General features: G+C 60.6%; 47 protein-coding genes (1 of these 47 running past the window's edge). 21 read left to right on the top strand and 26 right to left on the bottom strand.

The annotated features are described in order from the left end of the window. Positions 1–538, bottom strand: partial view of an exodeoxyribonuclease III gene (xthA, locus tag BBF94_RS07005; protein ID WP_065258318.1) — the 5' portion only. 275 nt of this gene lie to the left of the window's left edge; 538 of the gene's 813 nt are visible here — the first part of the coding sequence; the start codon lies at positions 536–538; the stop codon falls past the left edge of the window. Between the two features lie 301 nt (positions 539–839). Here xthA and BBF94_RS06995 point away from each other — a divergent pair, with 301 nt between their 5' ends. The 7 genes from BBF94_RS06995 to BBF94_RS06965 all read left to right on the top strand — a co-directional run bounded on the left by BBF94_RS06995 (position 840) and on the right by BBF94_RS06965 (position 12,071). Beyond that, complete coding sequence (locus BBF94_RS06995; protein ID WP_065258316.1) at positions 840–1,490, top strand: GNAT family N-acetyltransferase; 651 nt, start codon at positions 840–842, stop codon at positions 1,488–1,490. A gap of 66 nt (positions 1,491–1,556) precedes the next feature. Then, entirely contained in the window at positions 1,557–3,284 is a 1,728-nt protein-coding gene (locus BBF94_RS06990) for an autotransporter assembly complex protein TamA (RefSeq protein ID WP_065258315.1), read from the top strand. Then, positions 3,281–6,955: a translocation/assembly module TamB domain-containing protein gene (locus BBF94_RS06985; RefSeq protein WP_065258314.1), complete on the top strand. Its 3,675-nt coding sequence runs from the start codon at positions 3,281–3,283 to the stop codon at positions 6,953–6,955. The genes BBF94_RS06990 and BBF94_RS06985 overlap by 4 nt, the downstream gene beginning before the upstream one ends. A gap of 275 nt (positions 6,956–7,230) precedes the next feature. Beyond that, complete coding sequence (locus BBF94_RS06980; RefSeq protein ID WP_065258313.1) at positions 7,231–7,713, top strand: MarR family winged helix-turn-helix transcriptional regulator; 483 nt, start codon at positions 7,231–7,233, stop codon at positions 7,711–7,713. Further along, on the top strand, positions 7,703–9,172 hold the full coding sequence (locus BBF94_RS06975) for an efflux transporter outer membrane subunit (protein ID WP_065258312.1): 1,470 nt from the start codon (positions 7,703–7,705) through the stop codon (positions 9,170–9,172). Before BBF94_RS06980 ends, BBF94_RS06975 begins: the two co-directional genes overlap by 11 nt. Positions 9,173–9,187: 15 nt before the next feature. Continuing rightward, the gene (locus BBF94_RS06970; protein ID WP_065258311.1) at positions 9,188–10,390 is read left to right on the top strand and encodes an HlyD family secretion protein; all 1,203 of its coding nucleotides are present in this window, start codon (positions 9,188–9,190) and stop codon (positions 10,388–10,390) included. A gap of 151 nt (positions 10,391–10,541) precedes the next feature. Next, positions 10,542–12,071: a DHA2 family efflux MFS transporter permease subunit gene (locus BBF94_RS06965; protein WP_065258310.1), complete on the top strand. Its 1,530-nt coding sequence runs from the start codon at positions 10,542–10,544 to the stop codon at positions 12,069–12,071. Between the two features lie 120 nt (positions 12,072–12,191). Here BBF94_RS06965 and lpxH read toward each other — a convergent pair whose 3' ends face one another. After that, positions 12,192–12,947 (bottom strand): UDP-2,3-diacylglucosamine diphosphatase, encoded by a 756-nt coding sequence (lpxH, locus tag BBF94_RS06960; protein WP_065258309.1) that lies wholly within the window; start codon positions 12,945–12,947, stop codon positions 12,192–12,194. Further along, positions 12,944–13,450 (bottom strand): peptidylprolyl isomerase, encoded by a 507-nt coding sequence (locus BBF94_RS06955; protein ID WP_065258308.1) that lies wholly within the window; start codon positions 13,448–13,450, stop codon positions 12,944–12,946. The genes lpxH and BBF94_RS06955 overlap by 4 nt, the downstream gene beginning before the upstream one ends. A 251-nt stretch (positions 13,451–13,701) precedes the next feature. On the opposite strand from BBF94_RS06955, the gene BBF94_RS06950 reads away from it, so the two are divergent. From BBF94_RS06950 to BBF94_RS06940, 3 genes are all read left to right on the top strand, one after another. After that, the gene (locus BBF94_RS06950) at positions 13,702–15,402 is read left to right on the top strand and encodes a glutamine--tRNA ligase/YqeY domain fusion protein (protein WP_065258307.1); all 1,701 of its coding nucleotides are present in this window, start codon (positions 13,702–13,704) and stop codon (positions 15,400–15,402) included. A 21-nt stretch (positions 15,403–15,423) separates the two neighbouring features. Beyond that, on the top strand, positions 15,424–16,806 hold the full coding sequence (gene cysS / locus BBF94_RS06945; RefSeq protein WP_065258306.1) for a cysteine--tRNA ligase: 1,383 nt from the start codon (positions 15,424–15,426) through the stop codon (positions 16,804–16,806). A gap of 343 nt (positions 16,807–17,149) precedes the next feature. After that, the gene (locus BBF94_RS06940; RefSeq protein ID WP_065258305.1) at positions 17,150–18,352 is read left to right on the top strand and encodes an MFS transporter; all 1,203 of its coding nucleotides are present in this window, start codon (positions 17,150–17,152) and stop codon (positions 18,350–18,352) included. Here BBF94_RS06940 and BBF94_RS06935 read toward each other — a convergent pair. After that, positions 18,330–19,202, bottom strand: coding sequence for an undecaprenyl-diphosphate phosphatase (locus BBF94_RS06935; protein WP_065258304.1), 873 nt, complete (start codon positions 19,200–19,202; stop codon positions 18,330–18,332). The genes BBF94_RS06940 and BBF94_RS06935 overlap by 23 nt on opposite strands. A gap of 152 nt (positions 19,203–19,354) precedes the next feature. Continuing rightward, a complete protein-coding gene (locus tag BBF94_RS06930) occupies positions 19,355–21,193 on the bottom strand; it encodes a sigma-54-dependent Fis family transcriptional regulator (protein WP_065258303.1) in 1,839 nt (612 codons plus the stop codon). A 365-nt stretch (positions 21,194–21,558) separates the two neighbouring features. Between BBF94_RS06930 and BBF94_RS06925 the strand changes: the two genes are divergently transcribed. From BBF94_RS06925 to BBF94_RS06900, 6 genes are read left to right on the top strand one after another with little or no spacing between them, the layout of a single operon-like run. Beyond that, positions 21,559–22,653 (top strand): ABC transporter ATP-binding protein, encoded by a 1,095-nt coding sequence (locus tag BBF94_RS06925; protein WP_065258302.1) that lies wholly within the window; start codon positions 21,559–21,561, stop codon positions 22,651–22,653. Continuing rightward, positions 22,653–23,765: an ABC transporter ATP-binding protein gene (locus BBF94_RS06920; RefSeq protein WP_065258301.1), complete on the top strand. Its 1,113-nt coding sequence runs from the start codon at positions 22,653–22,655 to the stop codon at positions 23,763–23,765. The genes BBF94_RS06925 and BBF94_RS06920 overlap by 1 nt, the downstream gene beginning before the upstream one ends. Beyond that, the gene (locus tag BBF94_RS06915) at positions 23,762–24,628 is read left to right on the top strand and encodes a carbohydrate ABC transporter permease (protein WP_065258300.1); all 867 of its coding nucleotides are present in this window, start codon (positions 23,762–23,764) and stop codon (positions 24,626–24,628) included. Before BBF94_RS06920 ends, BBF94_RS06915 begins: the two co-directional genes overlap by 4 nt. A 9-nt stretch (positions 24,629–24,637) precedes the next feature. After that, positions 24,638–25,438, top strand: coding sequence for a carbohydrate ABC transporter permease (locus tag BBF94_RS06910; RefSeq protein ID WP_065258299.1), 801 nt, complete (start codon positions 24,638–24,640; stop codon positions 25,436–25,438). Positions 25,439–25,448: 10 nt separating this feature from the next. Continuing rightward, entirely contained in the window at positions 25,449–25,721 is a 273-nt protein-coding gene (locus tag BBF94_RS06905) for a DUF2160 domain-containing protein (protein WP_065258298.1), read from the top strand. Positions 25,722–25,768: 47 nt separating this feature from the next. After that, on the top strand, positions 25,769–27,511 hold the full coding sequence (locus BBF94_RS06900; RefSeq protein ID WP_065258297.1) for an ABC transporter substrate-binding protein: 1,743 nt from the start codon (positions 25,769–25,771) through the stop codon (positions 27,509–27,511). A gap of 43 nt (positions 27,512–27,554) precedes the next feature. On the opposite strand, the gene BBF94_RS06895 is transcribed toward BBF94_RS06900, so the two are convergent. From BBF94_RS06895 to BBF94_RS06875, 6 genes are all read right to left on the bottom strand, one after another. Next, the gene (locus BBF94_RS06895; RefSeq protein WP_065258296.1) at positions 27,555–28,415 is read right to left on the bottom strand and encodes an alpha/beta fold hydrolase; all 861 of its coding nucleotides are present in this window, start codon (positions 28,413–28,415) and stop codon (positions 27,555–27,557) included. After that, positions 28,412–29,362, bottom strand: a complete 951-nt coding sequence (locus tag BBF94_RS06890; protein WP_065258295.1) for a class I SAM-dependent methyltransferase — start codon at positions 29,360–29,362, stop codon at positions 28,412–28,414. Before BBF94_RS06890 ends, BBF94_RS06895 begins: the two co-directional genes overlap by 4 nt. Beyond that, the gene (locus BBF94_RS06885) at positions 29,359–30,582 is read right to left on the bottom strand and encodes a YcaO-like family protein (protein WP_065258294.1); all 1,224 of its coding nucleotides are present in this window, start codon (positions 30,580–30,582) and stop codon (positions 29,359–29,361) included. Before BBF94_RS06885 ends, BBF94_RS06890 begins: the two co-directional genes overlap by 4 nt. Positions 30,583–30,631: 49 nt before the next feature. Further along, entirely contained in the window at positions 30,632–30,760 is a 129-nt protein-coding gene (locus BBF94_RS28225; RefSeq protein WP_260520089.1) for a hypothetical protein, read from the bottom strand. Between the two features lie 385 nt (positions 30,761–31,145). Continuing rightward, a complete protein-coding gene (locus BBF94_RS06880; RefSeq protein ID WP_065258293.1) occupies positions 31,146–32,552 on the bottom strand; it encodes a heavy metal sensor histidine kinase in 1,407 nt (468 codons plus the stop codon). Further along, a complete protein-coding gene (locus tag BBF94_RS06875) occupies positions 32,549–33,223 on the bottom strand; it encodes a heavy metal response regulator transcription factor (protein ID WP_065258292.1) in 675 nt (224 codons plus the stop codon). The genes BBF94_RS06880 and BBF94_RS06875 overlap by 4 nt, the downstream gene beginning before the upstream one ends. A 409-nt stretch (positions 33,224–33,632) precedes the next feature. Between BBF94_RS06875 and BBF94_RS06865 the strand changes: the two genes are divergently transcribed. The 5 genes from BBF94_RS06865 to BBF94_RS06845 all read left to right on the top strand — a co-directional run bounded on the left by BBF94_RS06865 (position 33,633) and on the right by BBF94_RS06845 (position 40,122). Then, the gene (locus tag BBF94_RS06865) at positions 33,633–34,880 is read left to right on the top strand and encodes a TolC family protein (protein ID WP_065258290.1); all 1,248 of its coding nucleotides are present in this window, start codon (positions 33,633–33,635) and stop codon (positions 34,878–34,880) included. A gap of 48 nt (positions 34,881–34,928) precedes the next feature. After that, positions 34,929–36,122, top strand: coding sequence for an efflux RND transporter periplasmic adaptor subunit (locus BBF94_RS06860; RefSeq protein WP_065258289.1), 1,194 nt, complete (start codon positions 34,929–34,931; stop codon positions 36,120–36,122). 15 nt (positions 36,123–36,137) lie between these two features. Further along, a complete protein-coding gene (locus tag BBF94_RS06855) occupies positions 36,138–39,287 on the top strand; it encodes a CusA/CzcA family heavy metal efflux RND transporter (RefSeq protein ID WP_065258288.1) in 3,150 nt (1,049 codons plus the stop codon). A 222-nt stretch (positions 39,288–39,509) separates the two neighbouring features. Next, positions 39,510–39,710 (top strand): co-regulatory protein PtrA N-terminal domain-containing protein, encoded by a 201-nt coding sequence (locus tag BBF94_RS06850; RefSeq protein ID WP_065258287.1) that lies wholly within the window; start codon positions 39,510–39,512, stop codon positions 39,708–39,710. Positions 39,711–39,789: 79 nt separating this feature from the next. After that, positions 39,790–40,122: a DUF2790 domain-containing protein gene (locus tag BBF94_RS06845; protein WP_065258320.1), complete on the top strand. Its 333-nt coding sequence runs from the start codon at positions 39,790–39,792 to the stop codon at positions 40,120–40,122. A 147-nt stretch (positions 40,123–40,269) separates the two neighbouring features. Here BBF94_RS06845 and BBF94_RS06840 read toward each other — a convergent pair whose 3' ends face one another. The 15 genes from BBF94_RS06840 to BBF94_RS06775 form a co-directional block, all read right to left on the bottom strand. Then, positions 40,270–41,595: an OprD family porin gene (locus BBF94_RS06840; RefSeq protein ID WP_065258286.1), complete on the bottom strand. Its 1,326-nt coding sequence runs from the start codon at positions 41,593–41,595 to the stop codon at positions 40,270–40,272. 211 nt (positions 41,596–41,806) lie between these two features. Beyond that, a complete protein-coding gene (locus tag BBF94_RS27055; RefSeq protein WP_082302375.1) occupies positions 41,807–41,992 on the bottom strand; it encodes a hypothetical protein in 186 nt (61 codons plus the stop codon). A 188-nt stretch (positions 41,993–42,180) separates the two neighbouring features. Continuing rightward, entirely contained in the window at positions 42,181–43,644 is a 1,464-nt protein-coding gene (gene nuoN, locus BBF94_RS06835; RefSeq protein WP_065258285.1) for an NADH-quinone oxidoreductase subunit NuoN, read from the bottom strand. A gap of 7 nt (positions 43,645–43,651) precedes the next feature. Beyond that, positions 43,652–45,184, bottom strand: coding sequence for an NADH-quinone oxidoreductase subunit M (gene nuoM, locus BBF94_RS06830; protein ID WP_065258284.1), 1,533 nt, complete (start codon positions 45,182–45,184; stop codon positions 43,652–43,654). 39 nt (positions 45,185–45,223) lie between these two features. Continuing rightward, a complete protein-coding gene (gene nuoL, locus BBF94_RS06825) occupies positions 45,224–47,077 on the bottom strand; it encodes an NADH-quinone oxidoreductase subunit L (protein ID WP_065258283.1) in 1,854 nt (617 codons plus the stop codon). Continuing rightward, positions 47,074–47,382, bottom strand: a complete 309-nt coding sequence (gene nuoK / locus BBF94_RS06820; protein WP_003180046.1) for an NADH-quinone oxidoreductase subunit NuoK — start codon at positions 47,380–47,382, stop codon at positions 47,074–47,076. The genes nuoL and nuoK overlap by 4 nt, the downstream gene beginning before the upstream one ends. A 3-nt stretch (positions 47,383–47,385) precedes the next feature. Then, positions 47,386–47,886 carry an NADH-quinone oxidoreductase subunit J gene (gene nuoJ / locus BBF94_RS06815; RefSeq protein ID WP_065258282.1) on the bottom strand — a complete coding sequence of 167 codons (501 nt, stop codon included), beginning with the start codon at positions 47,884–47,886 and terminating at the stop codon, positions 47,386–47,388. A 9-nt stretch (positions 47,887–47,895) separates the two neighbouring features. Continuing rightward, complete coding sequence (nuoI, locus tag BBF94_RS06810) at positions 47,896–48,444, bottom strand: NADH-quinone oxidoreductase subunit NuoI (protein ID WP_065258281.1); 549 nt, start codon at positions 48,442–48,444, stop codon at positions 47,896–47,898. Between the two features lie 11 nt (positions 48,445–48,455). Then, positions 48,456–49,463 carry an NADH-quinone oxidoreductase subunit NuoH gene (nuoH, locus tag BBF94_RS06805; protein WP_065258280.1) on the bottom strand — a complete coding sequence of 336 codons (1,008 nt, stop codon included), beginning with the start codon at positions 49,461–49,463 and terminating at the stop codon, positions 48,456–48,458. Then, positions 49,460–52,174 carry an NADH-quinone oxidoreductase subunit NuoG gene (gene nuoG / locus BBF94_RS06800; protein ID WP_065258279.1) on the bottom strand — a complete coding sequence of 905 codons (2,715 nt, stop codon included), beginning with the start codon at positions 52,172–52,174 and terminating at the stop codon, positions 49,460–49,462. Before nuoG ends, nuoH begins: the two co-directional genes overlap by 4 nt. A gap of 137 nt (positions 52,175–52,311) precedes the next feature. Beyond that, on the bottom strand, positions 52,312–53,664 hold the full coding sequence (gene nuoF, locus BBF94_RS06795) for an NADH-quinone oxidoreductase subunit NuoF (RefSeq protein ID WP_065258278.1): 1,353 nt from the start codon (positions 53,662–53,664) through the stop codon (positions 52,312–52,314). Continuing rightward, positions 53,661–54,158: an NADH-quinone oxidoreductase subunit NuoE gene (gene nuoE, locus BBF94_RS06790; protein ID WP_003223804.1), complete on the bottom strand. Its 498-nt coding sequence runs from the start codon at positions 54,156–54,158 to the stop codon at positions 53,661–53,663. Before nuoE ends, nuoF begins: the two co-directional genes overlap by 4 nt. Before the next feature lie 2 nt (positions 54,159–54,160). Next, positions 54,161–55,945, bottom strand: coding sequence for an NADH-quinone oxidoreductase subunit C/D (nuoC, locus tag BBF94_RS06785; protein ID WP_065258319.1), 1,785 nt, complete (start codon positions 55,943–55,945; stop codon positions 54,161–54,163). A 70-nt stretch (positions 55,946–56,015) separates the two neighbouring features. After that, on the bottom strand, positions 56,016–56,690 hold the full coding sequence (locus tag BBF94_RS06780; RefSeq protein ID WP_007951456.1) for a NuoB/complex I 20 kDa subunit family protein: 675 nt from the start codon (positions 56,688–56,690) through the stop codon (positions 56,016–56,018). Positions 56,691–56,700: 10 nt separating this feature from the next. Then, on the bottom strand, positions 56,701–57,114 hold the full coding sequence (locus BBF94_RS06775) for an NADH-quinone oxidoreductase subunit A (protein ID WP_003223812.1): 414 nt from the start codon (positions 57,112–57,114) through the stop codon (positions 56,701–56,703). Positions 57,115–57,671: the final 557 nt, after the last annotated feature.

Here is a 57,671-nt window from a genome sequence, read left to right as displayed (position 1 = left end):
AGCTGCATTTGCCGGTTTTCAGCCAACGCTTCATGTTGTCCGGGCCGATACCGATGTCGCAGTCTTCCGGTGAAATATTCACATCGCCCATCACCACCAGCGGCTGTTCATTGTTGAACTGGCTTTCCAGCAGCGCTTGCAGATCGCTGTAGAAACGCTGCTTGGCCGGGAATTTGGTCGGATGGTCGCGGCTTTCGCCCTGTGGGAAATAGCCGTTCATGATGGTTACCGGAACGCCGTTGGCGTCGGCGAACGTACCCCAGATGAAGCGCCGTTGCGCGTCTTCTTCATCGGTGGCAAAGCCTTTGTGTATGGCAATCGGTTCCTGACGCGAGAGCAGGGCAACGCCGTAATGACTTTTCTGACCGTGAAAATACACGTGATAACCCAGGGCCCGCACTTCTTCCAGCGGGAACTGGTCGTCGTGAACCTTGGTTTCCTGCAGGCCGATGACGTCCGGCTGATGCTTTTCGATCAGCGCCGCCAGCTGATGCGGGCGGGCCCGCAGTCCGTTGATGTTGAAGGAAACGATCTTCATGGTCGGCAGTCCTGGCAAAAGGGCGATGCTAGCTGACATGTAGGATCTGGGCCAGCGTGGGGTGGGAGAAAACATTCTGGCCTGTCAGATGTGTGGCGCCTGTTCTCGCCTCTTCGCGAGCAGGCTCGCTCCCACAGGGGAGCGCGATCGAAATGTGGGAGCGAGCCTGCTCGCGAAGGGGCCCGTCTGGTCGATGAAGATCCACGATTGGTCTATACCTGTGGGGAACTGTGCCATCACCAAAAGGTTCGTACCAACAAGAGCGCCGCCATCCGAGAACGCCCCGGGGAGAATCACCGTCATGCCTGAAACCTCGACCGCCATCGCCGACATCCACATGCTCGACCGCGGTTATTCCCGTGAAGCGCGATCCCTGCTGTATCAGGCTTATCGTCACGAGCCGACTTTTGCTTACCTGTTCGAGGCCGAACGTCCGGGCTACGAACAACGGGTGCGCGCCACAGTGCGGGAACTGGTCAAACAGCATTTCCTGCAGGATCTGCCGGCCATCGGTCTGTTGGTCAATGATCGCTTGATCGGCATTGCCCTGATCGCGCCACCGCAACGGCGTCTGGGCGTCACCGAGAGCTGGGCGTGGCGTTTGCGTATGGTGCTGAGCACCGGTTTTCGCTGCACGCGGCGCTATCTGGAATATCACGCCGCCGTTGAAGCCTGCGTGCCCACCGATTCTGTGCACATGCTGCCGCTGCTGGGCGTTCATCCGCAATTTCAGGGCAAGCACTTCGGCGAACAACTGTTGCAGGCGGTGCACAACTGGTGCGCGGTAGATGAAAGCTCCCAGGGCGTGATCCTCGACACCGGCAATCCGCGTTACCTGGAGTTTTACAAACGTCAGGGTTATGAGGAGATCGGCGAAGTCGCTGTCGGCCCGGTGTGCGAACATGTGTTTTTCCATGCCAATCCCCAGGTGTTACAAACTGCAACGGGATGACCGTCGAACTTTTTGGGAAATTTCCTGTTCTATCACGCTCCCAAGCCCGTGATAGCATCCGCGCCTATGAAGTTTCCAGGAAGATTTACCAGTGGCGTGCTCATGCTGTTAACCAGCTGCGCGGCGCTGGCGCAAAGTGAATTGGATGTGCGGGTCAAACCGTCCAACGATGAACTCAAAGCCAATATAGAAGGCTATATCGGCAGCCTCGGCGATCGTGACGAAGAAGCCTTGCAGCGCTTCAGTCGCGGTGCCGAAGAGCAGGCGCGCAAGGCCGCCCAGGCGTTGGGCTACTACCAGCCGCAGATCGACAGTGAAGTGAAGGGCGGTGAAAAGCCGCGTCTGGTGCTGAAGATCGATCCCGGCGAGCCGATTCGCCTGCGCAATGTCACCGTGCGGGTCGACGGACCCGCCGCAACGCTGAAATCCTTTCGTGTACCGAAAAGCGACGTGCTCAAGCCTGGCGCGGTGCTCAACCATGGGCGCTACGAAGACGCCAAGCGCCTGATCCAGAATCAGGCCTCGCGTTTCGGTTTCTTCAGCGGTCATTTCACCAGCCAAAAACTGCTGGTCGATCCTCGCGCCGGGGTGGCGGATGTCGAATTGATCTATGAGAGCGGTCCGCGTTATGCGCTGGGCAAGGTCAGTTTCGAAGGTGACACGCCGTTCGATGAAGACTTGCTCCAGCGAATGGTGCCGTTCAAACCGGGCGAGCCTTATGACTCCGAGCTGATTGCTGAACTCAATCGCGACCTGCAATCGAGCGGCTACTTCGAGGGCGTACGGGTTGATGCTGCGCCGACTGCGGCAAAAAACGACGTGATCCCGGTCGCAGTCAAACTCGATACCCGCAAGCCGCGCACCATGGGCCTGGGCCTCGGTTATTCCACCGACGTCGGCCCACGGATCAAGGCCAACTGGACCCGTCACTGGGTCAACCCGCAGGGCGACAGTTATGGCTGGGAGGCGGAGCTCTCGGCGCCACGGCAGAACGTTGGTCTGTTCTATGACATTCCGCTGGACCCGCCGCTGACCGACAAGCTGCGCTGGGCCGGTGGCTATCAGTACGAAGACATCGACGGTTCCGACACCCTGAGCAAGCTGCTGACCTTCGGCCCCGAGTGGCACAGCAAATTGCCCAGCGGCTGGCAGCGGGTGATTTCGCTGAAGTGGCAGCGCGAGGAATACCAGCTCGGTGACGATTCGGGCCTGAGTACCTTGTTGATGCCCGGCATCAGTTACTCCTACCTGAAAAGCGACAACCGCATCGACCCGCACAACGGCTATCGCCTGACCTTCGAAAGCAAAGTGGCGAAAGAAGGTCTCGGCTCGGACAACAACCTGCTGTACGGCACGGCGCTGATCAAAGGCCTGACCACGGTGTTCGACAATCACCGTTTCCTCGGGCGTGTCCAGGTCGGCGGCAGCGCCACCAACGGCTACAGCTCGGTGCCGCCATCGCTGCGGTTCTTCGCCGGTGGCGACCAGAGCGTGCGCGGCTACGATTACCAGAGCCTGTCGCCGGAGAACTCCAAAGGCGACCGCATCGGCGGGCGCTACATGGTGGCCGGCAGCGTCGAGTATCAATACTCGATCGCCGAGAAGTGGCGGGTCGCGACCTTCGTCGACCAGGGCAACTCCTTCAACAAACTCGAACTGCCGAACCTCAAGACCGGTGTCGGTATCGGTGTGCGCTGGGTCTCGCCGGTGGGGCCGATCCGCCTCGACCTGGCCCATGCGCTGGACGACGATGGCGGCATCCGGCTGCACTTTTCCATGGGGCCCGAGCTGTGAAGCGTGGTTTGAAAATTTCCGCTCTGGCGCTGTTGTCGCTGGTGCTGCTGATTGTATTGAGCATTGCCGCTGTACTCGGCACCCAGGCCGGCAGCCGTTGGCTGCTGGGGCTGGTTCCGGGTTTGAGTGTCGACAACTTTCAGGGTCGCCTCGGCGGACAGTGGAGCGCCGATCATTTGCTCTGGCAGCAGGACGGCAGTCGCGTCGAACTCAATAAACCGATCTTCGAATGGTCGCCGCTGTGCCTGACACGCATGACGCTGTGCATCGAGCAGCTCAAGGCCGATCAGGTCATCCTGCAATTCCCGCCCGGCGAAGAAACCACCGACAGCGGCCCGGTCAAGTTGCCGGACCTGCAATTGCCGGTGGCCATCGAGCTGGGCGACGTGCAGGTCGGCAGCCTGCTGTTCAATGGCAGCGAACAGCTCAAAGGCCTGCAACTGGCAGCGCACTGGACCGCCAAGGGCATGCAGATTGACAGCGTGAAACTGCAACGCGATGAATTGAGCCTGAACCTCTCCGGCCTGTTGCAACCGACCGGCAACTGGCCGCTGAACATCGCCGGTGATCTGACCCTGCCGTCACCGGGCACCGGCCCATGGACGCTGGCACTGAAAGTCGACGGCGATCTGCTCAAGACCCTCAATCTGCACGCCGACAGCCGTGGCTACCTCGACGGCCAATTGAGCGGCGAGTTGCAACCGCTGACGGAAAACCTGCCGGCCAAGGTGCGCATCACTTCGGAGGCGTTCAAACCGAGCGCCGACCTGCCGGACACCCTGCAACTCAATCAGCTGGTATTGACTGGCGAAGGCGATCTGAAAAACGGTTACCAATTGTTCGGCAATGCAACGCTGCCCGCCGACAAAGGCCCGGTGGCGCTGTTGCTCAAGGGCAAAGTCGACGCCAAGGGCGCGCAAATCGTCGGCCTCGACCTGACGGCCAATGACAAACAAAGCCTCAAGCTCACCGGCAACATTGATTGGAGCAAAGGCCTCAGCGCTCAGGCCAATATCAACTGGCAGGATTTCCCGTGGCATCGGCTTTATGCCGAGATCGACGAACCGCAAGTCGCCTTGCGCACATTCAACGGCGAAGTCTCCTACACCGACGGCCAATACCTCGGCAATTTTGCCGCCGCACTGGATGGCCCGGCCGGGGCGTTCAGCCTGAGCAGTCCGTTCAGTGGCAATCTCAAGCAGATCTTCCTGCCGCAATTCAAGCTCGAAGCGGGGCAGGGCAAGGCCGAAGGGCACGTGAACGTGCAGTTCGCCGACGGTATCGCCTGGGACACGGCGCTGGAACTGTCCGCGCTCAACCCGGCGTACTGGATGGCGGAGCTGCCGGGCACACTGGCCGGGCCGCTGAAAAGCACGGGCGAGATGAAGAATGAACGCCTGAGCCTCAACGCCGACCTCGATCTCAAAGGCAAACTGCGCGGGCAACCGGCGGTGTTGCAGGCCAAGGCTGACGGCGCCGGCGAACAGTGGAATCTCAACGCTCTGCAAATCCGCCTCGGCGACAACAGCATCAACGGCAAGGGCAGCCTGCAACAGAAACTCACCGGGCAGATCGATATCAAGCTGCCGCGCCTGGCCCAACTCTGGCCGCAATTGCGCGGGCAGATCAACGGGCGGGTCGACGTCGCCGGTACGTTGAAAGCACCGCAAGGCAAACTCGATCTGCAAGGCTCGCAACTGGTGTTTCAGGACAATCGCTTGCAAGCCCTCAACCTCGACGCCACCCTCGACAGTGCGCAACGGGCAAAAATCGATCTGAAGGGCAGCGGCATCCAGGCGGGCGACACGAACCTGGGTGTGCTGACCGTCAGTGCCCAGGGCGATATCAAAAGCCAGAAACTCAACCTCGACCTGCTCGGGCCGAAGCTGAAACTTGCGCTGGGCCTGGACGGCAATCTGGACAAGGGCAACTGGCGCGGGCGTCTGGCCAGCGGTGACATCCAGGCCGGCGGTCAGGACTGGAAGTTGCAAAACCCGGCGAAACTCGAGCGCCTGGCCGACGGCAAGATCAACTTCGGCGCTCATTGCTGGATGTCCGGCAGTTCCAGTCTGTGCGGTGAAGATCAGCGTTTGATGCCGGATCCGAAGCTGCGGTATCACCTCAAGCAATTCCCGATCGAAAGCCTGGCGCAATGGTTGCCCAAGGATTTCGCCTGGCAGGGCAGGCTCAACGCCGACCTGCAACTGGACCTGCCGGCCAGTGGCCCGAACGGCCAGATCAGCGTCGATGCCAGCGGCGGCACCTTGCGCATGAAGGAGAAGGATCAGTGGCTGGACTTCCCGTACCAGACTCTCAGGCTCACCAGCAAACTCACACCGAAACGCATCGACACCGACCTCAATTTTGTCGGCGGCAAGCTCGGTGAACTGATGGTCCAGGCGCAGCTCAATCCGCTGCCGAAGAACAAGCCGCTGAATGGCTCGTTCCGTCTCAGCGGGCTGGATCTGTCGGTGGCGCGGCCGTTCGTGCCGATGGTCGAGAAACTCACCGGGCGTCTGAATGGCAGCGGCACGATTTCCGGCGGGTTGCTCACACCGCTGGTCAACGGCACGGTGCAGCTCAGTGAGGGTGAAGTGTCCGGTGCCGAGTTGCCGATGGAGTTGCAGAATCTGCAACTGCAAGCGGTGATCGCCGGGGAATCGGTACGCCTGGACGGCGGCTGGAAAAGCGGCAAGACCGGGCAGGGCAGCCTCAGCGGCAACGTCGCCTGGGGCCAGGCGCTGATGGTGGATCTGGCGCTCAAGGGCACACAACTGCCGGTCACCGTCGAACCCTACGCCAAGCTCGAAGTGGCGCCGGACCTGAAGATTTCCATGGCCGGCGACGAGCTGGCGATTGCCGGCAAAGTGTTGGTGCCCCGAGGCGAAATCACCGTGCGCGAACTGCCGCCATCGACGGTGAAAGTCTCCGATGACACGATCATCGTCGGTGCGCAGACCGAGGAGGGCAAAGCACCGATGGCCATGAAAATGGACATCGACGTGGTGGTCGGCGAGGACAAACTGAGCTTCGCCGGGTTCGGCCTCACCGCCAACCTGCAAGGGCACGTGCACATCGGCGACAACATGGACACCCGTGGCGAGCTGTGGCTCAACGACGGTCGCTATCGGGCTTACGGCCAGCGCCTGACTGTACGTCGTGCGCGACTGCTGTTTGCCGGGCCGATCGATCAGCCCTATCTGGATATCGAAGCGATTCGCCAGACCGACGACGTGATCGCCGGCATTCGCCTGAGCGGCAGCGCCGAGCAGCCGACCACACAGATCTTTTCGGAACCGGCCATGAGTCAGGAGCAGGCATTGTCCTATCTGGTGCTGGGGCGTCCGCTGAGCAGCAACGGCGAAGACAACAACATGCTTGCGCAAGCGGCGCTCGGTCTGGGTCTGATGGGCAGTTCCGGGGTGACCAGCAATCTGGCCAAGGATCTGGGCATTCAGGATTTCCAGCTCGACACCCAGGGCAGTGGCAATACCACCAGCGTGGTGGCCAGCGGCAACATCTCCGAGAAGCTCAGCCTGCGTTACGGCGTTGGCGTCTTCGAACCGGCCAACACCATCGCCCTGCGTTACAAGCTCAGCAAAAAGGTCTACCTCGAAGCCGCCAGCGGTGTGGCCAGTTCGCTGGACATCTTCTACAAGCGGGATTTCTAGCCCGCGTTCCCCATCGCCGGATTGCCTGATCGTCCCCACGCCCAAACACCACGCCCAAACACCTGATCGTTCCCACGCTCCGCGTGGGAATGCCTCAATTGTTGAATGGGACGCGGAGCGTCCCGGGCTGCATTCCCACGCAGAGCGTGGGAACGATCTGGTGCGGTCAATTATCGGCTAATTACAAAGCAGCCTAACTATTGCGTTGACATTCGCTGCCTAGGCAGTAACATCTCGACATACATTCACTGCCTAGGCAGTTATTAGGTGCGTACATGAAGCATTTCACCCCGGACGAATTCAAGCATTGCCATCTCGGCCTGCTGCTTGGCCGTGCAGCCTTGCTCAAGGACCGGATCATCGACACCCACATGGAACCCCATGGCATCACCGCCGCGCAGTTCAAGGTGTTGATCATCATGGCCCAGTACGGCGTCGACACCCCGGCCGAGCTGTGCCGGCACCTGTCGCTGGACAGCGGTTCGATGACCCGCATGCTCGATCGCCTGGAGCAAAAAGACTTCCTGGTGCGCCAGCGCAGCGAGGGCGATCGTCGTCAGGTGCAGCTCAGGCTCACGGCACAAGGCCAGCAACTGGCGGACCTGCTGCCGCACATCGGTGCCGATGCCATGAATGAACTGGCGGGTGCCATCACACCGGACGAGCTGAAAACCCTGGAATACATCCTCAAGAAAATTTTGCTGGCGGCCGGTGACCCCATCACCCTCCAGCGGTTAGGTGAACACAATGAGCGGTAAAACCTTGCGCAGCAGCCTGGCATTGCTGCTGTCGGCGATGATCCTCGCCGGTTGCGCCAACTACAGTGGCCTCGATACCCAAGGCAAAAACCTTGATGCGAAAGACCTCAAGGTCGGTCAATCCCTCAATGGCGTGACACTGTCGCCGGCCGCGTGGCCGAAGAGCGATTGGTGGACCAGCCTCGGCGACCCGCAGCTCGACGGTCTGATCCGAGAAGCCCTGCACGACAGCCCGGACATGCAGATCGCCGAAGCGCGCGCTCATCAGGCCAGCGCCGCAGCCTATGCCGCCGATGCCGAGCGCTATCCGACCCTCGATGCCAGCGCCGGCATTACCCGTTCGCGCCTGGCCAAGGATCAGGACCCGCGAGGGCAGGGCGATGCCTACGCCACCACGCGCAACATCAGCGCCGGCTTCAATTACAACTTCGACCTCTGGGGCGGTCAGCGTGACGCCTGGGAAGCGGCGCTCGGCCAGGCCCGTGCCGCCGAAGTCGATCGTCAGGCAGCTCAGTTGACCCTCGCTGCCGACGTGGCCCGGGCCTACAGCGATCTGGGTCAGGCGCATATCGTTTATGACCTGGCCAACGAAGACCTCAAACGCACCCGACAGATGCTCGACCTGAGCCAACGTCGTCTGGGCGCCGGGATCGACAGCCAGTACCAGTTCCAGCAGACCCAAAGCCTGGAAGCCAGCTCCGAAGCCAGTCTGATCGACGCCGAAAAGCGCCTGAACAGCGCGAAAATCGCTCTGGCGGTATTGCTCGGCAAAGGCCCGGATCGCGGCAACGAGATCGCCCGGCCGAAAGTCCTGCAGGCCAGTGCTGTGGCGTTGCCATCGGTTTTGCCCGCCGAACTGCTGGGTCGTCGCCCGGATCTGGTCGCCGCACGCTGGCGTGTCGAGGCTGCGAGCAAGGACATCGACTCGGCCAAGACCCGCTTCTATCCCAACTTGAACCTGTCGGCCTCCGCCGGTGCCGAATCGTTATTGGGTGACGCGATGTTCGGCTCCGCCAGTCGCTTCTTCAACATCGCACCGACTGTTTCGTTGCCGATCTTCGACGGTGGCCGGTTGCGCGCCAACCTCGATGCCCGGGATGCCGATTACGACCTGGCCGTGGCGCAGTACAACAAAAGTCTGGTGAAAGCCCTGGGCGATGTCGGCGACACCATCAACCAGTTGCGTGACATCGGCCGGCAGATCGGCGCCCAGCAGCACGCGACCGAGATTGCTCAGGATTCTTACAACACCGTGGTCCAGCGTTACGGTTCCGGCATCGGCAACTACCTGGACGTGCTCAGCATCGAGCAGCAATTGCTGCAGGCCCAGCGTCAGCTGGCGACCCTGAATGCCGAGCAGATCGACCTGTCGATTCAACTGATGCAGGCACTGGGTGGCGGCTTTCAGGGGCAGACCCTGACCGCCCGCAACGCCAGCCCAGCTATCGCGCACAACTAATTCAAGGTATTTGTCATGGCCACTGCCGAAAACACTCAAGCTCAAGACAACACCCCCGATACCGGCAATCCGCGCAAGCGCAAAGTGATGCTGCTGGTGCTGGCCGTCGTGGTTGCCCTCGCCGGTGCCGGCGTCTGGGCGTATCACGAATTCATCGGGCGCTGGAACGAAAGCACCGACGACGCCTATGTCAATGGCAACGTCGTTGAAATCACCCCGCTGGTCACCGGCACCGTGGTCAGCATCGGCGCCGACGATGGCGATCTGGTCCACGAAGGTCAGGTGCTGGTCAACTTCGACCCGAACGACGCCGAAGTCGGCCTGCAGAGTGCCCAGGCCAAATTGGCGCGCACCGTGCGTCAGGTGCGGGGTCTGTACAGCAACGTCGATGGCATGAAGGCCCAGGTCAATGCGCAACAGGCCGAGGTACAGAAAGCCCAGGACAACTACAATCGCCGGAAAAATCTTGCTGCCGGCGGGGCGATTTCCCAGGAAGAACTGTCCCACGCCCGCGACGACCTGACCTCGGCCCAGAACGCTCTGGCCAATGCCAGACAACAGTTGAAAACCACCAGCGCACTGGTCGATGACACCGTGGTTTCGTCGCACCCGGACGTAATGGCAGCGGCGGCGGAACTGCGTCAGGCGTACCTGAACAATGCCCGCAGCACGCTGATCGCACCGGTCACCGGTTATGTCGCCAAACGCACCGTGCAACTTGGTCAGCGTGTGCAGCCGGGCACTGCGCTGATGGCGGTGATCCCGCTGGATCAGCTGTGGATCGACGCCAACTTCAAGGAAACCCAGCTGCGTGACATGCGCATCGGCCAGCCGGTGGACATCGAGTCCGACATCTACGGCAGCGACGTGAAATTCAGCGGTACCGTCGACAGTCTCGGTGCCGGCACCGGCAGCGCGTTCGCCCTGTTGCCGGCGCAGAACGCCACGGGTAACTGGATCAAGATCGTGCAGCGTGTACCGGTGCGTATCCATATCAACGCTGAAGAGCTGGCCAAACACCCGCTGCGCGTTGGCCTGTCGACCAATGTCGAGGTCAACCTGCACGACCAGAGCGGCCCGGTTCTGGCCCAACAGCCACCCCAAAAGGCCTCGTTCAGCACCAGCGTCTACGACCGTCAACTGAGTGAGGCCGACGCGATGATCACCCAACTGATCCACGACAACAGCGCCGCAGTCAGCAAGACCGCGCAACGCTGATCCTTTCCCTGTGGGAGCGAGCGTGCTCCGGGCGGCGCTCCGACGATGGCGATTTTCAATTCAACAGTTTTTTGTTGGCTGATCTGCCGTCTTCGCGAGCAGGCTCGCTCCCACAAGGACGCAGCGTCAATCAGGTTTCATAGGATTCGCGATGAGCAATAACGCCTCTTTTTCGCCGCCCAGCCTGTTGCTCAGCACCATCGGTCTGTCGCTGGCGACTTTCATGCAAGTGCTCGACACCACCATCGCCAACGTGGCGCTGCCGACGATCTCCGGCAACCTCGGTGTGAGTTCGGAGCAGGGCACCTGGGTCATCACCTCGTTCGCCGTGAGCAATGCCATCGCACTGCCGCTCACCGGCTGGCTGAGCCGGCGTTTCGGTGAGGTGAAGCTGTTTCTCTGGGCCACCATGCTGTTTGTGCTGGCCTCGTTTCTCTGCGGCATTTCCACCTCGATGCCCGAGCTGATCGGTTTCCGGGTCCTGCAAGGGCTGGTGGCCGGGCCGCTGTACCCGATGACTCAGACGCTGTTGATCGCGGTGTACCCGCCCGCTAGGCGCGGCATGGCCCTGGCGTTGCTGGCGATGGTCACGGTGGTGGCGCCGATTGCCGGCCCGATTCTCGGTGGCTGGATCACCGACAGTTACAGCTGGCCGTGGATCTTCTTCATCAACGTGCCGATCGGTGTATTCGCGGTGATGGTGGTGCGTTCGCAACTGGCAAAACGCCCGGTGGTCACCAGCCGTCAACCGATGGATTACGTCGGGTTGATCACGCTCATCATCGGCGTGGGGGCGTTGCAGGTGATCCTCGACAAGGGCAATGACCTGGACTGGTTCGAGTCGAACTTCATCATCATCGGCGCGGCGATTTCGGTGATCGCCCTGGCGGTGTTCGTGATCTGGGAAATGACCGACCGGCATCCGGTGGTCAATCTGCGCCTGTTCGCCCACCGCAACTTCCGCATCGGTACGCTGGTGCTGGTGTTGGGTTACGCCGGATTCTTCGGCATCAACCTGATCCTGCCGCAGTGGTTGCAGACCCAGATGGGTTACACCGCGACCTGGGCCGGTCTGGCGGTGGCGCCGATCGGGATTTTGCCGGTGCTGCTGTCACCGTTTGTCGGCAAGTACGCGCACAAGTTCGACCTGCGCCTGCTGGCCGGGCTGGCGTTCCTGGCGATCGGCCTGAGCTGCTTCATGCGTGCCGAATTCACCAACGAAGTGGACTTCCAGCACATTGCGCTGGTGCAGTTGTTCATGGGGATCGGCGTGGCGCTGTTCTTCATGCCGACCTTGAGCATCCTGATGTCCGACCTGCCGCCGAGCCAGATTGCCGACGGCGCCGGTCTGGCGACATTCCTGCGGACACTGGGCGGCAGCTTTGCGGCGTCGCTGACCACCTGGATCTGGATTCGCCGGGCGGATCAGCATCATGCCTACATGAGCGAAAGCATCAGCACCTATGAGCCGGCGACCCGTGAGGCGCTGAATCAATTGGGCGGGGCGAGCAACCCGGCGTATGCGCAGCTCGATCATGTGCTGACGAGTCAGGCGTACATGCTTTCCACCGTGGATTACTTCACGCTCTTGGGGTGGGGGTTCATGGGGTTGATCTTGATTGTCTGGCTGGCCAAACCGCCGTTTGCTGCCAAGGCAGGTCCGGCGGCCAGCGGTCATTAAGTTTGCAAGATCGTTCCCGCGCTCTGCGTGGGAATGCCTCAATGGACGCTCCGCGTCCGCTTCGGCATGGGACGCGGAGCGTCCCGGGCTGCATTCCCACGCAGAGCGTGGGAACGATCATCAAACGGTGGCAGGGGCGGGCAGTGCCGGCGGCGGGGCAAAATCAAACGGCGCCAACGCAAACCCGTTCTCATCCACCTGCAACGCCCAGCCCTGACGATCCCAGTCCCCCAGCACAATCCGCTTTGCCGCCTGATCGCCAATCTGCAACTTGTGGATGGCCGGGCGGTGGGTGTGCCCGTGCACCAGGGTTTTCACCCCGTACTCCTGCATGATCCGCGGAATTTCCTCCGGCGTGACATCGACGATGTCATTGGCCTTCATCCGTGTCTGTGCGCGGCTTTCGCTGCGCAGCTTGCGCGCCAGTTTGTGGCGGGTGCGCAAGGGCAGATGGCGCAGGATGAACAGGGTGACCGGGTTGCGCAGGTAGCGACGCAGCTTCATGTAGGCTTCGTCGCGGGTGCAGAGGCTGTCGCCATGCATCAGCAGCACCGGCTCGCCTGCGAGCTGCACGACACTCGGGTCTTTCAACAGCGTGCAGCCGGCCTCCTTGCAGAAAGCCTTGCCGAGCAAAAAGTCGCGATTGCCGTGCATCAGAAATATGGCCGTGCCGCTGTCGCTCAATTCGCGCAGGGCCTGGCAGATGGAGCGCTGGAAAGGGGTCATGGCGTCGTCGCCGATCCATGCCTCGAAAAAGTCGCCCAGAATGTACAACGCACTCGCCGAGCGGGCGCGTCCGGCGAGCAAATCCAGAAACGCCCGGGTGATGTCCGGGCGCTCCTCTTCCAGATGCAAGTCTGAAATCAGCAATATCACGCTTCGATGATCTCGGCTTTCTCGATGATCACGTCGTCGTTTGGTACGTCCTGGTGGCCAGCCTTGGAGCCGGTTGCCACTTTCTTGATGCTGTCGACCACTTCAGTACCGGCGGTCACTTTGCCGAATACCGCGTAGCCCCAGCCCTGAACGTTCTTGCCGCTGTGGTTCAGGAAAGTGTTGTCGGCCACGTTGATGAAGAACTGCGCAGAAGCCGAATGCGGCTCCATGGTGCGGGCCATGGCGATGGTGTACTTGTCGTTGGAAAGACCGTTGTCGGCTTCGTTCTGGATGCTTGGACGCTTGTCTTTCTTTTCTTTCATGCCTGGCTCGAAACCGCCGCCCTGGATCATGAAGTTACCGATGACACGGTGGAAAACGGTGTTTTCGTAGTGACCGGCTTTGACGTATTCGATGAAGTTGGCCACGGTGATCGGGGCTTTTTCAGCGTTCAGTTCGATGACGATGTCACCGTGGTTGGTGGTCAGTTTGACTTGAGTCATGGTCATTACTCTTAAAAAGGAATTCGTGGTCTTGGAGCCTCACGCCCCGCAACCGGTTCAGCCTGCTTCGGCCAAGGAGCGCAGTTTAGCGTGACAGACGCGAATTTCGAGGCAGTTTTTCAATTGCCGACGATTAAATGCACGCCTTTATAAGGGCCTGCTCTGTCAGCCCCTTGACAGCATCGGCTATGATAGCGGCTTTGTTTTGTCTGGCCCCCTTTGCGGCCGCGCACATGTAAGTCAAGGATCCTATGAGCAAGCCCACTGTCGACCCTACCTCGAATGCCAAGTCCGGTCCTGCCGTGCCGGTCAATTTCCTGCGGCCGATCATCCAGGCAGACCTGGACTCGGGCAAGCACACCCAGATCGTCACCCGTTTCCCGCCTGAGCCCAACGGCTACCTGCACATCGGCCATGCCAAGTCGATCTGCGTGAATTTCGGCCTGGCCCAGGAGTTCGGCGGCGTGACGCACCTGCGTTTCGACGACACCAATCCGGCCAAGGAAGACCAGGAATACATCGACGCCATCGAACGTGACGTCAAATGGCTGGGCTTCGAGTGGTCCGGCGAAGTGCGCTATGCCTCGCAATACTTCGATCAGCTGCACGACTGGGCCGTCGAGCTGATCAAGGCCGGCAAGGCCTACGTCGACGACCTGACGCCTGAACAGGCCAGGGAATACCGCGGCAGCCTGACCGAGCCGGGCAAGAACAGCCCGTTCCGCGACCGTTCGGTGGAAGAGAACCTGGACTTGTTCGCCCGCATGCGCGCCGGCGAGTTCCCGGACGGCGCCCGCGTGCTGCGCGCCAAGATCGACATGGCCTCGCCGAACATGAACCTGCGCGACCCGATCATGTACCGCATCCGCCACGCCCATCACCATCAGACCGGCGACAAGTGGTGCATCTACCCGAACTACGACTTCACCCACGGTCAGTCGGACGCCATCGAAGGCATCACCCACTCGATCTGCACCCTGGAGTTCGAAAGCCATCGTCCGCTGTACGAGTGGTTTCTCGACGCACTGCCGGTGCCGGCGCACCCGCGTCAGTACGAGTTCAGCCGTCTGAACCTCAACTACACCATCACCAGCAAGCGCAAGCTCAAGCAACTGGTGGACGAGAAACACGTCAACGGCTGGGACGATCCGCGCATGTCCACGTTGTCGGGCTTCCGTCGCCGGGGCTACACGCCGGCATCGATCCGCAACTTCTGCGAAATGATCGGCACCAACCGTTCCGACGGCGTGGTCGACTTCGGCATGCTCGAGTTCAGCATCCGTCAGGACCTGGACGCGAACGCCCCGCGTGCCATGTGCGTGCTGCGCCCGCTGAAAGTAGTGATCACCAACTACCCTGAAGATCAGGTCGAAAACCTCGAACTGCCGCGTCATCCGCAGAAAGAGGAACTCGGTGTGCGCAAGCTGCCGTTCGCCCGTGAAATCTACATCGACCGCGATGACTTCATGGAAGAGCCGCCAAAGGGCTACAAGCGTCTGGAACCGAACGGCGAAGTGCGTCTGCGCGGCAGCTACGTGATCCGTGCCGACGAAGCGATCAGGGACGCCGAGGGCAACATCGTCGAGCTGCGTTGCTCGTACGATCCGGACACCCTGGGCAAGAACCCTGAAGGCCGCAAGGTCAAAGGCGTGATCCACTGGGTGCCGGCTGCTGCCAGCGTCGAGTGCGAAGTGCGTCTGTACGATCGCCTGTTCCGCTCTCCGAACCCGGAGAAGGCCGAAGACAGCGCCAGTTTCCTGGACAACATCAATCCTGACTCACTGCAAGTGCTGACCGGTTGTCGTGCCGAACCCTCGCTGGGCAATGCACAGCCGGAAGACCGTTTCCAGTTCGAGCGCGAAGGTTACTTCGTCGCGGATCTCAAGGACTCGAAACCAGGTCAGCCGGTATTCAACCGTACCGTGACCCTGCGTGACTCGTGGGGCCAGTGATTCTGCGTCAAGGAAATTAAAGTGCTGACGATCTACAACACGCTCACCAAGAGCAAAGAAGTCTTCAAGCCGCTGGATGGCAACAAGGTGCGCATGTACGTCTGCGGGATGACCGTGTACGACTACTGCCACCTGGGCCATGGCCGCAGCATGGTCGCGTTCGACCTGGTGACCCGCTGGTTGCGGTTCAGCGGGTATGACCTGACCTACGTGCGCAACATCACCGACATCGACGACAAGATCATCAACCGGGCCAACGAGAACGGCGAGTCGTTCGAAGCGTTGACCGAGCGCATGATCGCCGCGATGCACGAAGACGAAGCGCGCCTGAATATCAGGAAGCCGGACATGGAGCCGCGCGCCACGGATCACATTCCGGGCATGCATGCGATGATCCAGACCCTGATCGACAAGGGTTACGCCTACGCCCCGGGCAATGGCGACGTGTACTACCGCGTCGGCAAGTTCATGGGCTACGGCAAGCTGTCACGCAAGAAGGTCGAAGACCTGCGCATCGGTGCGCGGATCGAAGTCGACGAAGCCAAGGAAGATCCGCTGGACTTCGTGCTGTGGAAAGGCGTCAAGCCGGGCGAGCCGAGCTGGGAATCGCCGTGGGGCGCCGGACGTCCGGGCTGGCACATCGAGTGCTCGGTGATGTCCACCTGCTGCCTCGGTGAGACCTTCGACATTCATGGCGGCGGCAGCGATCTGGAGTTCCCGCACCACGAAAACGAAATCGCCCAGAGCGAAGCGGCTACCGGCAAGACCTACGCCAATGCGTGGATGCATTGCGGCATGATCCGTATCAATGGCGAGAAGATGTCCAAGTCCTTGAACAACTTCTTCACCATTCGCGACGTGCTCGACAAGTACCATCCGGAAGTCGTGCGTTACCTGCTGGTGTCGAGCCACTACCGCAGCGCGATCAACTACTCGGAAGACAACCTCAAGGACGCCAAGGGCGCCCTGGAGCGTTTCTACCACGCGTTGAAAGGCCTGCCGAGCGTTGCCCCGGCTGGCGGCGAAGCCTTCGTCGAGCGTTTCACCACGGTGATGAACGACGACTTCGGCACGCCGGAAGCCTGCGCCGTGCTGTTCGAAATGGTGCGTGAGATCAACCGTCTGCGCGAGAGCGATCTCGATGCGGCGGCCGGTCTGGCGGCGCGCCTGAAGGAACTGGCCAGCGTACTGGGTGTGTTGCAGCTCGAAGCCGATGACTTCCTGCAGGCCGGCGCCGAAGGGCGTGTCGATGCCGCCGAAGTCGAGGCACTGATCGCGGCGCGTCTGGCGGCACGTGCCGGCAAGGACTGGGCCGAGTCCGACCGCATCCGCGACCAGCTCACTGCCATGGGCGTGGTGCTGGAAGACGGCAAGGGTGGCACGACCTGGCGTCTGGCTGACTGATTGCTGTGATTGCTGCAAACAAAACCCGCCTTGTGCGGGTTTTTGTTTTTCTGCTGGTTGAGAGACTTGTGTTGACCTGAGATTACGCCCTCACCCTAACCCTCTCCCCCAGGAGAGGGGACTGAATGGGGGATGCTGAAGATATCCGGTGGCCTGAAAATAAAGCTTTGAATTAACAATCGACTGGATCTTTCAGGTCGATGTAGTACGCCAGACGCCTCGGTCGGCTCCCTCTCCCCTTGGGAGAGGGCTGGGGTGAGGGGTTGCTTTTGGCGTTCGCGTAGGTCCTGATGTTGCACGCAGCAGGAAGCTCATCAGCGGCGAATCCAACAACGGAGACATCATGGCAAACCACTATCGCGAACTCCTGACAACCCCCGGTGCAACGGGGTTGGTGCTCGCGAGCGCTATCGCGCGATTGCCACAGGCGATGATCGGCATCGGCATCATTACCATGTTGGTGGAGCAAACCGGTGTCTACTGGCTGGCCGGCGCAGTCGCCGGTACGTTCACCCTCGCCAATGCACTGATCGGCCCGTACATCTCGAAACTCGTCGATCAGCGTGGGCAGAGCCGCGTGCTGCCTGTCGTGACGACTTTCAGCATCGGCATGTTGCTGGCCCTGATCTTCGTCGTCCATATGAGCGCGCCGGCGGCGTTATTTTTTATTCTGGCTGGATTGGCGGGCACGATGCCGAGCATGCCGTCGATGATCCGGGCACGCTGGACGCAATTGTTCCGAGGCAAGCCGCAGCTGCACACGGCGTTCTCTCTGGATTCGGTGTTGACCGAACTCGCTTACATCATCGGCCCACCCTTGGCGATCGGTTTGAGCGTGAGCCTTTTTGCCGAGGCCGGGCCGCTGGTCGCGGTCGGGCTGCTGGCCGTCGGGGTGACGGCGTTTCTCCTGCAGCGTCAGACCGAGCCCAAGGTAGTTGTGGGCCATACGAGGCATGCGGGTTCAACCTTGCTGATTCCCGGTGTTTCCACCATCGTGCTGGCATTGTTGGCGATGGGCGCAATCGGAGGATCGATCGATGTCGCCGTTGTCGCCTTCGCCAATGCACAAGGCTGGCCTGCCTCTGCGACCTTCATCCTGGCCGCCTATGCGTTCGGGTCGCTGGTGGCGGGCCTGACGTTTGGTGCCTTGAGGGTTTCCCGGCCGATAGAAAAGCAGTTCTTTGTCGGGATATTGGTCACAGCAATCACAGGCGTATTGCCTTTGTTCGCACCAGACGTTTATGTCCTCTCGGCGATGCTGTTTATCGCCGGCCTGTCGTTCGCGCCAACGATGGTCGTGGTCATGAAACTGGGGACGATCATCCTCCCGCCGTCGAGGATCACCGAAGGGCTGACATGGATGTCCACCGGCATCAGCATTGGCGTCGCCCTGGGAGGGTTGCTTTCGGGTCTGATCGTTGATGCTTATGGCGCTCGTGCAGGTTTTGGCGTAGCCGTTCTCGCCGGGCTGGGGATGCTGATAGTGGTGTTGCTCGGGTTGCGTACATTGGGTGCGGTGGGCCTTAGCTCAACAGACCTTTGCTGACCGCCACGATCAGGAAGACTCCGAGCAGCGCGCGGTAAATCACGAAAGGCCAGGTGGAGAACTTCTCCAGAAAACGCATCAGGCCCCAGATCGCGAAAAATGCCGAGATACTGGCAATCACCAGCCCGAAAATCAGGTGCGCCCAGACTTGCGCCGGCAGTTGCGCATGGAACAACACCCACAACTCCTTCAACCCCGCCAGCGCGATGGCCGGCAAACCGAGGAGAAAGGAGAAACGTGCCGCTTCCTCACGTTTGAAGTTGAGGAACAGCGCCGCCGTCAACGTTGACCCGGAACGCGAAACCCCGGGTATCAGCGCCCCGATCTGTGCAATGCCGACGATCAGCGCATCACGCAGACGCATTTCGCCGACGGTGCGGCGGTGGCGACAGGTGAGCTCGGCAATCGCCAGCAGCACCGCCATTACCACGCAGGAAACCCCGATCACCATCAAGCTGCGCAATGGCGAGTTACAGGCATTGAGCGTCGAGGACAAGGCGATGCCGGCAATGCCGATGGGGAGGGTCGCCAGTACGATCGCCACCGCGAGAATGAACCATTGATTGTTGAAATCCCGTTGTCGCACGGCCTCCAGACTACCGGTCGCGACTTGTCTCACGTCGCGCCAGAAATAACTGACCACCGCCGCCAGTGCGGCCAGTTGCATGGCCGCGGAAAACGCCGAGCCGGGATCCGGCCAGCCGAGCAGGGCCGGGACGATGCGCATGTGGGCGGTGGAGGAAACGGGCAGCAATTCGGTGATGCCTTGAATGATGCCGAGGAAACCGATTTGCAGGTAATCCAGCGAGGCGAAGCCGATATCAAGGCCGGTAGAACAGATGTTGGTCAAAGAACGTACCCTGTGAGGATCAGGAAGAAGGGAAGCCTGAAACATTTCGTCACAGTCTAGTCGGTACGATCAATGGCTGCAGTGAAGGGTTTTTTAGGGTCTGCGGACTGACTCACTGGGGATCCGGGTAAGACTCTGTGTCGGCGCTTGCGTCAGCCTTCCGCCTGACGCAAGCGCTTGTAAAGGGTATTGCGGCTCACCCCCAACCGCCGTGCCAGATGGGAAATATTGCCCCCGGCCGCCTTCAACTCCCGGCTCAACGCTTCGCCATCATTCAGATCGATTGCCAGGGGGGCCGGCGTATCCAGCGGCTCCATTTCCAGATCGACAAAGAAATCATCCGGCAGATGTTCGGGCCGTATCGGTTGCTCTTCAGCCATGGCCAGCGCCACCTGCATCACGCTGCTGACCTGCCGCAGGTTGCCCGGCCATGGATGCCGGTCGAACAATTCCAGCACTTCGCGGCTCAAACCCGCCCATTGTGTGGGTTCGCGATGCTGTTCCCACAAACGCTTGAACAGCGCTGGTCTGTCGCTGCGCTCGCGCAGCGGCGGCAGTTCCAGGGTCAGGCCGCCGATGCGGTAGTACAAATCCTCGCGAAACCGCCCCAGTTGTACCTGTTCGCGCAGCGAGCGGTTGGTGGCGGAGATGATCCGCAGGTCCACCGGGAACAACTCGCTGCTGCCCACCGGTTGTACGCAACGCTCCTGCAACACGCGCAGCAGGCGGGCCTGGGTCGGCAGCGGCATGTCGCCGATTTCGTCGAGGAACAGCGTACCTTTGTCGGCCTTGCGGATCAGGCCGATGCTGCCTTTCTGGTTGGCGCCGGTAAAGGCGCCTTTTTCGTAGCCGAACAGTTCCGACTCCACCAGTTCGGCGGGGATGGCTGCGCAGTTAACGGCAATGAACGCCTGTTTGCTGCGGGAACTGGCCTGGTGCAGGGCTTTGACGAAGACTTCCTTGCCGACGCCGGTTTCACCATGGATCAGCAGTGGAATGTCTTTTTCCAGCAGCCGTTCGGCCTGGCGCACAGCCTTTTCCACGCGGCTGTCGCCGAAGTGCAGGGTGTTGAGGCTGATGCCTCTGGGTGAGGCAGGTTCGGGTTCTGCGGCAAACACCCGCGCCTGAACCGGTGCCTGTTTGGGCCGTTTCAACAGGCACTGGAATCGGTTGCGACCCGATGTCTGCAAGGAAAATGGCAAGCCGTCCGGCTGATTCAGCAACTCCAGCAATGACACCTTGAACAGACTTTCAACACTCACCCGTGACAGGCGCACGCCCAAAAGATTGTCGGCCCGGCGGTTGGCAGAGAGCACCTGGCCACTCTCATCGAAGATCAGCAGGCCTGCCCATTGGCTGTCCAGGTTGTTCAACCCGGTGTTGAAGGTCAGTTGAAAATGCTGGCCATGGAACAGGTTGAGGATCAGCCGGTTCTCCACGGTCTGGCTCATCATCTTGACCATGCCAAGGGTGTGCGAGGGCGGCAGGTAGCTGTCGCTGGACACATCGAGCACCGCGATGACCTTGCGCTCGGCGTTGAAAATCGGCGCGGCAGAGCCGGTCATGAACCGGTTGGCCTTGAGGAAATGCTCGTCATGCTCGATGTGCACCGCCTGTTCGCAGGCCAGTGCCGTGCCGATGGCATTGGTGCCGCTGGCGTGTTCCATCCAGCTCGCGCCGGCCTGAAAGCCCCGGGCCAGATTGGGCTCGATGAAACGCTGGGTGCCCCAGGACGTCAGCACCTGGCCCTGATTGTCGGCCAGCATGATCAGGCAATTGGAGTTGCTGAGGATGTTTTCGTAGTAGGGCAGTACTTCCTGATGGGTGGTCTGCACCAGCGAATGATGGCTGTCGAGCAACTGCGCAATGCCGGAGGCGGGCAACTGATCGAATGCCGGAGCGCTTTGATGCTTGAGACCGAAGGCCCGGCAACGGGACCAGGAGTCCTGGACGATGGCGTCATGGGAAAGCGGCGGGGCAGGTGCGGACATGGCAGTCAGCCTCTGAAAGCAGCGTTTTTATTGTTGTTATGAGCGCTAACCCTGGAACAACACAGTTCAAACCTGTGGGAGCGAGCTTGCTCGCGATAGCGGAGTGTCATTCAGCACATTTATTGACTGATCCAACACTATCGCGAGCAAGCTCGCTCCCACAGGTTCTTTATCAGAACCATCGATAGAGTGTTGTTCACCATTGTTCATTGTCAATCGTTGAACTGTTCAAATGTGTTCAGCAATGAAGGTTGTTTGCTTGTGTTTTCGGCGATTTTCGCGGCGAATCAACGGCTTGGGGTTTCTGGCACGAATGTCGCTCTGTTGCACACATCGCTTGACTCCAATAATAAAAAGGCCGAGCCATGTCACTTACCCTGGAGCACGTCAGCCGCACCGTCGACGGCCAGACCTGGATCGACGATGCGAATCTGAAATTCGAACCCGGATCCTTCAACGTTCTGCTCGGACGCACGTTGTCCGGCAAGACCAGCCTCATGCGTCTGATGGCCGGTCTGGACAAGCCCGACAGCGGGCGCATTCTGATGAGCGGGGTTGATGTTACTCAGCGCCCGGTGCGTCTGCGCAACGTGTCGATGGTCTATCAGCAGTTCATCAACTACCCGACCATGACGGTCTTCGAGAACATCGCTTCGCCGCTGCGCCAGGCCGGGATGTCCAACGAGCAGATCCAGAGCAAGGTGCAGGACACCGCGAAGATGCTGCGCATCGAGAAATTCTTGCAGCGTTATCCGCTGGAGCTGTCCGGCGGTCAGCAACAGCGCACCGCCATGGCCCGGGCGCTGGTCAAGGATGCCGAGTTGATCCTGTTCGATGAGCCGCTGGTCAACCTCGACTACAAACTGCGCGAAGAACTGCGTCAGGAAATGCGTGAGCTGTTCAAGGCGCGCCACACCATCGCCATCTACGCCACCACTGAACCCAACGAAGCGCTGGCGCTGGGCGGCACCACCACGCTTCTTCACGAAGGCCGGGTGATCCAGAGCGGCCTGTCGACCGAGGTCTATCACCAGCCGCAAACGGTGCTGGCGGCTGAATTGTTCTCCGAGCCGCCGATCAACCTGATGCCGGGACGTATCGCCGGCAACGAAGTCAGCTTCGCCAATTTCGTGCACTTTCCGCTGAACGTCGATTTACGTGCGGTCGGTGAGGGCGAGTTCCGTTTCGGCGTGCGCCCGAGCCATATCTCGCTGGTGCCGAGCAACGACGATGACCTGGAACTGGCGGTGACGGTCGAGGTGGCGGAGATCAGCGGCTCGGAAACCTTCCTGCATGTGCGCAACGAGCATTTCCTGCTGGTACTGCACCTCCCCGGCGTTCACGAGTACGACGTCGATGCGCCGATCCGCGTCTATATCCCGACCCATAAACTGTTCGTGTTCGATGCGCAGGGCCGTCTGGTGCAGGCACCGGGCCGGCGCATCGCGAGGGTTGCCTGATGGCCGAAATCCGTTTGCAACACCTCGCCCACAGCTACAGCAAAACCCCGAGCGGGCCGGAAGACTACGCGATCCGCGAGATGGACCACATCTGGGAGCAGGGCGGCGCCTATGCCTTGCTCGGCCCGTCAGGTTGCGGCAAGTCGACCTTGCTCAACATCATTTCCGGCCTGCTCAGCCCGTCCCAGGGGCATGTGCTGTTCGACGGCCAGGCGGTCAACGACCTGACCCCGGAGAAACGCAACATCGCCCAGGTTTTCCAGTTTCCGGTGGTCTACGACACCATGACCGTGTTCGACAACCTGGCCTTTCCGCTGCGCAATCAGGGGCTGGGCGAGGCGAAGGTGCACAGCAAGGTGCAGGAAATTGCCGAAGTCCTCGACCTGCAAAACCTGCTGAACAAAAAGGCACGCAACCTTACCGCCGACGAAAAACAGAAAGTCTCCATGGGTCGTGGTCTGGTGCGCGACGACGTCTCGGCAATTCTGTTCGATGAGCCGCTGACGGTGATCGACCCGCACCTGAAATGGAAACTGCGGCGCAAGCTCAAGCAGATCCACGAGCAGTTCAACATCACCATGGTCTACGTCACCCACGATCAGCTGGAGGCCTCGACCTTCGCCGACAAGATCGCGGTGATGTACGGCGGTCAGATCGTCCAGTTCGGTACGCCACGGGAATTGTTCGAGCGGCCAAGTCACACCTTCGTCGGTTACTTCATTGGCAGTCCCGGAATGAACCTGATCGATGTGCAGCCGCAGCCGGGCGGAGTGGGTTTCAACTCGACCCACCTGCCGCTGCCCGACGCGCTGCAACGGCATATCGAGCACGGCCAGTGGAAAAACCTGAAGGTCGGCATCCGCCCCGAATTCGTTCATGTATGGGACGAGCCGTTCGATGACGCGATGCAGGCGCGGGTCGTACACGTCGAAGACCTCGGCACCTACAAGATCATGACTCTGGATCTGGACGGCGCACCGCTGAAAGTGCGTCTGGCCGAAGACAAACCGGTGCCGCAGGGCACGGCGTATATCAGTTTCCCGGCGCAATGGCTGATGGTCTATGCCGACGAGTTTCTGCTGGATGCCACCGACAGCGAGGTACAGCCATGAACAAGGTGCAGAACAACAAGGCCTGGTGGCTGGTGTTGCCGGTGTTCCTGTTGGTAGCGTTCAGCGCAGTAATCCCGATGATGACCGTGGTCAACTACTCGGTGCAGGACATCTTCGACCAGTCCAGTCGCTACTTCGTCGGCGCCGACTGGTACAAGCAGGTGTTGCTCGATCCACGGCTGCACGACTCGTTGCTGCGCCAGTTCATCTATTCGGCGTGTGTGCTGCTGATCGAAATTCCGCTGGGAATTGCCATTGCCCTGACCATGCCGACCAAAGGCCGCTGGTCGTCGGCAGTGCTGATCGTGCTGGCGATTCCGCTGCTGATTCCATGGAACGTGGTCGGCACCATCTGGCAGATTTTCGGCCGCGCCGACATCGGTCTGATGGGGTCAAGCCTGAACGCCATGGGCATCAGCTACAACTACGCGGCCAACACCATGGATGCATGGGTGACGGTGCTGGTGATGGACGTGTGGCACTGGACGTCGCTGGTGGCGCTGCTGTGTTTTTCCGGGCTGCGGGCCATTCCCGATGTGTATTACCAGGCGGCGCGGATCGACCGCGCTTCGGCCTGGGCGGTGTTCCGCCACATCCAGTTGCCCAAGCTGAAAAGCGTGCTGCTGATCGCGGTGATGCTGCGCTTCATGGACAGTTTCATGATCTACACCGAGCCGTTCGTGCTGACCGGTGGAGGACCGGGCAATGCCACGACCTTCCTGAGTCAGACCTTGACCCAGATGGCCGTAGGCCAATTCGACCTGGGGCCGGCGGCAGCCTTTTCGCTGGTGTATTTCCTGATCATCCTGCTGGTGTCCTGGCTGTTCTATACCGCCATGACCCACAGCGATGCCAACCGCTGAGGCCCGGCCATGAGCAAAAGAAAGCTTGTTCCGTTGCTGCTCTACATCCTGTTCCTGCTGGTGCCGATCTATTGGCTGCTGAACATGTCGTTCAAAAGCAACACCGAAATCCTCGGCGGCCTGACGCTGTTTCCCCAGGATTTCACGCTGCACAACTACAAGGTGATCTTCACCGATCCGAGCTGGTACACCGGTTACCTCAACTCGCTGTATTACGTGAGCCTGAACACGGTTATTTCCCTGAGCGTGGCGTTGCCGGCGGCCTATGCGTTTTCCCGTTACCGCTTTCTCGGCGACAAGCACCTGTTCTTCTGGCTGCTGACCAACCGCATGGCGCCGCCGGCAGTGTTCCTGCTGCCGTTCTTTCAGTTGTATTCGTCGATTGGCCTGTTCGACACCCATATCGCGGTGGCGCTGGCGCACTGCCTGTTCAACGTGCCGCTGGCAGTGTGGATTCTCGAAGGGTTCATGTCCGGCGTGCCGAAGGAAATCGACGAAACCGCCTACATCGATGGCTACAGCTTTCCCAGATTCTTCGTGAAGATCTTTGTCCCGCTGATCGGTTCAGGAATCGGTGTGACGGCGTTTTTCTGCTTCATGTTTTCCTGGGTCGAACTGCTGCTGGCGCGCACGCTGACTTCGGTGAACGCCAAACCGATCGCGGCGGTGATGACGCGCACGGTGTCGGCGTCAGGGATCGACTGGGGTGTGCTGGCAGCGGCGGGGGTCTTGACCATTCTGCCGGGCATGCTGGTGATCTGGTTTGTTCGCAACCATGTGGCCAAGGGCTTTGCCCTGGGCCGGGTCTGAGGAAACGATGATGGAATGGATGAGCTGGACAGTCCCGACGGCGGCGTTTTTCATCGTGATCGGCTTGATCCTGGTGGGCATGACCACTTGGGAACTGCGTTCGCCGAGCATCCTGCGGCGAGGTTTTCTGCCGATGGCCACCACCCGTGGCGATCGCTTGTTCATCGGTCTTCTCGGCAGCGCCTACCTGCATCTGCTGGTGATTGGCGTGACCGACTGGAGCATCTGGGTGGCGTCCGCGTTGTCCCTGGTGTGGCTGTTGGCTGTGATGCGTTGGGGCTAGTCGAATCGCTCGGCAATCTTGCTCCGAAAACCTAACAGGAGGTCTCTATGTTCGATAAGAAAAATAAGCTGCGACATAGCATTTCATTGGCAGCCATGCTGGCACTCAGCGGTTTGAGCGCCTCCGCCTGGGCCGATGCCTACGAGGACGCGGCAAAAAAATGGATCGGCAACGAGTTCAAGCCGTCGACCCTGACACCGGAGCAGCAACTTGAAGAACTGAAATGGTTCATCAAGGCCGCCGAGCCGTTTCGCGGGATGGACATCAAGGTCGTTTCCGAAACCCTGACTACTCACGAATATGAATCGAAGGTACTGGCCAAGGCCTTCAGCGAAATCACCGGGATCAAGCTCACCCATGACCTGCTGCAGGAAGGCGACGTCGTGGAAAAAATGCAGACGGTGATGCAGTCGGACAAGAACATCTATGACGGCTGGGTCAACGATTCGGACTTGATCGGCACGCACTTTCGCTATGGCAAGACCGAGTCGATCACCGACCTGATGGCCAACGAAGGCAAGAATTTCACCTCGCCGACCCTCGACATCAAGGACTTCATCGGCATTTCCTTCACCACCGCGCCGGACGGCAAGATTTATCAATTGCCCGATCAGCAGTTCGCCAACCTGTACTGGTTTCGCGCCGACTGGTTCGAACGCGCCGACCTGAAAGCCAAATTCAAGGAAAAGTACGGTTATGACCTGGGCGTGCCGGTGAACTGGTCCGCTTATGAAGACATCGCCAAATTCTTCAGCGAAGACGTCAAGGAAATCGACGGCAAGCGCGTTTACGGACACATGGACTATGGCAAGAAAGACCCGTCCCTGGGCTGGCGTTTCACCGATGCCTGGTTCTCCATGGCCGGTGGCGGGGACAAGGGCATTCCCAACGGTTTGCCGGTGGACGAGTGGGGCATTCGCGTCGAGGACTGCCATCCGGTGGGCTCCAGTGTGACCCGTGGCGGCGACACCAATGGCCCGGCGGCGGTGTTCGCCACGCAGAAATACGTCGACTGGCTCAAAGCGTATGCACCACCGGAAGCGGCGGGCATGACCTTCTCCGAGTCCGGTCCTGTGCCGTCCCAGGGCAACATTGCCCAGCAAATCTTCTGGTACACCGCGTTCACCGCCGACATGACCAAACCGGGCCTGCCGGTGGTCAACGCCGACGGCACGCCGAAATGGCGGATGGCGCCGTCGCCGCGCGGACCGTACTGGGAGCAGGGCATGAAACTGGGTTATCAGGACGTGGGTTCCTGGACGTTCATGAAGTCCACGCCCGAGAAGCAGAAACTCGCCGCCTGGTTGTACGCGCAGTTCGTGACCTCGAAAACCGTGTCGCTGAAGAAAACCATCGTCGGTCTGACGCCGATCCGCGAGTCGGACATCAACTCGCAGGCCATGACCGACCTGGCGCCGAAGCTTGGTGGTCTGGTCGAGTTCTATCGCAGCCCGGCCCGGGTGCAGTGGACGCCGACCGGCACCAACGTGCCGGACTATCCGCGTCTGGCACAACTGTGGTGGAGCCACATTGCCGAAGCCGCCAGCGGCGACAAGACCCCGCAAGAGGCGCTCGACGGCCTGGCCAAGGATCAGGACGCGATCATGACCCGTCTGGAACGCTCCAAGGCCCAGGCCACCTGCGCCCCGAAAATGAACCCGGAACGCGATGCGCAATACTGGTTCGATCAACCGGGCGCACCGAAACCGAAACTGGCCAACGAGAAACCGAAAGGCGAGACCGTGAGCTACAACGAACTGCTCAAGTCGTGGGAGGCGGCACGCCAGTAAGCGTTTGTGCGGGATGTAACGGCACCTTCGGGTGCCGTTTTTTTCAACTCTCGATTTCACGTTTCACCGCCCGGCGCACGGCTTTGAGAATGGCGCTTTCGAACGCGTTATGCCCGGCCTGCAGCAAACGGCAGTTTATGTTCATGCGCTGCCTGAGCCAGCGCACGCTGGCCATGCCGAAGGTATCGCGGATGCCCTGGATCAGCAGGGTGTTGTCATCGAGGATCAGGTGCTGGTCCTTCGGCTGGAAGAAATAGCCGTGCAGGTGGTAATGCAGCTCCAGACGTATGGCGAGCACCGCTTCCTGATCGACGAAGCGCTCCAGTGTGCCGGGGCAAACTGTCTGCCCCGTACGGCGCAAAACGGCATTCAACCATTCGATGGCGGCTTCTCGTTGTTGCGACGGGCAGCCTTCGCCGAGTACACGGAAAATGTCCCTGGCGCTCCGGCCTGATGCCGACTGCTGCATGAGTGCCTGATCGTAGGCCCGGACATTGGCCGAGAAAGGCACGAACACCGAAACCAGTGTGGTTTTCAGCAGGTGGCGGGGATAGCGCTGCTGGTACTGGATTGCCAGCCAACTGCCCCAGGAGACGCCCAGCACACTGATTTTTCTGAAGCCGAAGTGCTGGCGCAGGGCGTCGATGTCTTCCACGCAGAGCCCGGTGAAGTTGTCGCGCAGTTCACCATAAGGCGTCGAGCGCCCGCAGCCGCGTTGGTCAAACAGGATGACGTCGAAATGACGCAGGTCGAAGAATTCCAGGTGATGGCGACTGATTCGCCCGCCAGGGCCGCCATGCAGGAAAAACACCGGCTCGCCACCCGTGACGCCATGTCGTTCCCAATAGAGTTGATGACCATCGTCGGTCGAGTAAAAACCTCTGCCTTGCGGGGAAAACGTCATGCTTTCGCGACCTTCAGGCAATAGAACTGGAACAGTTCCATTTTTCCCGGACGCGCTGCAACGCTGGATTCCAGTTGCAGGTGGTGGGTGGCGGCGAGCCAGGTAACGGGAATCAGCACCGGAGTGTGACCGAAAACGAGGATTGTGCCGCCAGGCTTGACGCAACGGATGAGCGACTCGAATGCGGCCCGGGCTTCTCGGCGGGTCAAGACTTCGGCGTTCAGGAAACGCAGTATCAACACATCGCAGTGAATGCCCGCATCAAAGGCTTCAATCGCATCGAGCAAGCGGAACTCGACACGGGTGCCCCTGTGAACTTGTCTGGCGTGTTCGATCATCGAAGCCGAGCGATCGCTCCCCAGAAACCGACAGTCCGGCAGGGCGCGAGCGAGCCGGGTAATGAACTCGCCGGTCGAACAGGCCGGGTCGTAGATCATCGCGCCGGATTCGGCGTTTGCCTGAAGCAGCCCCGCGCAATGTTCGCGCAGATGTTGTTCATCGTCGTTCAACAGTTCGACCAGGGATTCACTGCATTGCCAGAAATCATCCGGGCAGACCGCTTCCCGGCCGCAGGCGTCAAGCACCGGAAACGGGAACACGATCTCGCTGTCAGCCTGACGCAATGCGCGTTCGAAGGTCTGCGCTTTTCGTTCGGCAGAAACCGCTCGAAACCCGATCGACAAACCCTCGTCACCCCACAACGAATGAAGATGGGGGCCCAGCAGCATGCCGGGCTTGAGTACGCTTGTGGCCTGCCATCGAAAATGCCGATCACGTTGCACAAGCTTGCGGCCGACCCAGACCTCGTCGTTCATTCGCAGGAAAAAAACATGATGCAGCCCGCTGCCGGATGGTTCGATGTACTGGCCGATATCGCCATTCACGTTCAGGTGAAGGTCCATGGAGCGGGCCAATGCCAGTTCCCGGGTACGATCGAGTCGATTCATTCGGCGGTTCTCTTCAGTGTGCGGCCCCGGGTCTGCGGAATGGCCACGTTGCCGCTGGAAACCACGAAGAAACGCTCCAGCCCGGGGATCACCACGTTGACCAGGGTTGTGCCAAGCGCGGTTTGCTTCAGTATCGAAGCCCCCAGCGTGCGGCCGTGGTTCTGCAGATCCCGGGTCAGCAGGCGCAGTTGCCGGGCCACGGTCAGGTCTTCACCGTGGGCGGGCAGCTTCATCTCGTGTTGAGCGCAGCGATGCAGCAAGGTCTGCAGATCGAAGCGGGCGCAGCGCAACAGGCGCGGGAAGGGCTGCAGGTTGCGCAGTGCATTGTTCAGTTGCCGTTGGTACTCGGGCTCGGCGGTGCTGAGCTGCAGTTGCACCAGTTCAGTAAGTGCCCGCCAGGCTGCATGACGCGGGTCGAGAGAGCTGCCGCTGCCGAACACCTGTGGAAGGGCTCCCGGTTTTGTCGTGAACGCCAGAAAGGTTCGCGCCTTGAACTCGCTGCTGATATCGACCAGTACGATTTCACCGCCGATTTCCTGTTCGGCATCGTTCCACAGACGGCCGAGCTCGTCGGCACCCTCGAGGCGGGCGACCCGTCGCAGGGGCGGAAGGTTCTCGTAGTAGAAATGGTCGAGCAGAAACAGTGACACGGCATCGCGCTCGATGCATTCGTTGGTAGCGTGCAACATCGCTTCGCTGCAAGTGGCGCCAATGGCGGTGCCGCTGTTGCTGGCATAACGTTGCACGGCGCGGCAGTCGGCCATGTCCGTTGACGAACAGGGACGTGTACCGTTGGGCGACGTCAGTGCAACCGGATAGGAAAACAGGTCTTGCCCCGATGGACTGACATAGCGCCGGCAGCGGATGCGCCTGTTTCGTTGGCAGGTCAGCCGGTGCAGAAGCGAATCATCGGCAAAGATTGGCGTGTCGTTGAAATAGTGCCCCGTCTTGAGGTGTCCTTCGGTGGCAGGTCGTTCATCCGTCCAATAATGCTCGAGGGCTTCATACAGCGCGCCCAGGTGAGCCTGATCCGCATAACCCTTGCCCCAGCCACGGGCACGGCGCCGGGCGTTGTCGTAAAGACTCGCCTGAACGGCAACGACGTTGCTGCCGATCGTGCGGGTTACCGGCGAAAGGCCCAGGCGTGAAAGCTCTGTTTGAATACGTTGCGCTGCCTGATCGGCCGTGAGCTCGCGCTCGGCCATCCTTGTCTTGTCCATGATTTCCATCCTGAAAGTCCGCAGGGGCGCGACGCCCCTGCGGGGCCTGTCACTCGGCGTTCAGTTCCGCCTGCTCTTCCTCGGTCAGTTGCAGTGCTTCGATCTGCTCTGGTGAAGGGGTTTGCTGTTCGTCCAGCTCATCGATCGGGTTGGCGTTCCAGCTGCCGATGTAGCCCATGGGGTGTCTCCTTGGTTGTTATTTGGATGTGCCGTTGCAGGCACGAGCCGAATCTAGGAGGGCAGTGATAGTGGGGTCAAAAATGTCGGGAGGTTTCCGTCGACGGCTTTTACCCGTGTCGAAATACGTACTGATAAATCGTCGATTGACGCTTCAGAAACAGCGGAGGGATGCGTTCTAACGGGTTTTGGCGCAGAACCAGTGAGAGAAGTGGGCACGTGGACAATAAGGATTGGCGTTGTTTTGTTTCCTGTCTTCGTCAGACGTTTCATCGCGAAGCCAAAGTAAAATCCCGTCTAAGGGGCTCGGTGACGTTGTGGCGTTATTGTGCGGTGACTTTTCGTACAGAGATGGAGAAAACACCGCACAAATCTGCCTGAAGGCTTTAACGCTTTGGCGCAAAAGCGGGGAATACCAGACTGAATACCGTCATTGCCCCCGGATGGCTTTGCACCTGAGCAGTGCCCTGATGCAGGCTCATGATCGAACGCACGATGGCCAGGCCCAGGCCGGTGCTGCCCTGTGAGCGGGTGCGGCTGCTGTCGACCCGGTAAAAACGGTCGAACAGATACGGCAGGTGTCGGGCTTCGATGCCTGCGCCGGGGTTGCTCACCCGCAGCGTTACCTGAGTCGGCGCCTGTTCGATGAACAGCGAAACGGTTTTACCGGGCGGGCAGTGGCGCAAGGCATTGGAGAGCAGGTTCGATATCGCCCGTTGGATCATCAGCCGGTCCCCCGAGACCCGAGCGCTGCCGACCACCTTGATGTGGATCTGTTTGTCTTGCGCTGACAGAGAAAACAGCTCGGCCACCCTGAGCGCCTCGTCCTGCAGCGCTATGGCTTCGAACGAAGCGTGTGCCATCGGCTGGCTGGCCTGGGCCAGAAACAGCATGTCCGAAACTATCCGCGCAACGCGTTCGAGTTCCTCGGTGCACGACACCAGCACATCCTTGTATTCCCCGACCGGGCGCTCCCGTGACAACGTGACCTGGGCCTTGCCCATCAGGTTGTTGATCGGTGTGCGCAGTTCATGGGCCAGGTCATCGGAAAACTGCGACAACTGCTGCACGCCGCTGTCCAGACGATCGAGCATGACGTTGATGCCGTGTGCCAGTTCGCTCAATTCCTGAGGCATGTTCACCCCCGAGAGCCGATGGTCGAGGTCCTGTGTGGTGACCCTGGCCGCCACCTTGCGAAACTCCCGCAGCGGCGCCAGTCCGCGCTGCACCGCGCCCCACGCGGTCAGGCCGATGAACACCAGCAGCAACGGCAGCGCGATCAGCGTCGAACGCAGATAGGCGCTGAGCAAGGCCTGGTCGTGGGCATTGTCCATCGACAGCAGCACCGGCACGCTGCTGCCGTCCTTCAGGCGAATCAGCTTCGAGGCGGTCAGGAACTTCACCCCGTTCTCATCGGCGCTGTCGCTGTAGGTCAATCGATCGCTCGTCAGCCGGAGCGCTTTCAATTCAATCCGTGGGTCCGTCAGTCCCGAACCGGACTTGAGCAATGGCGAGCGCAAATTGCCCCGGTCATAGATCGTCAGTGTCAGGTTGTCATGCCCCATGACCTGATCGAGCAGAATGTGCGGCTTGCCACTGACTTCATTGGCATCGACGTACAGCGACAGGCTGTGTTCGACCTGCGCCATCTTCTTTTCCAGGCTGTCCCGGGACAGCGCATTGAGCTCATGGGTCAGCGCGAAGTACGCGAGGATCGCCAGGAACACCACCAGCAGCGCACCGAGAATGCTGACGGTCAGGCCCAGTCGCAGCGACAGGCTGGCCGGCTTCATTCCCGGGCCTCCAGCACGTAACCCACACCGCGCAGGGTATGGATCAGCTTGCGGTCGAACGGGTCGTCGATCTTCGCCCGCAAGCGGCGGATCGAGACCTCGACCACGTTGGTGTCGCAGTCGAAATTCATGTCCCACACCAGAGAGATGATTTGAGTACGGGTCAGCACTTCGCCGGACTGACGCATCAGCAGATGCAGCAGGGCGAATTCCTTGGTGGTCAGGTCGATGCGCTGTTCGCCTCGAAAGGCCCGGTGGCGTCCCGGATCGAGTTCCAGGTCGGCGACCTTGAGCACCTGCGGTACCGGGATGTTTTCGCTGCGGCGCATCAGGGTGCGCACCCGGGCCAGCAGTTCCGGGAATTCGAACGGCTTGACCAGATAGTCGTCGGCGCCCAGATCCAGCCCCCGGATCTTGTCCGCCAGGCGGCCGCGTGCAGTGAGCATCATCACCCGGGTGGAGTGAGTACGACGCAGTTGTTCCAGCACGCTCCAGCCGTCGAGTTCCGGCAGGTTCACGTCCAGAATGATCAGGTCGTAAGACTGTTGCTGCGCCAGGTGCAAACCGTCAGCACCGTTGACGGCATGGTCCACGATATAACCACTTTCGGTCAGTCCCTGATGCAAGTATTCGGCAGCTTTACGCTCGTCCTCGACGACAAGGATTCGCATGATTTTTCACCACTTATATTTAATGGACATTTAATTAAGTTGGCCGGGAAAGTTGTTGTTTTTGTAAGGTCTTCCGGACCGTCTCTGTTATTGAATGGTGTGCAAGGTAAAGGCTGTAGTGGCTATAGAGTCAACGTTCGGGGCCTTTAAAACGGCCATCCGCGACAGCCTGTCGCAGGATGAGATCGAATTTTTCATGACTTCTGTTCAGGCAAGTGCTATTCGGCAGATAACTAATCCGTATTTGTTTCCATGTATTGCTATAACGGGATCCGAATCTGAAATCCTAGAGCAAAACAACTTTCATTAAACGTGGATAACGGATTTGTAATTTTCCAGTCACCTTGTCGATAAGTTCAAAACCCTACCGTGGCGCAATCAAAGATTCTTGATTGAAGGAAGTCTTCCATTGCCCGGTTTAATAGAACGGACGGCGCGCTCACGCCTGAAAAAAACCGCCAGCGGCCTCTTGTTGCTGGCCTGTACAAGCCTTGCCAGTGCATCGACCCTGACCCTGGATCAAGCCCTGAAAACCGCTTTCGCGGGTAACCCGGAGCTGGCCGCCGCGCAGTGGGAAATCGGCATTGCCGAAGGTGACCGCAAACAGGCGGGCCTGATCCCCAATCCCGAGGTTTCGTGGGAAGCCGAAGACACTCGGCGTCAATCGCGCACCACCACGGTGATGCTCAGCCAGCCGATCGAACTGGGCGGCAAACGTGGCGCCCGGATCGACGTCGCCAGCCGTGCGCAGGATGCCGCCGGCCTCGAGTTGGAGCGCAAGCGCAATGCTTTGCGCGCCGATGTGATTCAGGCGTTCAACGCGGCGCAAACCGCACAGCAACGTTTGCAACTGGCCCGGCAGTCGCTGCAACTGGCCGAGCACGGTTTGCGTGTGGCGCAGGGGCGGATCGAGGCGGGCAAATCGTCGCCGGTGGAGGGCACTCGCGCTCAAGTGCAGCTCTCGGAAGTACGCCTGGAGCTGAGCCGCGCCGAGCGTGATCTGGCCAATACGTACCAGCAACTGGCGCAGGTCATGGGCGCACCGTTGCCGACTTCGACCACGGTGCAAAGCACTGCTCGGAACCTGGCCAAGGTCCCGCCGCCCACTCGTTTGCTGGAGCGTCTGAACGAGACCGCTGAACTGCGTCTGGCGAAATTGCAGATCGATCAGTGCGAGGCATCGCTGGGGCTGGAAAAGTCCCAGCGGATTCCCGATCTCACCGTCAGCATCGGCAGCCAGTACAGCGAAACCGAGCGTGAGCGGGTCAACGTGGTCGGGCTGTCGATGCCGATCCCGTTGTTCAACCGCAATCAGGGCAATGTGCTGGCGGCGGCGCGGCGTGCCGATCAGGCACGGGACCTGCGCAACGCCACCGAGTTGCGCCTGCGCACGGAGATCCAGACCACCCTTGAGCAATGGCAGACCGCCAACGGCGAAATCCGGGCGTTCGACCAGACCGTCCTGCCCGCCGCGCAAAGTGCGGTGGACAGCGCCACGCGCGGTTTCGAAATGGGCAAGTTCGGCTTCCTCGACGTGCTCGACGCCCAGCGCACGCTGATCAATGCGCGCAGCCAATACATCCAGGCGGTGAGCGAGGCCACCGACGCCCGGGTCCGCATCGAACGCATTTTCGGCGACCTCGGTGACAACCGTTGAATTTCAATTTTCTGATCACTGCGCGATGCACGGCGCAGAGGAGTTTCCATGGATAAAAAACTGATCGTGGTCGCTGCGGCGTCCCTGGCGCTGGGCATTGGTATCGGCTCGATGTGGGCGGGCAACTCGGGCATCGATGCGCATGCCGATGAAGCCTCCGAGCATGCGGATCACGCAGAAGAGGGTACCGCTGCCGAAGGCGAACATGGCGAAGAAGGACACATCGAATTGACGGCGGAGCAGATCACGGCGGCAGGTATTCAACTGGCCGAAGCGAAGGCGCAGCGCATTAGTCTTGGCTTGCCGTTCCCCGGTGAAGTGCGTTTCGACGAAGACCGCACCGCGCACGTGGTCCCGCGGGTACCGGGGGTGGTCGAGTCGGTGTCGGTCAATCTCGGGCAGTCGGTCAAGAAGGGCCAGTTGCTGGCGGTGATCGCCAGTCAGCAGATTTCCGATCAGCGCAGTGAACAGGCCGCCGCGCAACGGCGCCTCGCACTGGCGCGTACGACTTACGAGCGCGAGAAAAAATTGTGGCAGGACAAGATCTCCGCCGAACAGGATTTTCTTCAGGCCCGTCAGGCCCTGGAAGAAGCTGAAATCGCTGTGAACAACGCTCGGCAAAAGATCAGCGTGCTCAGTGGCAGCGTGGTCGCCACCGGGGGCAATCGCTATGAACTGCGGGCACCGTTCGACGGTGTGGTGGTGGAAAAGCACCTGACGCCAGGGGAGGTGGTTGATGAAACCACGGCGGCGTTCACGCTCTCGGACTTGTCGCGGGTGTGGGTCACCTTCGGCGTTTCACCGAAGGACTTGAACAAGGTGCAAGTGGGCAAACCTGTCACGGTCAGCGCGGCGGAATTGAAAGCTGAAGTGACCGGCACCGTGGCCTACGTCGGCAGCCTGCTCGGCGAGCAGACCCGCACCGCGACCGTGCGCGTCACCCTGGAAAACCCGCAGGGTTCGTGGCGCCCGGGCCTGTTCGTCACCGCGCTGGTCGCCACCGACAGCCGTCAGGCTCAGGTCGCCGTACCGGAAGCCGCGATCCAGACCGTCGAGGACAAACCTACGGTGTTCGTGCGCACCGACGACGGCTTCAAGGCGCAAGTGGTGGAGCTGGGTGGTCGCGCGGCGGGGCAGGTCGAAGTCACCGCGGGACTTGCGCCGGGCGTGCAAGTGGCCAGCGACGGCAGCTTTGTCCTCAAATCCGAGCTGGGCAAAGCCTCGGCCGAGCACAGTCATTAATCGCGGAAGACTCCCATGTTCGAACGCCTGATCCAGTTTGCCATCGAGCAGCGCATCATCGTGCTGCTCGCCGTTCTGCTCATGGCCGGCCTCGGCATCGCCAGTTATCAGAAACTGCCAATCGACGCCGTGCCCGATATCACCAACGTCCAGGTGCAGATCAACACCGGCGCGGCCGGGTTCTCGCCGCTGGAAACCGAGCAGCGCATCACCTTCCCGATTGAAACCGCGATGGCCGGTTTGCCGGCGCTCGAGCAAACCCGCTCGCTGTCGCGCTCGGGATTGTCTCAGGTCACGGTGATCTTCAAGGACGGCACCGATCTGTTCTTTGCCCGGCAATTGGTCAACGAACGCCTTCAGTCCGCCAAAGAGCAATTGCCCGAGGGCGTGGAAGCGGTGATGGGGCCGATCTCCACCGGGCTCGGCGAGATCTTCCTGTGGACGGTCGAGACCAGGGAAGGCGCGCTGAAAGATGACGGCACGCCCTACACGCCGACCGATCTGCGGGTGATCCAGGACTGGATCATCAAACCGCAACTGCGCAACGTTCCCGGCGTGGCCGAGATCAACACCATCGGCGGTTTTGCCAAGGAGTACCAGATCGCGCCCGATCCGAAAAAACTCGCGGCCTACCGACTGACCCTCACCGATCTGGTGACGGCGCTGGAGCGCAACAACGCCAACGTCGGCGCCGGCTACATCGAGCGCAGTGGTGAACAATTGCTGATTCGCGCACCGGGTCAGGTGGCGAGCACCGAAGACATTGCCAATATCGTCATGGCCAATGTCGATGGCACGCCGATCCGGATCAGGAACGTCGCTACCGTGGAAATCGGTCGCGAACTGCGCAGCGGCGCCGCCACGGAAAACGGCCGTGAAGTGGTGCTCGGCACCGTGTTCATGTTGATCGGGGAAAACAGTCGCACGGTTTCCCAGGCTGTCGCTGCGAAGCTCGAACAGATCAACAAATCCTTGCCCGATGGCGTGATTGCGGTGCCGGTGTACGACCGCACGCATCTGGTCGACAAGGCCATCGCCACGGTGAAGAAGAACCTCGTCGAAGGCGCGATTCTGGTGATCGCGATCCTGTTTCTGTTCCTCGGCAATATCCGCGCTGCGCTGATCACGGCGATGGTGATTCCACTGTCGATGCTGTTCACTTTCACCGGGATGTTCAGCAACAAGGTCAGCGCCAACCTGATGAGCCTCGGTGCGCTGGACTTCGGCATCATCGTCGACGGTGCGGTGGTCATCGTCGAAAACACTCTGCGACGACTGGCCCATGCACAGCAGCATCACGGGCGATTGCTGACCCGATCCGAGCGTTTCCATGAAGTGTTCGCGGCAGCGAAAGAGGCGCGGCGACCGCTGATTTTCGGGCAGTTGATCATCATGGTGGTGTACCTGCCGATCTTCGCCCTGAGCGGCGTCGAAGGAAAAATGTTCCACCCGATGGCATTCACCGTGGTCATTGCGTTGCTTGGCGCCATGCTCTTGTCGGTCACCTTTGTGCCGGCGGCGATTGCGCTGTTTGTCACCGGCAAGGTCAAGGAAGAAGAGGGCGTGGTGATGCGCGGTGCGCGTCGCGTGTACGCACCGGCCCTGGCCTGGGTCATGTCCCGTCGCACGGTGGCGGTCGGTGCTGCGCTGGCGGTGATCGTGGTCAGTGGCGTGCTCACCAGCCGCATGGGCAGCGAGTTTGTGCCGAGCCTCAGTGAAGGTGATTTTGCCTTGCAGGCCCTGCGCGTTCCGGGCACCAGCCTCACGCAGTCGCTGGATATGCAGCAGCGTCTGGAGACGCTGATTCTCGATAAAGTGCCGGAGGTCGAGCGCGTCTTCGCCCGTACCGGTACGGCGGAGATCGCCTCCGACCCGATGCCGCCGAACATCTCCGACAGCTACGTGATGCTCAAACCAAAAGAGCAATGGCCGGACCCAGGCAAGTCCCGCGAAACCCTGATGGCCGAACTGCAACAGGCCGCCGCGACCTTGCCGGGGAGCAACTATGAACTGTCGCAGCCGATTCAGTTGCGCTTCAACGAACTGATCTCCGGTGTGCGCAGCGACGTGGCGGTCAAGGTGTTCGGCGATGACATGGATGTACTCAACGCCACGGCGGCGAAGATTGCCGTCGCGACGCAGAAGGTCAACGGCGCGTCCGAGGTCAAGGTCGAGCAAACCACCGGCCTGCCGGTGTTGACCATCAATATCGACCGCGACAAGGCCGCGCGTTACGGGCTCAACGTCGGCGATGTGCAGGACACCATTGCGGTGGCCGTTGGCGGGCAGAAGGCCGGGACGCTGTTTGAAGGTGACCGTCGGTTCGACATGGTGGTGCGGTTGTCCGATGCGATGCGCAAGGACCTTGATGGTCTGTCGGCGCTGCTGATTCCGGTGCCTGCCGTGAACGGCGCGACCAACCGGATCGGGTTTATCGCGCTCAAGGACGTCGCCAGTCTTGATCTGGTGCTGGGGCCGAATCAGGTCAGCCGCGAGAATGGCAAGCGCCTGGTAATCGTCAGCGCCAACGTGCGCGGGCGTGACATCGGATCGTTCGTCGCCGAGGCGGGCGAAGTGATCGAACGTGATGTGCAGGTGCCGGCGGGTTACTGGACCACCTGGGGCGGACAGTTCGAGCAACTGCAATCGGCGGCCAAGCGTTTGCAGATCGTGGTGCCGGTGGCGTTGCTGCTGGTGTTCGGACTGTTATTCATGATGTTCAACAACCTCAAGGACGGCTTGCTGGTGTTCACCGGAATTCCGTTTGCGTTGACCGGCGGGGTCATGGCGCTGTGGTTGCGGGACATTCCGCTGTCGATCTCGGCGGGTGTCGGGTTTATTGCATTGTCCGGTGTGGCGGTGCTCAACGGCCTGGTGATGATCGCGTTCATCCGCAACCTGCGGGAGGAGGGGCGTTCGCTGTCCGAGGCGATCAACGTCGGTGCGCTGACACGATTGCGACCGGTATTGATGACCGCGCTGGTGGCGTCGCTGGGCTTCATCCCGATGGCCCTGGCGACCGGCACCGGGGCCGAGGTGCAGCGACCGCTGGCAACGGTGGTGATCGGCGGGATCCTGTCCTCGACCGTTCTTACGCTGCTTATCCTGCCGGCGTTGTATCAGATTGCGCATCGCCGGGATGAGAACTCTGTTCCAACTGAGTAGTTGATCCCTTTTGTGGGAGCGAGCTTGCTCGCGAAAGCGGCCTGTCATCCAACTTATTAGTCGACTGACACGGCCTCTTCGCGAGCAAGCTCGCTCCCACAGTTTTTTGTATTGATTCATCAGGGCGGTGGCACATGACGGATATGTAATGTCGGCGCCACCGTCACGAAAGGTTCGGATTGTTACCTTGATCCCGTCAGTGACTTGAATGAGGAATCAACCATGAAACCTGTACAGATCGGTGCTTTTGTCGTCGCGTTGTTGTTGTCTTCCCTGGCGATGGCTGAAGGTGGCGGCGACCGCACCTTCGAGCGGATGATGACCAACAACGACCGCTCCATGGAGCTGTTCGTTGCCAAGGAAAAGGCTGGTAATCCTGTCGTCGTGAACGACAAGAAGGCCGAACAGACCCAAGACCTGTAAGCGAGCCTCCAGTGAATGAGCCCGTCATCGCGCATCGATGGTGGGCTTTTTTATGAGTCGTGTTTTGAGGGAAATGAATATGAAACTTCTAAAGCTGTTGGCATTCACCGGTGTCATGGCCATGTCTTTGAATGCGTTGGCCGAAGGCGGTGGCGACCGGACGTTCGACCGGGCGCTCAGTGCCAACGCCAAGGCCATGGAGCAGTACGCGGCGGCCCAGGGCAAGGCGGCGCCGGTGGTCAAGGAATACGAGTACGGAATGAAGCTGGACGTGAAGAAAGTGGTGAGTGTTGTACGGCCGAAAAACGAATGCGCCGTCGTGCCGGCCGCGATGACTTATGAAGACTCGAAAGGACAGCTCAACACCGTCACGTACAACGTCATGGGTAACTGTCGTCAGCAGGGGGGATAGCGCCTGTAGCGGCACAAGCGCCCGGTTCATGTTCAGTGAGCCGGGCTTTTTTCAGGCATAAAAAAGGCGCCCCGAAGGACGCCAAAAAATTCACCTCTTACCAAAGGAGCAAGGCGCTTCTAAAGGTGAATGTGTTGCTCGTGAAATTCAGAGAATCGCCAGCGGGTATTCGACAATCACCCGTACTTCATCCAGATCCGACTCGAACGCTGTGGCACGGGTGGTGGCCTGGCGCAGGCGCAGTGACAGGTCTTTCATCGAACCGCTTTGCACCACGTATTTGACTTCGATGTCACGCTCCCAACGCTTCTGGTCGGTCAGCGGATTGCCTTCGGCATCGCGGCGCATGTACACGGCGTTGGCGTTGGAATAATCGGCGTCGGTGCCGCGGGCATAACGGGTCATGAACGACAGGCCCGGCACGCCGTAAGTGGTCATGTCGAGGTCGTAGCGCACCATCCATGAACGCTCTTTCGGCGAGTTGAAGTCGCTGTACTGGATCGAGTTGTCGAGGAAGATCGAGTCGGACTGGCGCAGGTAATCGAAATCGTCGTTACCGCTGTTGCGCTGGTGGGAGAGGGCCACGGAATGGGCGCCGAGCTTCACGCCTACCCGACCGCTCCAGATGTTGTTGTCGAACCGGCCGAGCAGTTGTTTGCCTTCATCGACCGCCTTGTAATAGTTCAGGCCACCGAACAGCGACAGGTCATCCGACAGCGGATACGTCCAGGCGGTGCCGGCGTAGTACTGGTTCCAGGCATCTTTCAGGCGACTGGTGTAGAGGCTGAAACCGAGGTTTTTGTTCACCGCATAATCGCCACCGCCGTAAGCGATCCAGGGCGAGTTGACCGGGCCGGCATAGAAGGTCGCGAAGTTTTCGCGCATGTCGCTGGACACCGGCTGGCTCATGGCATGCAACCGTCCCCCCTGGATCGACAGGCCCTCAATGCTGGTATTGGTCGCTGTCACACCACGAAAGCTTTCCGGCAGCAGGCGCGAATCACCTGCTGCGACCATCGGGTTGGCCGGGAACACATCGCCGACTTTCACCACCGTATCGAAGGCCCGCACTTTGGCCGCACCACCGACCTTGGTGTATTCGTCCCGCGCTTTACCATCGCTGTCGACCGGCAACACATCGAACGAACTGCGGCCACCGTTGCGGCCGTCACCGGTATCGAGTTTCAGGCCGATCATCGCGAAGGCATCCACCCCGAACCCGACGGTGCCCTGGGTGAAACCGGATTCGAACTTGCCGATGACCGCATGAGCCCAGGCCTCGGAGTAACCATTGCCGGTGGGGCTGGACTGGCCGTTGCGGTGATCACGATTGAAATAGAAGTTACGGTTGAGAACCGTCAGGCTGCTGCCTTCGATAAATCCTTCGGGGTTTTCTTCTGCAAACACCGTGGACGGCGTGGCGCCGACGACCACTGCTAAAGCGGCCATCGATATTTTTGTGTTGTTAACCATCAATCACTCCTGGGTTCGGCAGAGCGGGAACGTGCTTCGGCGTGGGTTATATTGTTCGACGGGCAAGGGCCCGCCGGTTGGTCGCCGGGTGACATCGTTGCAGGCAGCGGATAACGGGGAGGTGATTGGGGGATTACAATTTTGTCAGGTGGGTGCGGGCGAAACTCACACAGGGTGGGTCTGACCGTTCCATGTATGCCGATGTGCGTTTCTACCTTTCGAAGATATCCAGCACGTCCTCTGGCAGAGAGGTATCGATGTCATTGGGAAGTGTGAGTTTGCCCTTCATGGTTCCGATCCGTTGGGCGCGCGTTTTTTTCAAGGTGACTTTGCCTTTGCGTTCTTTGGCTAATGCCTCGAGGCCGTTCATCAACTCTGAACAAATATCTCGCTTCATGGTTCCTGGCTCCACTTGATGGGCGACTTTCGAATTTAACGGCATAGGCCAACTGTGTGATGTCAGCCGTTGCTAATCGTATTGAAGGCAAATTCCTAAATAGGGGAGGGCATTGGAATAAATATCCCACAAACAAAAAACGGCACCCGCAGGTGCCGTTTCTGTTTGCAGCCATTCCAGCAGAGCAATCAGCCCGCCAGACCCGCCTGCTGAACCAGGGTCAGCAATGGTTGCGGGTAGACGCCGAGGAAGAACGCGACAACGGCGATGGCCAGCAGCATCACGCCGCCTGCCTTTTGTTCCCAGTGCAACTGGGCATCGTGGCGGCGCAGGTTCGGTTCGATCAGGTACAGGGTGACCATCACGCGCAGGTAGTAGAACACGCCGATGGCGCTGCCCAGTACCAGGGAACCGACCAGCCACCATTGGTGCGACTCGACGCCGGTGGCGATGATGTAGAACTTGCCGATGAAGCCCGCAGTCAGCGGGATACCGGCCAGGGACAGCATCATCACGGTCAGTACGGCGGTCAGGTACGGGCGGCGCCAGAACAGGCCGCGGTACTCGTACAGCGCATCGGCGTCGCGACCGTTGTATGGCGAGGACATCAGGGTGATCACGCCGAAGGCGCCGAGGCTGGTGATCACGTAGGTGACCAGATACACGCCGATGGCTTCCACCGCCAGACCCTTGCTCGCCACCAGTGCGATCAGCAGGTAGCCGAAGTGCGCGATGGACGAGTAACCGAGCAGACGCTTGAGGTTGCTCTGGGTCAGGGCCAGCAGGTTACCGAACAGGATCGAGGCGATGGCGATGATGGTCAGCACGTTGCTCAGAACACCACTGCTGGCGGCAGGGGAGATCTGGAACAGACGCACCATCACGGCGAACACAGCCACTTTCGAAGCGGTGGCCAGGAACGCGGCCACCGGTGCGGGAGCACCTTCGTACACGTCCGGCGTCCACAGGTGGAACGGTACCAGCGACAGTTTGAACGCCAGACCGATCAGCATCATGCCCAGGCCCAGTTGCGCCAGCGAGCTTGGCAGACCGGTCGCGGCCAGCGCCTGACCGATACCGACGAAGCTCAGGGAACCGGCGTCTGCGTACAGCAGTGCCATACCGAACAGCAGGAACGCGGAACCGGCGGCCGACAGCACCATGTATTTGATGCCGGCTTCCAGCGAACGCTTGTTGAAGAAGGCGTAGGCCACCAGACCGTAGACCGGCACCGACAGCAGTTCCAGACCGACGAACAAACCGGCCAGGTGCTGCGCGCTGACCAGAACCAGGCCACCGGCGGCGGCCATCAGGATCAGCAGGTACAGTTCTTCACGATTGCCCGGGTAACCCGAACCGCCATCGCCAAGGTAGGCGTGGGCGAGGGTGACGCAGGCGAGGGTGGCGACGAGGATCAGCGCCATGTACAGACAGGCAAAGGTGTCGATCTGCAGCAACGGGGTCACGGCCAGAGGTGCGACTTTCAGGGCCGGCAGGATCGACAGCAGCGCCAGGTTCAGACCCGCCACCGAAATCAGGAAGGTCTGCGAGTGGTTGCGGCGCCAGGCGATTGCCAGCATCACCACGATAATGGTGAGGCTGGTGATCAACAGTGGCGCTAGCGCAATAAAGTGTTGAATCGTGAATTCCATAGCGCTCTTACCGGGCCGAAGCGAGTTGAGTGAAGGCGGTGCCGAGCCACTGCTGCACGCCATGCATCGTGGCGGCAGAGGTGTCGAGGAACGGTTGCGGGTAGACGCCGAGGTAAATCAGCAGCACCGCAAGGCCCAGCACCATGATCAGTTCGCGAGCGTCCATGCCGTGCAGGATCGAATCCGATTTGGACGGACCGAAGTAGGCGCGGTGGATCATGATCAGCGAGTAGACCGAACCGAACACCAGACCGGAGGTGGCAATCGCGGTGATCCATGGCGCGCTGGCGAAGGTGCCGATCAGGATCAGGAACTCGCCGACGAAGTTACCGGTGCCCGGCAGACCCAGCGAAGCGGCTGCGAAGAACAGGCTGATTGCCGGCAGGTAAGCGATACGCGACCACAGACCGCCCATCTCACGCATGTCACGAGTGTGCAGGCGCTCGTACAGCTGACCGCTCAGGATAAACAGTGCCGCGGCCGACAGACCGTGGGCCAGCATCTGGACCACGGCGCCTTGCAGCGCCAGCTGGCTGCCGGAGTAGATGCCGATCAGTACGAAGCCCATGTGGGAAACGGACGAGAAGGCGATCAGACGCTTGATGTCGGTTTGGGCGAACGCCAGGAACGCACCGTAGAAGATCCCGATCAGACCGAGGGTCATGGCGATCGGCGCGAACTCGGCCGAGGCGTTCGGGAACAGCGGCAGGGCGAAACGCAGCAGACCGTAGGCCGCAGTTTTCAGCAGGATACCGGCGAGGTCGACGGAACCTGCAGTCGGTGCCTGGGCGTGAGCGTCAGGCAGCCAGGAGTGGAACGGAACCACCGGCAGCTTGACCGCGAAGGCGATGAAGAAGCCGAGCATCAGGATGTACTCGGTGGTCATCGACATCTTGGTCTTCAACAGGTCGGCGTAGTTGAAGGTGATCACGCCGGTGCTGTTGTAGTTGACCAGGACCAGACCGAGGATCGCCACCAGCATGATCAGGCCGGAAGCCTGAGTGAAGATGAAGAACTTGGTCGCCGCGTAGATCCGGGTCTTCTTGCCGTCCGAAGAACTGTGACCCCAGAGCGCGATGAGGAAGTACATCGGCACCAGCATCATTTCCCAGAAGAAGAAGAACATGAACAGGTCGAGGGCGAGGAACACGCCGACGACACCGCCCAGGATCCACATCAGGTTCAGGTGGAAGAAACCGACGTGACGCTGGATCTCTTTCCACGAGCAGAGTACCGACAGGACACCCAGCAGGCCGGTCAGCAGGATCATCAGCAGCGACAGACCATCGAGGGCCAGGTGCACGTTGATGCCGAAACGCTGGATCCAGACATGCTTGAACTCAAGCGCCCAGGTCGGGTCGGCGCCGGGCTTCGGCGCAAGGGAGTAGTCGCCGTGAGCCCACAGCCAGAGGCCGAGGGCGAGCAGCAGGGACATGGTGATCAGCGCAATCCAGCGGGGGAGGGTGGCGCCGAAGCGCTCACCCAGCCAGCACAGCAGGCCGCCGATGAAGGGGATCAGGATTAGCCAAGGCAGAATCATGACGGGTTCGTTTCCTTTCGCAAATTCGCAAGGTTCATATCAGACCGCTACCAGCACGACAGCGCCGATGACCAGCACGGCACCGGCAGCCATCGAGGCGGCGTACCAACGCAGTTGACCGGTCTCGGTACGGCTCAGGGCGGTGTGACCGCCCTTGGCCATGCGCGGGATCAGACCGATGGTCTGGTCGAGCGGGTCTTTGCGCAGGATGTGGCTGATCGCAAGGTACGGCTTGACGAACAGTTTGTCGTAGATCCAGTCGAAGCCCCAGGCAGCGAACCACCAGGCCGAAAGGAGACGGCCGATGCCGCTGTTGGCGATCGCGGTCACGAAACGACGCTTGCCGAGGAACAGCAGGGCCGCCAGCAGGATACCGGCCAGGGCGATGGCGCCCGAGGCGATTTCCAGGCTGTGCTTGGCTTCACCGCCGGCATGGCCGACGCTCTCAGGCAGTACGCCGTGCAGCGGTGGAACGATCATGGCGCCGACGAAAGTCGACAGCACGATCAGCACCGACAGTGGCAGCCAGTGAGCGATACCGTGACCGGCGTGAGCTTCGGTCTTGGCTTCACCGTGGAACGCGATGAAGATCAGGCGGAAGGTGTACAGCGAGGTCATGAACGCACCGACCAGACCGGCGTACAACAGACCGTTGTGGCCGCTGGCGAACGCTTCCCAGAGGATTTCGTCCTTGGAGTAGAAACCTGCGGTCACCAGCGGCAGGGCAGCCAGGGCGGCACCACCGACGATGAAGCTGGCGTAGGCCAGCGGCAGTTTCTTCCACAGGCCGCCCATCTTGAAGATGTTCTGCTCGTGGTGGCAGGCAACGATCACCGCACCGGAAGCAAGGAACAGCAGGGCCTTGAAGAAGGCGTGGGTCATCAGGTGGAAAATCGCGCCTTCCCAGGCGCCAACGCCCAGCGCCAGGAACATGTAGCCGATCTGGCTCATGGTCGAGTAGGCGAGGATACGTTTGATGTCGGTTTGCACCAGTGCCGCGAAACCTGCCAGAACCAACGTCACACCACCGACGATTCCCACGAGATGCAGGATGTCCGGCGCCAGGGCGAACAGACCGTGGGTACGGGCGATCAGGTAGACACCGGCGGTCACCATGGTTGCAGCGTGGATCAGTGCCGAAACCGGGGTAGGGCCGGCCATCGCGTCCGCAAGCCAGGTCTGCAGCGGCAGTTGTGCCGATTTACCCACCGCACCGCCCAGCAGCATCAGGGTGGCCAGCACGATCCAGAAATCGCCGACCTTGAAGTGCTCAGGCGCCTTCACCAGCAGTTCCTGGACGTTCAGCGTGCCCAGTTGCTGGAACAGGATGAACAGGCCGATCGCCATGAACACGTCGCCGATACGGGTGACGATGAAGGCTTTCAGTGCGGCGTTACCGTTGTTGCGGTTGCTGTAGTAGAAACCGATCAACAGGTACGAGCACAGGCCCACGCCTTCCCAACCGAAGTAGATGAACAGCAGGTTGTCGCCCAGCACCAGGAACAGCATGCTGGCGATGAACAGGTTGGTGTAGGCGAAGAAGCGCGAGTAACCGGCTTCACCGCGCATGTACCAGGAGGCGAACAGGTGGATCAGGAAACCCACGCCGACCACCACACCCAGCATGGTTACGGACAGACCGTCCAGGTACAGGGCGAAGTTCGGCTGGAAGCCTTCCACCGAGATCCACGTCCACAGCACATGCACGTACACGCCACCTTCAGGTGGAGCGACGTTGAACTGCCAGATCACGTAGGCCGCGACGATGGCGGACAGGCCGATGGAGCCGACACCGATCAGCGCCGACAGGTTTTCCGAGAGGCGGCCGCGGGAGAACGACAGCAACAGGAACCCGATCAGGGGGAATACGAAAGTCAGAAAGAGTAGGTTCATCCGCGCATCTCACTGGCAGCGTCGATATCGAGCGTGTGGAAGCGGCGATACAGTTGCAGCAGGATCGCCAGGCCAATACTGGCTTCGGCGGCTGCCAGGCTGATCACCAGGATGAACATGATCTGTCCATCCGGTTGCGCCCAGCGGGCGCCCGCAACGATGAAGGCCAGTGCAGAGGCGTTCATCATCACTTCCAGACTCATCAACACGAACAAAATGTTGCGGCGGACCATCAGGCCGACCAGACCAAGGCAGAACAGGATGCCGGCAACCGCCAGTCCATGCTCGAGAGGGATAGCAGGCATGTCTTACTCCTTCGCCTCGTTACGGCCCAAATGGAACGCCGTGACGGCTGCAGCGAGCAGCAGCATCGAGGCGAGTTCGACCACCAGCAGGTACGGACCGAACAGGCTGATGCCCACGGCTTTCGCGTCCACGGTGGTTTGACCGATGGCCTGACCGCTCTGGTGAGCGAACAGCACATACAACAGTTCGGCCAGCAGCAGGGCGGCGAGAATCACCGGCCCCGCCCAGATGCCGGGCTTGAGCCAGCTGCGTTCCTGCTGAACCGAGGCCGGGCCAAGGTTCAGCATCATCACCACGAACACGAACAGCACCATGATGGCGCCGGCGTAGGCGATCACTTCCAGCACGCCGGCAAACGGTGCGCCGAGGGCGAAGAAGGTCATGGCCACGGAGATCAGCGAAATGATCAGGTAGAGCAGGGCGTGCACAGGATTGGTGTTGGTGACCACACGCAGTGTGGACACAACAGCGATACCCGATGCGAAATAGAAAGCGAATTCCATCGTTCTTCCTTAAGGCAGCAAGCTCTTCACGTTGATCGGCTCGGCTTCGTTTTGTGCGGCGCCTTTCGGCTTGCCCGCAACGGCCATACCTGCAACACGATAGAAGTTGTAATCAGGGTTTTTGCCGGGGCCGGAGATCAGCAGATCTTCTTTCTCGTACACCAGGTCCTGACGTTTGAACTCGGCCATCTCGAAATCCGGAGTCAGCTGGATCGCGGTGGTCGGGCAGGCTTCCTCGCAGAGACCGCAGAAAATGCAGCGCGAGAAGTTGATACGGAAGAAGTCCGGGTACCAGCGACCGTCTTCGGTTTCAGCTTTCTGCAGCGAGATGCAACCCACCGGGCACGCCACGGCGCACAGGTTGCAGGCTACGCAGCGTTCTTCGCCATCGGGGTCGCGGGTCAGGACGATGCGGCCACGGTAGCGTGGCGCCAGGTAGACCGGCTCTTCCGGGTATTGCAGGGTGTCGCGCTTGCGAAAACCATGACCGAAGATCATGACCAGGCTGCGCAACTGGGTACCGGTACCCTTAATGATGTCGCCAATATATTTGAACATGGGTCAAATCCTCACTGAACCGCAACCGCAGGCGTGTTCCACAACACGATTGCAGCGGTCACCAGCAAATTGATCAGGGTCAGTGGCAGGCAGAATTTCCAGCTGAAATCCATCACCTGGTCATAACGCGGACGCGGGATGGAAGCGCGCAGCAGGATGAACAGCATGATGAAGAACGCGGTCTTCAGTGCGAACCAGACGAAGGACAGTTGCGGCAGGATGCCGAACGGACCGTGCCAGCCACCGAAGAACAGGGTGACCAGCAGCGCCGAGATCAGGATGATGCCGATGTATTCACCGACGAAGAACATGCCCCATTTCATGCCGGCGTATTCAATGTGGTAACCGTCGGCCAGTTCCTGTTCCGCTTCCGGCTGGTCGAACGGGTGACGGTGAGTCACGGCCACGCCAGCGATGAAGAAGGTACAGAAGCCGAAGAACTGCGGAATGATGAACCACAGGTTCTGCGCCTGGTACTCGACGATGTCACGCATGTTGAACGAACCGACCTGCACCACGATGCCCATCAGGGCCAGGCCCATGAACACTTCGTAGGACACGGTCTGCGCCGAGGCACGCAAGCTGCCCAGCAGGGCGAACTTGTTGTTGCTCGACCAGCCGGCGAACAGCACCGCGTAGACCGACAGGCCAGCCATGGCGAAGAAGAACAGCAGGCCGATGTTCAGGTCCGCCACGCCCCAGGTCGGGGTGATAGGGATGATCGCGAACGCGATCAGCAGGGCGGACATGGCCACCACCGGTGCCAGGGTGAAGATCACCTTGTCGGCAAACGGCGGGGTCCAGTCTTCCTTGAAGAACATCTTCAGCATGTCGGCAGCGATCTGGAACATGCCGAACGGGCCGACGCGGTTCGGACCGTAACGGTCCTGCCACCAGCCCAGCAGGCGACGTTCGACAAAGCTGAGCAATGCGCCGCAGACCACGACGGCCAGCAGGATCACGATGGCTTTGATGACCGTCAGGATCACATCGATCACTTCAGGGGTGAACCAGGTCATTGCGCTGCCTCCTGCAGACCCTCAACGGATAGGCCGGCGAATGCCGGTGGAATGCCGGCGATGCCCGCAGGCAGTGCCACCAGACCTGCGCCCAGCTCTTCATTGATGCGCAGCGGCAGACGCAGAGTCTGGCCGGCAACGTTGAGGCTCAGCATCGCACCGTCGTTGACGCCCAGGCGGTCGGCTTCGGACTTGGCCAGTGCAACGTAGGCAGCCGGAATGCGTTCCTGAACCGGAGCGGCTTTCGAAGAGTTCTCTTCGCTGCCGAACAGGTGGAAGAACGGCACGGCTTGCCAGGTGCCCGGCGCCGGGTTGAACGGGCGTGGAGCCGCAGCGAACCAGTTCAGCGAATCGCCGCTGCTTTCGATCAGGCGGGTGCCCGGATCGCCAGCGCGCAGGTGACCACCGACTTCGTCCTGGAACTTGTTCCAGGCTTGCGGCGAGTTCCAGCCCGGCGACCAGGCGAACGGTACCTGCTGACGCGGTTCGGCGGAGCCCGAGTAACCTTCCATCGAGAAGGCGAACGCGGTGTCCTTGTCTTGCGGGGTGCGCGGTTCGTGAACGCTGATGTTGGCACGCATTGCGGTGCGGCCCGAGTAGCGCAGCGGTTCACGGGCCAGTTTCAGACCCTTGATGCGGAACGCGGCGGAAGGGGCGGCGTCGACGATGCCGGCCAGTTGCGCGGTGCTCGAGGCCACGGCAGCGGTGACGTGGTCGAGTTGCGTCCAGTCGACCGGCTGGTTCAGCAGGGTGGCGCGCAGGGCGTGCAGCCAGCGCCAGCCTTCGTGGACCAGAATGCTCGCGTCCATGTATTGCGGGTCGAAAACCTGGAAGAAGCGCTGGGCGCGGCCTTCCTGGCTGACCAGCGTACCGTCGCCTTCAGCGAAGCTGGCGGCTGGCAGAACCAGGTGCGCGCGGTCGCTGGTGGCGGTCTTCTGGTGGTCGGCAACGATCACCACTTTCGCAGCGTTCAGTGCCGCATCGACCTTGGCCTTGGCGGTGCGGGTGTACAGATCGTTCTCCAGCACGACGATGGCGTCGGCCTTGCCATCGATGATGGCTTGCAGCGCGGCATCGACCGATTCGCCACCGAGCATGGCCAGGCCGAGGCTGTTGGCTTCCGGCACGATCAGGCTGATCGAACCGTTCTTCTCGCGCAGCTTCAGGGCCTTGGCGATGTTCGCAGCCGCTTCGATCAGGGCTTTGGAGCCCAGCGAAGTACCGGCGATGATCAGCGGGCGCTTGGCGGCGAGCAGAGCGTCGGCGATGCGCTTGGCCAGTTCCAGGGCTTCGGCGTCCAGACCTTCGACGGCCGGTGCGCTGGCGTCCAGGGCGTGAGCCACGGCGAAACCGATGCGGGCCAGATCGTCAGGAGCGGCGTGTACACACTCCTCGGCGATGTCGTCGAGCTTGGTTTCAGCCAGGCTGGCGATGAACAGCGGGTTCAGTTCGTGCTGACCGATGTTCTTCACCGCGGCGTCGAGCCACGGCTGAACGCGCATGGCTTCGGCCATGTCTTCGGCCTTGCCTTTTACCGACTGACGCAGGGCCAGAGCCATACGTGCGGCGGTCTGGGTCAGGTCTTCACCGAGGACGAACACCGCGTCGTGGTCTTCGATGTCGCGCATGGTCGGTACTGGCAGCGGGCTGTCTTTGAGCACTTGCAGGACCAGACGGATGCGTTCCAGCTCGGCGGCTTCGATACCGGAGTAGAAGTGCTCGGCGCCCACCAGTTCACGCAACGCGTAGTTGCTTTCCAGGCTGGCACGGGGCGAACCGATACCGACGATGTTGCGACCGCGCAGCAGGTCGGCGGCCTTGTCCAGCGCAGCGTCCAGCCCAAGCTTGGTGCCGTCGGCCAGCAGCGGCTGACGTGGACGGTCGGTGCGGTTGACGTAGCCGTAACCGAAACGGCCACGGTCGCACAGGAAGTACTGGTTCACCGAACCGTTGTAACGGTTTTCGATACGACGCAGTTCGCCGTAACGCTCGCCCGGGGAGATGTTGCAACCGCTGGAGCAGCCATGGCAGATGCTCGGCGAGAACTGCATGTCCCACTTGCGGTTGTAGCGCTCGGAGTGAGTCTTGTCGGTGAACACACCGGTCGGGCAGACCTCGGTGAGGTTGCCGGAGAACTCGCTTTCCAGGGTGCCGTCTTCAACGCGACCGAAGTACACGTTGTCGTGGGCGCCGTACACACCGAGGTCGGTGCCGCCGGCGTAGTCCTTGTAGAAACGCACGCAGCGGTAGCAGGCGATGCAGCGGTTCATTTCGTGGGAAATGAACGGGCCCAGATCCTGGTTCTGGTGGGTGCGCTTGGTGAAGCGATAACGGCGCTCGTTGTGGCCGGTCATCACGGTCATGTCTTGCAGGTGGCAGTGACCGCCTTCCTCGCAGACCGGGCAGTCGTGCGGGTGGTTGGTCATCAGCCATTCGACGACACTGGCGCGGAACGCCTTGGATTCTTCATCGTCGATGGAGATCCAGGTGTTGTCGGTGGCCGGGGTCATGCACGACATGACGATGCGACCACGGGTGTCGTTCTCGTCGGTGTACTGCTTGACCGCGCACTGGCGGCAGGCCCCGACGCTACCAAGCGCGGGGTGCCAGCAGAAATAAGGGATGTCGAGGCCCAGCGACAGACATGCCTGTAACAGGTTGTCTGCCCCGTCGACTTCGAGCGCTTTGCCGTCTACGTGGATAGTGGCCATGGTTCAAAGTTCTTCGTTGGCCCGGTGTCAGCGGGCGTGGCTAATGGAATCTTGTTATCCGTCCGAATCCAGTCAGCCCCGAAAGGCGTCATCGGACGAAAGGCGAAGGGCACGGACCCTTCGCCTTTTTTAAGCGTTTACGCGCCGATGGTGATCGGCCTTGCCAGAGGCGGGACGGCGCTTGCAGGCGCGATACCGGCTTCGAACTCTGGACGGAAATATTTGATGGCGCTGCCCAGCGGCTCCACGGCACCCGGTGCGTGAGCACAGAAGGTCTTGCCCGGGCCGAGGAAACCGACCAGACCCAGCAGGGTCTCGATGTCGCCCGGCTGGCCCTTGCCTTGTTCGATGGCCATCAGCAGCTTCACGCTCCATGGCAGGCCGTCACGGCAAGGGGTGCAGAAACCGCAGGATTCGCGGGCGAAGAACTGCTCCATGTTGCGCAGCAGGGACACCATGTTGACGCTGTCGTCCACCGCCATGGCCAGGCCGGTCCCCATACGGGTGCCCACCTTGGCGATGCCGCCGGCGTACATCTGTGCATCGAGGTGTTCCGGCAACAGGAAACCGGTACCGGCGCCGCCTGGCTGCCAGGCCTTGAGCTTGTAACCGTCGCGCATGCCGCCGGCGTAGTCTTCGAACAGCTCGCGGGCGGTCACGCCGAATGGCAGCTCCCACAGGCCCGGATTCTTGACCTTGCCGGAGAAGCCCATGAGCTTGGTGCCCATGTCTTCGCTGCCGTCGCGGGCCAGCGATTTGTACCAGTCCACGCCGTCGGCGATGATCGCCGGCACGTTGCACAGGGTTTCGACGTTGTTCACGCAGGTCGGCTTGCCCCACACGCCAACGGCGGCAGGGAAGGGCGGCTTGGAGCGCGGGTTGGCGCGGCGGCCTTCGAGGGAGTTGATCAATGCGGTTTCTTCACCGCAGATGTAACGCCCGGCACCGGTGTGGACGAACAGCTCGAAATCGAAGCCGCTGCCCAGGATGTTCTTGCCCAGCAGGCCGGCTGCCTTGGCTTCTTCCACGGCACGGTTGAGGTGCTTCGCGGCGGTGGTGTACTCGCCACGCAGGAAGATATAGCCACGGTAGGTTTTCAGCGCGCGGGCGCTGATCAGCATGCCTTCGATCAGCAGATGGGGCAGTTGCTCCATCAGCATGCGGTCTTTCCAGGTGTTCGGCTCCATCTCATCCGCGTTGCACAGCAGGTAGCGGATGTTGATGGATTCGTCCTTTGGCATCAGGCCCCATTTCACGCCAGTGGGGAAGCCTGCACCGCCGCGGCCCTTGAGACCGGCGTCCTTCACGGTCTGGACGATGTCGTCCGGCCCCATGTCGGCGAAGGCCTTGCGTGCAGCGGCGTAACCGTTCTTGGCCTGGTACTCGTCGAGCCATACGGCTTCGCCGTCGTCACGCAGGCGCCAGGTCAGCGGGTGAGTCTCGGCCGAACGCTGGATGCGGTTGGCAGGACCGAAAGAAGTCAGGGTCATACGTAGCCCTCGAGCAGTTTGGCGACGCCGGCAGGCTGGACATCGCCAAAGGTGTCGTCATCGATCATCAGCGCCGGGGCCTTGTCGCAGTTGCCGAGGCAGCAGACCGGCAGCAGGGTGAAACGACCGTCGGCGGTGGTCTGGCCGAGGCCGATACCCAGGTTGTTCTGGATTTCGCTGACCACCGACTCGTGGCCGCCGATGTAGCAGACCATGCTGTCGCAGACGCGAATGATGTGACGGCCGACCGGCTGACGGAAGATCTGGCTGTAGAACGTGGCCACGCCTTCTACGTCGCTGGCCGGAATGCCGAGGATTTCGCCGATGGCGTACAGGGCACCGTCCGGCACCCAGCCGCGTTCTTTCTGAACGATCTTCAGGGCTTCGATCGACGCCGCGCGCGGGTCTTCGTAGTGATGCAGCTCGTGCTCGATGGCCGAGCGCTCGGTTTCACTGAGGGTGAAACGGTCTGTCTGGATAAGCGTGCTGTTCATGCTTAGCGGTCCACGTCGGCCATAACGAAGTCGATACTACCCAGGTACGCAATCAGGTCCGCGACCATGCTGCCTTTGATCACCGAAGGGATCTGCTGCAGGTGGGCGAAGCTCGGAGTACGGATCCGGGTACGGTAGCTCATGGTGCCGCCGTCGCTCGTCAGGTAATAACTGTTGATGCCCTTGGTCGCTTCGATCATCTGGAAGGATTCGTTGGCCGGCATGACCGGGCCCCACGAAACCTGCAGGAAGTGCGTGATCAGGGTTTCGATGTGCTGCAGCGTGCGCTCTTTCGGCGGCGGCGTGGTCAGCGGGTGATCCGCCTTGTACGGGCCTTCCGGCATGTTGCGCAGGCATTGCTCGATGATCCTGACGCTCTGGCGCATCTCTTCGACGCGAACCATGCAGCGGTCGTAGGCATCGCCGTTGGCGGCCAGCGGCACTTCGAACTCGAAGTTCTCGTAGCCGGAGTATGGACGTGCCTTACGCAGGTCGAAGTCGCAACCGGTGGAGCGCAGGCCGGCACCGGTGACGCCCCATTCCAGGGCTTCCTTGGTGTTGTACTGGGCCACGCCGAGGGTACGACCCCTGAGGATGCTGTTCTGCAGGGCCGCCTTGGTGTACTCGTCGAGGCGCTTGGGCAGCCATTCGACGAAGTCTTTCACCAGTTTGTCCCAGCCGCGTGGCAGGTCGTGGGCGACACCGCCGATGCGGTACCAGGCCGGGTGCAGACGGAAACCGGTGATGGCTTCGATCACCGTGTACGCCTTCTGGCGGTCAGTGAAGGTGAAGAACACCGGGGTCATGGCGCCGACGTCCTGGATGTAGGTACCCAGGAACAGCAGGTGGCTGGTGATCCGGAAGAACTCGGCCATCATGATGCGGATGACGTCGACCTTTTCAGGCACCTTGATGCCGGCGAGCTTCTCGACCGAGAGCACGTACGGCAGGTTGTTCATCACGCCGCCGAGGTAGTCGATACGGTCGGTGTACGGAATGAAACTGTGCCAGGACTGACGCTCGGCCATCTTCTCGGCACCACGGTGGTGGTAGCCGATGTCCGGAACGCAATCGACGATCTCTTCACCGTCCAGTTGCAGGATGATACGGAATGCACCGTGAGCCGAAGGGTGGTTCGGACCCAGGTTGAGGAACATGTAGTCCTCGTTCGGGCCGGAACGCTTCATGCCCCAGTCTTCAGGACGGAAGCGTGCGGCTTCTTCCTCGAGCTGTTGCTTGGCCAGGTTCAGGCTGAACGGATCGAACTCGGTGGCGCGCGCCGGGAAGTCCTTGCGCAGCGGGTGACCTTCCCAGGTCGGCGGCATCATGATGCGCGACAGGTGAGGGTGGCCTTTGAAGTCGATGCCGTACATGTCCCAGACTTCACGCTCGTACCAGTTGGCGTTCGGCCAGATGCTGGTGACGGTCGGCAAGCTGAGGTCGCTCTCGGACAAGGCGACCTTGATCATCACGTCACTATTACGTTCCAGCGACATGAGGTGATAGAACACGGTGAAGTCGGCGCCGCCTGGCAGCCCCTGACGCTTGGTACGCAGGCGCTCGTCCACGCCGTGCAGGTCATAGAGCATGACGTACGGCTTGGGCAGGTTGCGCAGGAAGGTCAGGACTTCGACGAGCTTGGCGCGAGCCACCCACAGCACCGGCATGCCGGTGCGGGTCGGCTGAGCGGTGAACGCTTCAGCGCCAAAACGGTTGTTCAGTTCGACGACCACATCCTGGTCGTCTGCCTTGTAAGGCGGGATGTACAGAGCACTGCCTGTAGTCATGGTTATTTTTTCGCTTTCGGTCAACGTAAAGAATGAAGCCAGCTTCTCGTTTCTTTGAAACAGATCTGGATCAGACTTCGTCAGGGCTACGCAGATTGGTGACTGCGATTCGCTGTTCGCGGCGCTGTTCCTTCTGCGAAGGCATGTCGGCGCGATAAACGCCTTGATCGCCAACGACCCAGGAAAGTGGGCGACGCTCCTGGCCAATCGACTCCTGCAGCAGCATCAGGCCTTGCAGGAATGCTTCCGGACGGGGCGGGCAGCCAGGTACGTAGACGTCAACGGGCAGGAACTTGTCCACCCCTTGAACCACGGAGTAGATGTCGTACATGCCGCCGGAGTTGGCGCACGAACCCATGGAGATAACCCATTTCGGTTCGAGCATCTGCTCGTAGAGACGCTGGATGATCGGCGCCATCTTGATGAAGCAGGTCCCGGCGATAACCATGAAGTCGGCCTGACGCGGTGAGGCCCGGATAACTTCGGCGCCGAAGCGCGCGATGTCGTGGGGCGCCGTGAAGGCGGTGGTCATTTCCACGTAGCAGCACGAAAGACCGAAGTTGTACGGCCACAGGGAGTTCTTGCGTCCCCAGTTGACCGCGCCACTCAGCACGTCTTCCAGCTTGCCCATGAAAATGTTTTTGTGGACTTGATCCTCTAACGGATCGGAAACGGTTTCCCGCTGGCCGATCGGATATTGCTCGTTAGGAGCATCAGGGTCGATTCTGGTGAGATTGTATTGCATTGCCAAAGCCTCATTGTTTCAGCTTCGCCTGCCGCTTGCGACGAGCTTCCGGAGCCCAGTCAAGGGCGCCCACTCGGAACAGGTAGACAAGACCTGCCAACAGAATTGCTATGAAAACGAGAGCTTCGACGAATCCGGTCCAGCCGCTTTCGCGGACGGACACAGACCATGCAAAGAGAAAGAGGGCTTCGATATCGAAGATCACGAACAGCATCGCGACCAGATAGAATTTGGCTGAGAGCCGCAAGCGGGCGCCACCGGTAGGTAGCATGCCGGACTCGAACGGTTCGTTTTTGCTGCGGCCCCAGGCTTTTGACCCGAGGAGGCTGGAGACGCCGAGCATGAAGGCACACAGGCCGACTACACCCAGAAGGAAAATGGCAAAGCCCCAGTTGTGGGCCATGAGTCCTGTCGCTTCGGGCATGCTGGAAATCCTTAACAGAGAGCAAAGGTCTCTGAGCTTGATAAAGAAATATGGCAGTGACGATATGTCGCAGCAATCAATCGCGCTGATTTTATGGCTAAACACCCTGCAAGTAAAATTCCTATAGCAAAATTATTTATTGGAATAAGGACATAGCGCACCTCTATGGCCCTGCAGCCCGTGCGTTGCGGGCATTAGCCGGGATTTCACGAATTATGTTTTGTAGGAAATGTAACGAACATAGTTGCTGCTAAATGATAATTGATATCGTTTGGAGTGGTTTTGTAACAGTTCAGCGAGTGGGCAGTCGGGAAGTTGTCTTATATCCGCGTTACTGCAAGTAGCGGCGGCGCCCGTTTTAACCGATTTTTGTGATGCGAATACCGCTCTGGATCAATGTTTTTGTTAACGGGCTGAAGAGAAACCTGTGGGAGCGGGCTTGCCCGCGATAGCGGTGTGTCAGTCGCCGCATTTCTTGAATCTGCAGGCGCCATCGCGGGCAAGCCCGCTCCCACAGGGATTTGTGAGGGGGCGGAGATCGCACCACGCAAAAAAAA

Source organism: Pseudomonas bananamidigenes (genome assembly GCF_001679645.1).
Lineage (GTDB): Bacteria > Pseudomonadota > Gammaproteobacteria > Pseudomonadales > Pseudomonadaceae > Aquipseudomonas > Aquipseudomonas bananamidigenes.
Note: the sequence above shows the minus strand (reverse complement) of the source record. Positions and strands in the feature narration are given on the sequence as shown.

Excerpts from the sequence above, each read along its gene's own strand:
- nuoC (WP_065258319.1), bottom strand. The coding sequence starts at position 55,945 with ATGACTACAGGCAGTGCTCTGTACATCCCGCCTTACAAGGCAGACGAC.
- BBF94_RS06855 (WP_065258288.1), top strand. The coding sequence starts at position 36,138 with ATGTTCGAACGCCTGATCCAGTTTGCCATCGAGCAGCGCATCATCGTG.
- BBF94_RS27055 (WP_082302375.1), bottom strand. The coding sequence starts at position 41,992 with ATGAAGCGAGATATTTGTTCAGAGTTGATGAACGGCCTCGAGGCATTA.
- nuoK (WP_003180046.1), bottom strand. The coding sequence starts at position 47,382 with ATGCCTGCTATCCCTCTCGAGCATGGACTGGCGGTTGCCGGCATCCTG.
- BBF94_RS06850 (WP_065258287.1), top strand. The coding sequence starts at position 39,510 with ATGAAACCTGTACAGATCGGTGCTTTTGTCGTCGCGTTGTTGTTGTCT.
- nuoG (WP_065258279.1), bottom strand. The coding sequence starts at position 52,174 with ATGGCCACTATCCACGTAGACGGCAAAGCGCTCGAAGTCGACGGGGCA.
- nuoM (WP_065258284.1), bottom strand. The coding sequence starts at position 45,184 with ATGATTCTGCCTTGGCTAATCCTGATCCCCTTCATCGGCGGCCTGCTG.
- BBF94_RS06955 (WP_065258308.1), bottom strand. The coding sequence starts at position 13,450 with ATGACTCAAGTCAAACTGACCACCAACCACGGTGACATCGTCATCGAA.
- BBF94_RS06930 (WP_065258303.1), bottom strand. The coding sequence starts at position 21,193 with ATGTCCGCACCTGCCCCGCCGCTTTCCCATGACGCCATCGTCCAGGAC.
- BBF94_RS06940 (WP_065258305.1), top strand. The coding sequence starts at position 17,150 with ATGGCAAACCACTATCGCGAACTCCTGACAACCCCCGGTGCAACGGGG.
- BBF94_RS28225 (WP_260520089.1), bottom strand. The coding sequence starts at position 30,760 with ATGGGCTACATCGGCAGCTGGAACGCCAACCCGATCGATGAGCTGGAC.
- BBF94_RS06905 (WP_065258298.1), top strand. The coding sequence starts at position 25,449 with ATGGAATGGATGAGCTGGACAGTCCCGACGGCGGCGTTTTTCATCGTG.
- BBF94_RS06970 (WP_065258311.1), top strand. The coding sequence starts at position 9,188 with ATGGCCACTGCCGAAAACACTCAAGCTCAAGACAACACCCCCGATACC.
- nuoF (WP_065258278.1), bottom strand. The coding sequence starts at position 53,664 with ATGACCCTGACTTCTTTCGGTCCTGCCAACCGCATCCAGCGTTCGGCC.
- nuoI (WP_065258281.1), bottom strand. The coding sequence starts at position 48,444 with ATGTTCAAATATATTGGCGACATCATTAAGGGTACCGGTACCCAGTTG.
- BBF94_RS06915 (WP_065258300.1), top strand. The coding sequence starts at position 23,762 with ATGAACAAGGTGCAGAACAACAAGGCCTGGTGGCTGGTGTTGCCGGTG.
- BBF94_RS06775 (WP_003223812.1), bottom strand. The coding sequence starts at position 57,114 with ATGCCCGAAGCGACAGGACTCATGGCCCACAACTGGGGCTTTGCCATT.
- BBF94_RS06880 (WP_065258293.1), bottom strand. The coding sequence starts at position 32,552 with ATGAAGCCGGCCAGCCTGTCGCTGCGACTGGGCCTGACCGTCAGCATT.
- nuoJ (WP_065258282.1), bottom strand. The coding sequence starts at position 47,886 with ATGGAATTCGCTTTCTATTTCGCATCGGGTATCGCTGTTGTGTCCACA.
- nuoH (WP_065258280.1), bottom strand. The coding sequence starts at position 49,463 with ATGACCTGGTTCACCCCTGAAGTGATCGATGTGATCCTGACGGTCATC.
- BBF94_RS06890 (WP_065258295.1), bottom strand. The coding sequence starts at position 29,362 with ATGAATCGACTCGATCGTACCCGGGAACTGGCATTGGCCCGCTCCATG.
- BBF94_RS06840 (WP_065258286.1), bottom strand. The coding sequence starts at position 41,595 with ATGGTTAACAACACAAAAATATCGATGGCCGCTTTAGCAGTGGTCGTC.
- BBF94_RS06965 (WP_065258310.1), top strand. The coding sequence starts at position 10,542 with ATGAGCAATAACGCCTCTTTTTCGCCGCCCAGCCTGTTGCTCAGCACC.
- BBF94_RS06900 (WP_065258297.1), top strand. The coding sequence starts at position 25,769 with ATGTTCGATAAGAAAAATAAGCTGCGACATAGCATTTCATTGGCAGCC.
- BBF94_RS06980 (WP_065258313.1), top strand. The coding sequence starts at position 7,231 with ATGAAGCATTTCACCCCGGACGAATTCAAGCATTGCCATCTCGGCCTG.
- BBF94_RS06950 (WP_065258307.1), top strand. The coding sequence starts at position 13,702 with ATGAGCAAGCCCACTGTCGACCCTACCTCGAATGCCAAGTCCGGTCCT.
- BBF94_RS06780 (WP_007951456.1), bottom strand. The coding sequence starts at position 56,690 with ATGCAATACAATCTCACCAGAATCGACCCTGATGCTCCTAACGAGCAA.
- BBF94_RS06845 (WP_065258320.1), top strand. The coding sequence starts at position 39,790 with ATGAAACTTCTAAAGCTGTTGGCATTCACCGGTGTCATGGCCATGTCT.
- BBF94_RS06975 (WP_065258312.1), top strand. The coding sequence starts at position 7,703 with ATGAGCGGTAAAACCTTGCGCAGCAGCCTGGCATTGCTGCTGTCGGCG.
- BBF94_RS06885 (WP_065258294.1), bottom strand. The coding sequence starts at position 30,582 with ATGGACAAGACAAGGATGGCCGAGCGCGAGCTCACGGCCGATCAGGCA.
- BBF94_RS06995 (WP_065258316.1), top strand. The coding sequence starts at position 840 with ATGCCTGAAACCTCGACCGCCATCGCCGACATCCACATGCTCGACCGC.
- BBF94_RS06860 (WP_065258289.1), top strand. The coding sequence starts at position 34,929 with ATGGATAAAAAACTGATCGTGGTCGCTGCGGCGTCCCTGGCGCTGGGC.
- BBF94_RS06875 (WP_065258292.1), bottom strand. The coding sequence starts at position 33,223 with ATGCGAATCCTTGTCGTCGAGGACGAGCGTAAAGCTGCCGAATACTTG.
- BBF94_RS06910 (WP_065258299.1), top strand. The coding sequence starts at position 24,638 with ATGAGCAAAAGAAAGCTTGTTCCGTTGCTGCTCTACATCCTGTTCCTG.
- BBF94_RS06895 (WP_065258296.1), bottom strand. The coding sequence starts at position 28,415 with ATGACGTTTTCCCCGCAAGGCAGAGGTTTTTACTCGACCGACGATGGT.
- BBF94_RS06990 (WP_065258315.1), top strand. The coding sequence starts at position 1,557 with ATGAAGTTTCCAGGAAGATTTACCAGTGGCGTGCTCATGCTGTTAACC.
- BBF94_RS06920 (WP_065258301.1), top strand. The coding sequence starts at position 22,653 with ATGGCCGAAATCCGTTTGCAACACCTCGCCCACAGCTACAGCAAAACC.
- nuoL (WP_065258283.1), bottom strand. The coding sequence starts at position 47,077 with ATGAACCTACTCTTTCTGACTTTCGTATTCCCCCTGATCGGGTTCCTG.
- BBF94_RS06925 (WP_065258302.1), top strand. The coding sequence starts at position 21,559 with ATGTCACTTACCCTGGAGCACGTCAGCCGCACCGTCGACGGCCAGACC.
- nuoN (WP_065258285.1), bottom strand. The coding sequence starts at position 43,644 with ATGGAATTCACGATTCAACACTTTATTGCGCTAGCGCCACTGTTGATC.
- nuoE (WP_003223804.1), bottom strand. The coding sequence starts at position 54,158 with ATGAACAGCACGCTTATCCAGACAGACCGTTTCACCCTCAGTGAAACC.